The 56871-nt window shown below is 69.8% G+C and carries 55 protein-coding genes and 1 pseudogene (2 of these 56 running past the window's edge); 27 read left to right on the top strand and 29 right to left on the bottom strand.

Annotated elements, in window-relative coordinates; all coding sequences use genetic code 11:
• The 5 genes from AB0M36_RS18320 to AB0M36_RS18300 all read left to right on the top strand — a co-directional run.
• Window positions 1-1812, top strand: the 3' portion of a protein-coding gene (locus AB0M36_RS18320) for an EAL domain-containing protein (RefSeq protein WP_364158750.1). 852 nt of this gene lie to the left of the window's left edge; only the last 1812 of its 2664 coding nucleotides appear in the window; its start codon lies beyond the left edge, outside the window; the stop codon is at window positions 1810-1812.
• A gap of 161 nt (window positions 1813-1973) precedes the next feature.
• Window positions 1974-3386, top strand: a complete 1413-nt coding sequence (locus AB0M36_RS18315) for a DUF4331 domain-containing protein (protein WP_364158748.1) — start codon at window positions 1974-1976, stop codon at window positions 3384-3386.
• 49 nt (window positions 3387-3435) lie between these two features.
• Window positions 3436-3882: a hypothetical protein gene (locus tag AB0M36_RS18310; protein ID WP_364158746.1), complete on the top strand. Its 447-nt coding sequence runs from the start codon at window positions 3436-3438 to the stop codon at window positions 3880-3882.
• 47 nt (window positions 3883-3929) lie between these two features.
• Complete coding sequence (locus AB0M36_RS18305) at window positions 3930-4514, top strand: sigma-70 family RNA polymerase sigma factor (RefSeq protein ID WP_364158743.1); 585 nt, start codon at window positions 3930-3932, stop codon at window positions 4512-4514.
• Window positions 4511-5557: a maleylpyruvate isomerase family mycothiol-dependent enzyme gene (locus AB0M36_RS18300; protein ID WP_364158740.1), complete on the top strand. Its 1047-nt coding sequence runs from the start codon at window positions 4511-4513 to the stop codon at window positions 5555-5557. Before AB0M36_RS18305 ends, AB0M36_RS18300 begins: the two co-directional genes overlap by 4 nt.
• 17 nt (window positions 5558-5574) lie before the next feature.
• Here AB0M36_RS18300 and AB0M36_RS18295 read toward each other — a convergent pair whose 3' ends face one another.
• The 4 genes from AB0M36_RS18295 to AB0M36_RS18280 all read right to left on the bottom strand — a co-directional run bounded on the left by AB0M36_RS18295 (window position 5575) and on the right by AB0M36_RS18280 (window position 11001).
• Window positions 5575-6657: a HoxN/HupN/NixA family nickel/cobalt transporter gene (locus AB0M36_RS18295; protein ID WP_364158737.1), complete on the bottom strand. Its 1083-nt coding sequence runs from the start codon at window positions 6655-6657 to the stop codon at window positions 5575-5577.
• Window positions 6658-6679: 22 nt separating this feature from the next.
• Entirely contained in the window at window positions 6680-8101 is a 1422-nt protein-coding gene (locus tag AB0M36_RS18290) for a sulfite exporter TauE/SafE family protein (protein WP_364158735.1), read from the bottom strand.
• Window positions 8098-9381, bottom strand: coding sequence for a tetratricopeptide repeat protein (locus tag AB0M36_RS18285; RefSeq protein WP_364158732.1), 1284 nt, complete (start codon window positions 9379-9381; stop codon window positions 8098-8100). Before AB0M36_RS18285 ends, AB0M36_RS18290 begins: the two co-directional genes overlap by 4 nt.
• 117 nt (window positions 9382-9498) lie before the next feature.
• On the bottom strand, window positions 9499-11001 hold the full coding sequence (locus AB0M36_RS18280; RefSeq protein ID WP_364158730.1) for a GGDEF domain-containing protein: 1503 nt from the start codon (window positions 10999-11001) through the stop codon (window positions 9499-9501).
• Between the two features lie 145 nt (window positions 11002-11146).
• On the opposite strand from AB0M36_RS18280, the gene AB0M36_RS18275 reads away from it, so the two are divergent.
• Window positions 11147-12742 carry a methyl-accepting chemotaxis protein gene (locus AB0M36_RS18275; RefSeq protein WP_364158727.1) on the top strand — a complete coding sequence of 532 codons (1596 nt, stop codon included), beginning with the start codon at window positions 11147-11149 and terminating at the stop codon, window positions 12740-12742.
• 11 nt (window positions 12743-12753) lie between these two features.
• Window positions 12754-14097 (top strand): ABC transporter substrate-binding protein, encoded by a 1344-nt coding sequence (locus AB0M36_RS18270; RefSeq protein ID WP_364158791.1) that lies wholly within the window; start codon window positions 12754-12756, stop codon window positions 14095-14097.
• A gap of 4 nt (window positions 14098-14101) precedes the next feature.
• Here AB0M36_RS18270 and AB0M36_RS18265 read toward each other — a convergent pair whose 3' ends face one another.
• Genes AB0M36_RS18265 through AB0M36_RS18240 form a run of 6 tightly spaced genes read right to left on the bottom strand, consistent with a single transcriptional unit; the run spans window position 14102 to window position 21031 of the window.
• Entirely contained in the window at window positions 14102-15604 is a 1503-nt protein-coding gene (locus tag AB0M36_RS18265) for a glycosyltransferase family 2 protein (protein WP_364158724.1), read from the bottom strand.
• A 33-nt stretch (window positions 15605-15637) separates the two neighbouring features.
• Window positions 15638-16654, bottom strand: a complete 1017-nt coding sequence (locus tag AB0M36_RS18260) for a BadF/BadG/BcrA/BcrD ATPase family protein (protein ID WP_364158721.1) — start codon at window positions 16652-16654, stop codon at window positions 15638-15640.
• Complete coding sequence (locus tag AB0M36_RS18255; protein ID WP_364158719.1) at window positions 16651-17907, bottom strand: 6-phospho-beta-glucosidase; 1257 nt, start codon at window positions 17905-17907, stop codon at window positions 16651-16653. Before AB0M36_RS18255 ends, AB0M36_RS18260 begins: the two co-directional genes overlap by 4 nt.
• Entirely contained in the window at window positions 17904-18791 is an 888-nt protein-coding gene (locus AB0M36_RS18250) for a carbohydrate ABC transporter permease (protein WP_364158717.1), read from the bottom strand. Before AB0M36_RS18250 ends, AB0M36_RS18255 begins: the two co-directional genes overlap by 4 nt.
• Complete coding sequence (locus AB0M36_RS18245) at window positions 18788-19705, bottom strand: sugar ABC transporter permease (RefSeq protein ID WP_364158714.1); 918 nt, start codon at window positions 19703-19705, stop codon at window positions 18788-18790. The genes AB0M36_RS18250 and AB0M36_RS18245 overlap by 4 nt, the downstream gene beginning before the upstream one ends.
• Before the next feature lie 3 nt (window positions 19706-19708).
• A complete protein-coding gene (locus tag AB0M36_RS18240; protein WP_364158712.1) occupies window positions 19709-21031 on the bottom strand; it encodes an ABC transporter substrate-binding protein in 1323 nt (440 codons plus the stop codon).
• A 346-nt stretch (window positions 21032-21377) separates the two neighbouring features.
• Between AB0M36_RS18240 and AB0M36_RS18235 the strand changes: the two genes are divergently transcribed.
• Window positions 21378-22232: a chitosanase gene (locus tag AB0M36_RS18235; RefSeq protein WP_364158709.1), complete on the top strand. Its 855-nt coding sequence runs from the start codon at window positions 21378-21380 to the stop codon at window positions 22230-22232.
• Between the two features lie 61 nt (window positions 22233-22293).
• Here AB0M36_RS18235 and AB0M36_RS18230 read toward each other — a convergent pair whose 3' ends face one another.
• The gene (locus tag AB0M36_RS18230; RefSeq protein WP_364158706.1) at window positions 22294-22770 is read right to left on the bottom strand and encodes a hypothetical protein; all 477 of its coding nucleotides are present in this window, start codon (window positions 22768-22770) and stop codon (window positions 22294-22296) included.
• A gap of 215 nt (window positions 22771-22985) precedes the next feature.
• Here AB0M36_RS18230 and AB0M36_RS18225 point away from each other — a divergent pair, with 215 nt between their 5' ends.
• Window positions 22986-23603, top strand: a complete 618-nt coding sequence (locus AB0M36_RS18225; RefSeq protein ID WP_364158704.1) for a hypothetical protein — start codon at window positions 22986-22988, stop codon at window positions 23601-23603.
• Between the two features lie 21 nt (window positions 23604-23624).
• Here AB0M36_RS18225 and AB0M36_RS18220 read toward each other — a convergent pair whose 3' ends face one another.
• The 3 genes from AB0M36_RS18220 to AB0M36_RS18210 form a co-directional block, all read right to left on the bottom strand.
• A complete protein-coding gene (locus AB0M36_RS18220; RefSeq protein WP_364158701.1) occupies window positions 23625-23822 on the bottom strand; it encodes a hypothetical protein in 198 nt (65 codons plus the stop codon).
• A gap of 82 nt (window positions 23823-23904) precedes the next feature.
• Window positions 23905-24288 (bottom strand): nitroreductase/quinone reductase family protein, encoded by a 384-nt coding sequence (locus tag AB0M36_RS18215; RefSeq protein WP_364158698.1) that lies wholly within the window; start codon window positions 24286-24288, stop codon window positions 23905-23907.
• Window positions 24289-24343: 55 nt separating this feature from the next.
• Window positions 24344-25246 carry an aminoglycoside phosphotransferase family protein gene (locus AB0M36_RS18210; protein ID WP_364158696.1) on the bottom strand — a complete coding sequence of 301 codons (903 nt, stop codon included), beginning with the start codon at window positions 25244-25246 and terminating at the stop codon, window positions 24344-24346.
• Here AB0M36_RS18210 and AB0M36_RS18205 point away from each other — a divergent pair.
• On the top strand, window positions 25239-25658 hold the full coding sequence (locus AB0M36_RS18205) for a hypothetical protein (RefSeq protein ID WP_364158693.1): 420 nt from the start codon (window positions 25239-25241) through the stop codon (window positions 25656-25658). The genes AB0M36_RS18210 and AB0M36_RS18205 overlap by 8 nt on opposite strands.
• 153 nt (window positions 25659-25811) lie before the next feature.
• On the top strand, window positions 25812-26219 hold the full coding sequence (locus tag AB0M36_RS18200) for a PLD nuclease N-terminal domain-containing protein (protein ID WP_364158690.1): 408 nt from the start codon (window positions 25812-25814) through the stop codon (window positions 26217-26219).
• 67 nt (window positions 26220-26286) lie between these two features.
• Here the strand turns inward: AB0M36_RS18200 and tuf are convergent, their stop codons facing one another.
• A complete protein-coding gene (gene tuf, locus AB0M36_RS18195) occupies window positions 26287-27474 on the bottom strand; it encodes an elongation factor Tu (RefSeq protein ID WP_364158687.1) in 1188 nt (395 codons plus the stop codon).
• A gap of 316 nt (window positions 27475-27790) precedes the next feature.
• Between tuf and AB0M36_RS18190 the strand changes: the two genes are divergently transcribed.
• Window positions 27791-29668 carry an FHA domain-containing protein gene (locus AB0M36_RS18190; RefSeq protein WP_364158685.1) on the top strand — a complete coding sequence of 626 codons (1878 nt, stop codon included), beginning with the start codon at window positions 27791-27793 and terminating at the stop codon, window positions 29666-29668.
• 49 nt (window positions 29669-29717) lie between these two features.
• On the opposite strand, the gene AB0M36_RS18185 is transcribed toward AB0M36_RS18190, so the two are convergent.
• The 6 genes from AB0M36_RS18185 to AB0M36_RS18160 are packed head-to-tail and all read right to left on the bottom strand — an operon-like array spanning window position 29718 to window position 35933.
• A complete protein-coding gene (locus tag AB0M36_RS18185) occupies window positions 29718-30887 on the bottom strand; it encodes an acyl-CoA dehydrogenase family protein (protein ID WP_364158682.1) in 1170 nt (389 codons plus the stop codon).
• 10 nt (window positions 30888-30897) lie between these two features.
• Window positions 30898-32070, bottom strand: a complete 1173-nt coding sequence (locus AB0M36_RS18180) for an acyl-CoA dehydrogenase family protein (RefSeq protein ID WP_364158679.1) — start codon at window positions 32068-32070, stop codon at window positions 30898-30900.
• 8 nt (window positions 32071-32078) lie between these two features.
• Window positions 32079-34130: an acetate--CoA ligase family protein gene (locus AB0M36_RS18175; RefSeq protein ID WP_364158676.1), complete on the bottom strand. Its 2052-nt coding sequence runs from the start codon at window positions 34128-34130 to the stop codon at window positions 32079-32081.
• Entirely contained in the window at window positions 34127-34321 is a 195-nt protein-coding gene (locus tag AB0M36_RS18170) for a ferredoxin (protein ID WP_364158673.1), read from the bottom strand. Before AB0M36_RS18170 ends, AB0M36_RS18175 begins: the two co-directional genes overlap by 4 nt.
• The gene (locus AB0M36_RS18165) at window positions 34318-35568 is read right to left on the bottom strand and encodes an NADH-ubiquinone oxidoreductase-F iron-sulfur binding region domain-containing protein (RefSeq protein WP_364158670.1); all 1251 of its coding nucleotides are present in this window, start codon (window positions 35566-35568) and stop codon (window positions 34318-34320) included. The genes AB0M36_RS18170 and AB0M36_RS18165 overlap by 4 nt, the downstream gene beginning before the upstream one ends.
• Entirely contained in the window at window positions 35565-35933 is a 369-nt protein-coding gene (locus tag AB0M36_RS18160) for a hypothetical protein (RefSeq protein ID WP_364158668.1), read from the bottom strand. Before AB0M36_RS18160 ends, AB0M36_RS18165 begins: the two co-directional genes overlap by 4 nt.
• A gap of 113 nt (window positions 35934-36046) precedes the next feature.
• On the opposite strand from AB0M36_RS18160, the gene AB0M36_RS18155 reads away from it, so the two are divergent.
• The 8 genes from AB0M36_RS18155 to AB0M36_RS18120 all read left to right on the top strand — a co-directional run bounded on the left by AB0M36_RS18155 (window position 36047) and on the right by AB0M36_RS18120 (window position 44485).
• Window positions 36047-37225, top strand: a complete 1179-nt coding sequence (locus tag AB0M36_RS18155) for an aromatic ring-hydroxylating dioxygenase subunit alpha (RefSeq protein WP_364158665.1) — start codon at window positions 36047-36049, stop codon at window positions 37223-37225.
• On the top strand, window positions 37222-37854 hold the full coding sequence (locus AB0M36_RS18150; RefSeq protein WP_364158662.1) for a TetR/AcrR family transcriptional regulator: 633 nt from the start codon (window positions 37222-37224) through the stop codon (window positions 37852-37854). The genes AB0M36_RS18155 and AB0M36_RS18150 overlap by 4 nt, the downstream gene beginning before the upstream one ends.
• A gap of 81 nt (window positions 37855-37935) precedes the next feature.
• Entirely contained in the window at window positions 37936-39072 is a 1137-nt protein-coding gene (locus tag AB0M36_RS18145; RefSeq protein ID WP_364158659.1) for a spermidine/putrescine ABC transporter substrate-binding protein, read from the top strand.
• Between the two features lie 3 nt (window positions 39073-39075).
• Entirely contained in the window at window positions 39076-39948 is an 873-nt protein-coding gene (locus AB0M36_RS18140; RefSeq protein ID WP_364158657.1) for an ABC transporter permease, read from the top strand.
• Window positions 39945-40757: an ABC transporter permease gene (locus tag AB0M36_RS18135; RefSeq protein WP_364158654.1), complete on the top strand. Its 813-nt coding sequence runs from the start codon at window positions 39945-39947 to the stop codon at window positions 40755-40757. The genes AB0M36_RS18140 and AB0M36_RS18135 overlap by 4 nt, the downstream gene beginning before the upstream one ends.
• 2 nt (window positions 40758-40759) lie before the next feature.
• Window positions 40760-41827, top strand: a complete 1068-nt coding sequence (locus AB0M36_RS18130; RefSeq protein ID WP_364158651.1) for an ABC transporter ATP-binding protein — start codon at window positions 40760-40762, stop codon at window positions 41825-41827.
• Window positions 41824-43137, top strand: a complete 1314-nt coding sequence (locus AB0M36_RS18125; protein ID WP_364158648.1) for an NAD(P)/FAD-dependent oxidoreductase — start codon at window positions 41824-41826, stop codon at window positions 43135-43137. Before AB0M36_RS18130 ends, AB0M36_RS18125 begins: the two co-directional genes overlap by 4 nt.
• On the top strand, window positions 43130-44485 hold the full coding sequence (locus AB0M36_RS18120) for an aldehyde dehydrogenase family protein (RefSeq protein ID WP_364158645.1): 1356 nt from the start codon (window positions 43130-43132) through the stop codon (window positions 44483-44485). Before AB0M36_RS18125 ends, AB0M36_RS18120 begins: the two co-directional genes overlap by 8 nt.
• A 61-nt stretch (window positions 44486-44546) precedes the next feature.
• Here AB0M36_RS18120 and AB0M36_RS18115 read toward each other — a convergent pair whose 3' ends face one another.
• Together AB0M36_RS18115 and AB0M36_RS18110 are read right to left on the bottom strand one after the other, a co-directional pair.
• On the bottom strand, window positions 44547-44759 hold the full coding sequence (locus tag AB0M36_RS18115) for a hypothetical protein (RefSeq protein WP_364158642.1): 213 nt from the start codon (window positions 44757-44759) through the stop codon (window positions 44547-44549).
• A 122-nt stretch (window positions 44760-44881) separates the two neighbouring features.
• Window positions 44882-45241, bottom strand: a complete 360-nt coding sequence (locus tag AB0M36_RS18110) for a sigma-70 region 4 domain-containing protein (RefSeq protein WP_364158639.1) — start codon at window positions 45239-45241, stop codon at window positions 44882-44884.
• Between the two features lie 193 nt (window positions 45242-45434).
• On the opposite strand from AB0M36_RS18110, the gene AB0M36_RS18105 reads away from it, so the two are divergent.
• Window positions 45435-45626: a hypothetical protein gene (locus tag AB0M36_RS18105; RefSeq protein ID WP_364158637.1), complete on the top strand. Its 192-nt coding sequence runs from the start codon at window positions 45435-45437 to the stop codon at window positions 45624-45626.
• A gap of 221 nt (window positions 45627-45847) precedes the next feature.
• On the opposite strand, the gene AB0M36_RS18100 is transcribed toward AB0M36_RS18105, so the two are convergent.
• The 3 genes from AB0M36_RS18100 to AB0M36_RS18090 all read right to left on the bottom strand — a co-directional run bounded on the left by AB0M36_RS18100 (window position 45848) and on the right by AB0M36_RS18090 (window position 48864).
• Window positions 45848-46648, bottom strand: a complete 801-nt coding sequence (locus AB0M36_RS18100) for a tyrosine-type recombinase/integrase (RefSeq protein WP_364158634.1) — start codon at window positions 46646-46648, stop codon at window positions 45848-45850.
• Between the two features lie 420 nt (window positions 46649-47068).
• The gene (locus AB0M36_RS18095; RefSeq protein ID WP_364158631.1) at window positions 47069-47608 is read right to left on the bottom strand and encodes a GNAT family N-acetyltransferase; all 540 of its coding nucleotides are present in this window, start codon (window positions 47606-47608) and stop codon (window positions 47069-47071) included.
• A 2-nt stretch (window positions 47609-47610) separates the two neighbouring features.
• Entirely contained in the window at window positions 47611-48864 is a 1254-nt protein-coding gene (locus AB0M36_RS18090) for a helix-turn-helix transcriptional regulator (protein ID WP_364158629.1), read from the bottom strand.
• Between the two features lie 1026 nt (window positions 48865-49890).
• Here AB0M36_RS18090 and AB0M36_RS18085 point away from each other — a divergent pair.
• The 4 genes from AB0M36_RS18085 (at window position 49891) to AB0M36_RS18070 (ending at window position 53510) form a co-directional block, all read left to right on the top strand.
• Complete coding sequence (locus tag AB0M36_RS18085; RefSeq protein ID WP_364158626.1) at window positions 49891-50157, top strand: hypothetical protein; 267 nt, start codon at window positions 49891-49893, stop codon at window positions 50155-50157.
• Between the two features lie 27 nt (window positions 50158-50184).
• Window positions 50185-50682 (top strand): DddA-like double-stranded DNA deaminase toxin, encoded by a 498-nt coding sequence (locus AB0M36_RS18080; RefSeq protein ID WP_364158788.1) that lies wholly within the window; start codon window positions 50185-50187, stop codon window positions 50680-50682.
• On the top strand, window positions 50669-51085 hold the full coding sequence (locus AB0M36_RS18075; RefSeq protein ID WP_364158624.1) for an Imm1 family immunity protein: 417 nt from the start codon (window positions 50669-50671) through the stop codon (window positions 51083-51085). The genes AB0M36_RS18080 and AB0M36_RS18075 overlap by 14 nt, the downstream gene beginning before the upstream one ends.
• 2053 nt (window positions 51086-53138) lie before the next feature.
• Window positions 53139-53510, top strand: coding sequence for a hypothetical protein (locus AB0M36_RS18070; protein ID WP_364158622.1), 372 nt, complete (start codon window positions 53139-53141; stop codon window positions 53508-53510).
• 71 nt (window positions 53511-53581) lie between these two features.
• On the opposite strand, the pseudogene AB0M36_RS18065 reads toward AB0M36_RS18070, so the two are convergent.
• Window positions 53582-53821, bottom strand: a pseudogene (locus AB0M36_RS18065) (recombinase family protein); the annotation flags it as partial.
• Between the two features lie 28 nt (window positions 53822-53849).
• On the opposite strand from AB0M36_RS18065, the gene AB0M36_RS18060 reads away from it, so the two are divergent.
• Together AB0M36_RS18060 and AB0M36_RS18055 are read left to right on the top strand one after the other, a co-directional pair.
• The gene (locus tag AB0M36_RS18060; RefSeq protein WP_364158620.1) at window positions 53850-53981 is read left to right on the top strand and encodes a hypothetical protein; all 132 of its coding nucleotides are present in this window, start codon (window positions 53850-53852) and stop codon (window positions 53979-53981) included.
• Window positions 53982-54172: 191 nt separating this feature from the next.
• Complete coding sequence (locus tag AB0M36_RS18055; protein ID WP_364158617.1) at window positions 54173-55477, top strand: hypothetical protein; 1305 nt, start codon at window positions 54173-54175, stop codon at window positions 55475-55477.
• Between the two features lie 117 nt (window positions 55478-55594).
• Here the strand turns inward: AB0M36_RS18055 and AB0M36_RS18050 are convergent, their stop codons facing one another.
• Both AB0M36_RS18050 and AB0M36_RS18045 read right to left on the bottom strand, forming a co-directional pair.
• On the bottom strand, window positions 55595-56239 hold the full coding sequence (locus tag AB0M36_RS18050) for an NAD(P)H-dependent oxidoreductase (protein ID WP_364158614.1): 645 nt from the start codon (window positions 56237-56239) through the stop codon (window positions 55595-55597).
• A 114-nt stretch (window positions 56240-56353) separates the two neighbouring features.
• On the bottom strand, window positions 56354-56871 hold the 3' portion of the coding sequence (locus AB0M36_RS18045) for a methyl-accepting chemotaxis protein (RefSeq protein ID WP_364158612.1). Its footprint extends 1090 nt past the window's final position; 518 of the gene's 1608 nt are visible here — the last part of the coding sequence; the start codon falls outside the window, past its right edge; the stop codon is at window positions 56354-56356.

Here is a 56871-nt window from a genome sequence, read left to right as displayed (position 1 = left end):
GCCCTCGGCGCGGTCGGCCTGACGCTGCTCGTCGTGGTACGCCAGATGTTCGTGTTCCGCGACAACGGCCGGCTGCTCGACCGCCTCGACGCCGGCATGCTCGACCTCGGCCGCCAGGAGGCCCGCTTCCGCCACCTGGCCCAGGAGGCCAACGACATCATCACGATCATCGACGTGCGGGGCATCCTGCTCTACGCCAGCCCTGGCCTCGAACGCGCGCTGGGGTACACCCCGGAGCAGGTCGAGGGCACGTCCGTGATCGACTACATCCATCCCGACGACCGGCAGCCGGCCACCAGCGCCCTGACGGCGGCACTCAGCAGGTTCGGGTGCCGGTCGGTCTGGCAGGCGCGCTACCGGCACGCCGACGGCTCCTGGCGCTGGATGGAGGTCATCAACACCAATCTGCTGCACGAACCGAACGTGCGCGGGGTCGTCAGCACCGGGCGCGACATCACCGAGGCCCGGCAGCACTCGGACGAGCTGGCCTACCGGGCGAACCACGACCTGCTGACCGGGCTGCCGAACCGGGAGCTGTTCACCCGGAGCACCTCGCGGGTCCTCGACGAGGCCGGCTCCGGCGCGAGGGCCGCCATCGTCCTGGTCGACCTGGACGACTTCAAGGCGGTCAACGACCGGCTGGGACACACCGTGGGTGACGCGCTGATCGTGGCGATCGGTGAGCGGCTGAGCGACTGCCTGCGCACCGGCGATCTGCTCGCCCGGCTCGGCGGTGACGAGTTCGCGCTGCTGCTGCCGGGTGCCGGCGCCGACGAGGCGGCCGAGGCCGCCCAGCGGATCCTCACGGCCCTGGCACGGCCCATCGCGGCCGCCGACTACGAGCTGGTGGTGCACGGCAGCGTCGGCCTGACGACCGCCGGGAGCGGCACCGCCGAGCACGGCGAGTCCACGGCCATGGAGCTCCTGCGCCAGGCGGACGTCGCGATGTACACCGCCAAGGAGTCCGGCCGCAACCGCTGGGTGCGCTATGAGCCGGGCATGGACGCGGCCGCCCAGGAGCACGCCCAGCTCGCGGCCGAACTGCACCAGGCCCTCGAACGAGACGAGTTCCACCTGCTCTACCAGCCCATCGTGGCGCTGCCCGACGGTGACCTCATCGGCGTCGAGGCGCTGGTGCGCTGGCACCACCCGGTGCGGGGACTGGTCTCCCCCGCCGACTTCATCCCGGCCGCGGAACGCACCGGTCTCATCGTGCCGGTCGGCGAGTGGGTGCTCCGGGAGGCCTGCCGGCAGGGCGCCGAGTGGCAGCTCCGCCACGGCGACCGCGTTCCCAGCAAGATCAACGTGAACGTTTCGGCCCGGCAGCTCCAGGAACCGTCGTTCGTCGACACGGTGGCGGCGGTGCTGGCCGAGAGCGGACTGGCACCGTCCAGGCTGGTCATCGAGATCACCGAGACGGCGGTGTTCGGCGGCGGAAGCGCGACCCAGACGGTCGCCGGCCTGCGCGAGCTCGGTTGCCGCATCGCCCTCGACGACTTCGGCACCGGCCACTCCTCGCTGGGCCTGCTGCGCACCTGCCCGGTCGACGTCATCAAGGTGGACAAGTCCTTCGTGGACGGCGTCGGCGGCACCGTGGAGCAGGAGGCGATCGCCACGTCCATCGGCGAGATCGCCCGGGCCCTGCGGCTGGAAGCCGTCGCCGAGGGTGTGGAGACCGCCGCCCAGGCGGACCGCCTTCATCAGCTGGGATACCGGCAGGCGCAGGGCTTCCACTTCGCCCGGCCGCTGACCGCCGAGGCCCTCGAAGCCCAGCTGGACGCGCCGACGCTGCGTCCGGCCACGGCGGCGTGAGCACCCGCCAGTAGAGCGGTTCGCGGCCGGAGGGCCGGGCGGACGGCCCGCAGTCACCTAGCCGACACTCGTCATCCACGAGGCACCCGACCCCGAACGATGTCCGACAGCCCACCGCGACTCATAACGGGGGGCCGCGGCTGGCGGACAAGGGGGACCACGTGCTGATCCGAAAACCATCGAAGTCGAGGCTCGCCGCCGCGGCGGCCGTCGTCGCCGCCGGTGCCTGCGTCGCGGCCCTGGCGCCGACCGTCACGGTCGCCTCCAGCCACCGCGAGGCGCCACTGGTCTCGGGCGAACCCAAACTCGACAACACCGACGTGTACGCGTTCGTCAGCCCCGACGCGCCGGACACCGTCACGATGATCGCCAACTGGGTGCCGTTCGAGGAACCCAACGGCGGTCCGAACTTCTACGGCTTCGCCACCGACTCGGCGTACGACATCAACGTCGACAGCGACGGCGACGCCCTGCCCGACCTCATCTACCGGTGGACCTTCACCGACAACTACCGCGACAGGAACACCTTCCTCTACAACACCGGCGTCGTCAGCTCGCTGGACGACCCGGATCTCAACTACTTCCAGACCTACCGGCTGGAAGCCCTCACCGCCACGGGCAGCACCGTGCTGGTGAGCAACGGCCGGGTCGCCCCGTCGCGCGTCGGCGCGGCGTCGATGCCCAACTACGCCGCGCTCGCCGACGCCGCGGTCACGCACCTGCCGGCCGGCGGCCGCACCTTCGCGGGACAGGCCGACGACCCGTTCTTCCTCGACCTGCGCATCTTCGATCTGCTCTACGGCGCGAACTTCTCCGAGGTCGGCCAGGACACGGTCGGCGGCTACAACGTCAACACGCTGGCCATCCAGGTGCCCAGGAACGCCCTCGCGCTGCGGGGCGACGCCGTACGCAACCCGGTCGTCGGCATCTGGAGCACCACCTCCCGGCAGCGCGTCGAGGTGGTGGACACGCTGAACCAGCGGACCCGGTACGGCGGCTGGCAGCAGGTCTCCCGGCTGGGCATGCCCCTGGTCAACGAGGTCGTGATACCCGTCGGCCGCAAGGACGAGTTCAACGCGACCGCCCCCCGGGACGACTCGCGCTTCCTGCCCTTCGTGACCAGCCCCGAGGTGCCCCGGCTGATCCAGGCGATCTACCAGATCCCAGCCCCGGCGACGCCGCGCCAGGACCTGGTCGAGGTCTTCCTGACCGGCCTGTGCAAGGCGTGTGGCCCCGTCGCGGCCGACTTGAACTCGCAGCGACTCAACCGCGACATCGACCCCAGCAAGTTCCGCCCCAGCGAGCAGCTGCGGTTGAACATGGCGGTCCCGCCGGCCCGGACACCGCACCGGCTCGGCGTGCTCGGCGGCGACAACGCCGGCTTCCCCAACGGGCGCAGGCTCGCCGACGACACCCTGGACGTCACGCTGCGCGTCGCCGAGGGGGTGCTGCTCCCCGGTCACCCCCCGGCGGTCGACGGGCTCGGCGACGGTGTCAACGCCAACGCGCGGGCGTTCCGCACGACGTTCCCCTATGTCGCCCTGCCCAACGTGGCCGCGGTGAACCAGAGCTGACCGCACGGCCGGGGCGTTCCGGCGCCCCGGCCGGAAAGGAGGACTCCGCGTGAAGCGTCCCATTATCGTGGCGGCCACGCTGACGGCGGCGGCGCTGCTCGCCATCACCGTCGCCGCCGCCGTCGAACGACCGGCCGGGCCGCGCGAGCACTGGCCGGTCCTCCCGGCGCTCCACCAGTTCACGCCCGGCACCTGCCGCGACGCCGCCGACGCCGTGCTGGCCCTGGCCCGGCTGACCCGTCGCGACATCGGATCACTGTCGCCGGCAGACCGGGAGGAGCTGCGCCGGTTGCAGGAACGGTTCGTCGCACTACAGCCCGCCGCCACCGGCGAGGCGGCGGCGTCGATGCGGGAGCTGGTCCTCGCGCTCGGCTACCTCCGCCTTCGGCTCGACAGCCGCACCGGTGAGCCGCGCTACCTGCGCGAGGCGGAGGACGCCCGGTCCCATCTGGAGCAAGTCTGCGTCGGCGGCGGATCCGCGCCGGGAACCAGATGACGCGGCCGAGGGCGGACCCCTAGAGTGGGCCCAGGCGGGTGAGAGCGTTGTTGCAGCAGCGATCCATCGGTGCGGCCCACGAGGACGATGTGCGGCTGCGGGACCGGCTCGTCTTCGGCGACGAGGCCGCGTTCGTCGACCTCTACCACCGATACCGGGCCCTTGTGTACACAGTGGCCGCCCGCGTCACCCGTGACGGCAGGGCCGCCGAGGACATCACCCAGGAGGTGTTCCTCACGATCTGGCAGCAACCGTTCGCCTTCGACCCGGCCCGGGGCAGCCTCCGCGGCTGGTTGTCCATGATCGCCCACCGGCGCGCGGTCGACCTGGTCCGCCGGGAGGAGACCCAGCGCCGCCACGCGTCCCACCCCCGGCTGTGGGACGACGCGGTCAGCCGTGGCGACCCGGTCGGCGACCAGGTCTCGGACACGGACACGGCCCGCCGGCTGGAGCAGGCGGTGCGGGCGCTCCCCGAACCGTTGCGTCACGCGATCACCCTGGCCTACCTGCACGGCCGCACCTACCGCGAGGTCGCGGTGGAGCTCGGCGTCCCCGAGGGTACGGCGAAATCCCGGCTCCGCGAGGGCCTGCGCCGACTCACCGTGGCGCTGCACGGCTCGGGGCAGACATGACCGGCACGGACGCTCACCAGGCCGTGGCCCAACTCCTCGGAGCGTGGGCACTACAGGCCTGCTCTCCGCTGGAGGACTCCGTGGTCCGCGCCCACCTGCACGGCTGCGCCGCCTGCGCGGCGGAGGCGCGGGCACTGCGGGCGGCCGTCGAGGCACTCGACCGCGAGTGCCTGCCGCCGCCGGCCACGACGATCGCCCCGCTCGGCGTCGCCGCGAACGCGCTCCGGCGACCCGCCCCGCCCGCCCCGCCCTACGCCGCGCCGTACGCCGCCCAGGTCGCCGCGCTGGACCTCATGCTGTCCGGACTCGCCGCCGACGACTGGGACCGCGTCGCCGCGTACGGCGAGTGGAGCGTGCACGACCTGCTCATCCACCTGACCGCGACCGACGGCCTCATCGCGTCCGCACTCGGACTGACGGTCGAGCCCCCGGTCGAGCCCGGCGATGATCCCGTCTCGCGTACCCGTGCCATGCTCGACGTCCTCCGGAACCGATCTACCGAGGACACCCGGCGGTCCTGGCGCGCGCAGGCCGACGCGGTGTGCCGGACCCTGCTGCGGCATCCGTCGCTAGCCGCCGGGACGGTCGTCCTCGGCCTGCCGCTCACCGTGCGGGACGCGCTGGTGGCCCGGGCCTTCGAGACCTGGATCCACATCGAGGACATCGCCGCCGCGGCGGCTCGGCCGTCGGTCACTCCGCTGCCCGAGCACGTGCATCTCATGGCCGATCTGGCCGCCCGCATGCTGCCCCACGTCATAGCGCGGCGGGCCGTGACGCCCGCCGGCCGGCAGGTGCGGCTGCACCTCACCGGCCCGGGCGGCGGCACCTGGACGGTGCCGGCCGCCCCGCCCGCCACTGCCCTGCGGGCGTCCACCGGTCCGGTCGAGCTGGTGCCGTCCGCGGAGGTGATCGTCGAGATCGTGGAGTTCTGCCGGCTGGTCGGCGGCCGCCGGGAGCCCGAGCGGATCGGTGCTGAGTTGCGCGGCGACCCGGTGCTGGCGCGAGAGCTCCTCGCCGCCGCACCCGGCCTGTCCGGTCCGTGACGCACCCGCCGCGCGAGCTACCGCGTCGGCCAGCGTTGTTCGACCCGCCCGAAATGCCACACCGCCATAGCGACCAGCCAGGCGACGACGAAGAGCGCGACCATGCCGTAGCCCGCGTAGTCCAGGGGAATCCCGGCGACCGCCGCGACCGGTCCGGTGGTGATGTCCGCCTGCTCGGCCAGGACGCCGACGAGTTCGATCGTGCCGATGATCAGCGAGACGGCGACGGAGATCGCGGTGATGGTGATGTTGTAGAAGACCTTGCGGACCGGCCTGGCGAAGGCCCAGCCGTAGGCGGCGTTCATGAAGACGCCGTCGATCGTGTCCATCAGGCACATGCCGGCCGCGAACAGGATCGGGAGCACGAGGATCGAGGTGGCGGGGAGGCTGAACGCGGCGGCGCCGCCCGCGAGCACGAGCAGGCCGACCTCGGTGGCGGTGTCGAAGCCGAGGCCGAAGAGCGCCCCGATCGGATAGATGTGCCACGGCCGGCGCACGGACCTGGTCAGGCCGCCGAGGATCCTGTTCAGCAGGCCACGGCGGTCAAGCCGCGCTTCGAGGGCCTGCTCGTCGTAGCGGCCGCGGCGCATGTCGCGGAACATGCCGATCACCCCGACCAGCACGACCAGGTTGAGGATGCCGAGGATCCACAGGAACACCCCGGACACCGAGGCGCCGACCACCCCGGTGACCGAGTGCAGGGTGCTGCCCTGGTGTTGGACGGGCCCGGCGAGTGCCTTGACGCCCGCGGCCAGCAGGAAGGCGAGGGCGAACACGACGGTGGAGTGGCCCAGGGAGAACCAGAACCCCACGGAGAGCGGCTTGCGGTCCTCGCCGGTGGCGAGGGCGTCGTGCAGAAGCTTGCGGGTGGCGTTGTCGACCGCCGCGATGTGGTCGGCGTCGAAGGCGTGACGGAGCCCGAACGTGTAGGCCAGGACGCCGACTCCGGCGGTGAACACCGGGTGCTCACCGCCGAGCCGCAGGGCTCGCGGCTCCACCAGTCCGAACAGGACGCCGAAGCCGACCAGGTGGAGCAGCACGATGGTGCCGGCCATGCCCCACAGCGACCGTCGGTCCTTCTCGGTGAGGCTCTCGACCATGTCGATGTTCTCCTTGTCGGTGTCAGTGCTGTGCCAGCAGTGCCTGGGCGGCCAGCCCGAGTCCGATCAGCACGATGACGGTGGAGGTCAGCACGGGCACGGTGGACTGCCAGCGCCTCAGCCGGCGCGGAAGGATCCGCCGCGCGACCGCCGGGGCGAACCGGCTCAGGGCGAGGCCGACGCCGGTGAGGGTGGCCGCCATGCCCACTCCAAACGCGATCACCAGCAGCACGCCGAACCAGGCGCGGCCCAGCGCGACAGCGCCCAGCAGCACGACGACAGCCGAGGGACTGGGCAGCAGCCCGCCGGCGAAGCCGAGGGTCAGCAGGCTACGCACCCTCAACCGCACCGGCCCGTGGTCGTGGTCGTGCCCATGGGCGTGGTCGTGCGCTCGCCGGTGCCGCCGTGCGCGGAGCGCCTGGCGCAGCAGCGTCGCTCCCACGGCGGCGAGCAGCAGGCCACTGACGGCGGCGAGTACGCCGTAGAGGCGGTGCGGAGCGACGGTGAGCGACGTCGCCAGCGCCAGGCCGAGGATGAGGACCCCGGCCGTGTGGGTGACCGTCACGCTGCCCGCCACCACCGCGGCGTGCCGCCAGGTGCCCTCCTGGCCGATGAGCAGTGCCGCCATCACGGTCTTGCCGTGACCGGGCGCGAGCGCGTGGGCCGCGCCGAGGAGCAGGGCCAGCACGAGGCCGGCGACCGCCACACCGACGCTGAGGCGGTGCCGTCCGACCACCGCGGTGAACGCCGCGGTCAACCGGTCGACCCCCCGGTCCGACGTCGGCGGGGCCGCCTCGCCCGGTGCCACGCCGCTGGGAGACGGACGCACCGTGAACGCGGCGGTGCGGACATCTGACGGCGCGGCAAGCGGATCGTCCGGGTACGCGGTGAGCCGCCGGCTCGGACTGTCGACCGGCACGCGGGAACCGATCAGGGTCACCCCGTCGCCGACGGCGGTCACCTCCCGCCAGCCGATCCGGTCGGGGTGGGCGTCGTTGCGGAAGGTCACGGCTGTGGTGCCGGACAGGGCCACGGACGCGCGCAAGCCGCACTCCAACCGCAGGGTCGACAGGCCGCCCGCACCGGGCGGGAAGGAGACCGTCGCGGCGACGACCGTGACGGGCACCGGCCGCCGCGCCACCGTGAGCCGGAGCAGCCCTGCCCCCGCACGGCACGCCGCGCCGGCGTACCGCTCGCCTTCCGAGGCGGACACCTCGGCGTCGTGGTCGGCGTCCACCTCCCGCGTACGTTCCTGATAGGCCGGAAGCTCGGCCAGGTCGACGATGTAGTCGACGCGCACCGCGTCCGGCGTCACGCGCAGCCCGACGTACTGGTTGACGGTGAACGTGCCCAGTGGGTGGGCCGACGCCGGCGGCGCCGCGACGACCAGGGCGAATCCGAGCACGCCAGCGGCCGTCAGCAGCCGCACCACCCGGCCGGTCATCGGGCACCGATCAGCGACGCGAGCGCGGCGCGGGCCAGCGGGGCGTGCCGGATCGAGAAGTGCGGGTTCAGCCGCAGCGCTGTCGTCAGCTCGGCGCGGGCCGCGCCGATCCGCCCGAGGTCGACGAGGATCATGCCGCGGTGGTAGTGCAGCAACGCGGACGCGGTGTTCAGCCGCAGCGCCTCGTCGGCGCGGCGCAGGGCGTCCCCGGGACGGCCCGCGGTCCGCAACGCCCAGCCGAGCGCGTCGGCGGCGCCGATGCCGGGCTGCCGGGCGTACAGGCGCTGGGCAAGGCTCAGAGCCGCGGGATCCCTCTGGTCGACGGCGAACAGCACCCCGTCCGGCTCGGGTGGCCGACCGGACTCGGCCGAGGCGGCCCAGCCCGCCTTCGCGAGGGCGTACTGCTGGGCGGCGTCCGGCGTCCGACCGAGCGAGCGCAGCAGGTCGCCCAGCTCGGCGGCGTAGCCGGGGCTCGGTGCCGCCGCCACGACCGCGCGGAAGTCGGCGACGGCCGCGGCGGTCTCACCCCGGGCGGCGCGGGTTCGCGCCTGACCGATCAGCAGCGGCGGATATCCCGGCGCGAGCCGCAGCCCCCGCGCGAAATGCGTCCCCGCGGCGCCGAGATCGCCCATCCCGTACGCGAGCTCGCCGAGGTGATACTCCGCGAACGCCGCATCCTCGGCGGTGGTCGCGGCGTTCAGCGCGCGGCGCATGGCGTCGGTCGCGCGCCCGACGTCGCCACGCAACTCCCAGGTGTACGACGCCCGGGCGTACGAGGCGGCGTCCGGCCGCAGGTCCACCATCCACTGGACGGTGGCGAACGCCTCCTCGTAGCGGCCGAGCTCGGTGAGGGCGTCGGCGACGACGCCCAGGGCGGCCGCCCGGTAGGAATCCACGGCGAGTGCCGCCCTGCCGTGCCGCAGCGCCGCCGGGAAGTCGTGCCGCGCGGCGGCGAGGGCCCCGAGACCGGTCAGCGCCGCCGCGTTGCCGGGTCGGATCCCGAGCGACCGGTCGAGCGCGCGCCGCGCCCGCTCGTGATCCCCCGTGTCACCGGTGAACCGGGCCCGTTGGACGAAGGCCATGCCGAGTTCCGCCCAGGTGTTCCAGTCCTCCGGCAGACGCTGCAGCCGGCGCTGCGCGGCGGCGATGGGATCGGTCTCCCGCGCCTCCGGGCGGCTCGCCGGCGTCGGCTCGTCCCGCGGTGCGAGCAGCGCCCCGGCCGTGACGACCAGCGCCACGCCGAGCACGGCGAAGCCCACGAGCTTCAGGACCTGGCGCATCGGCGCCCCCTCTCATCCACCGACTCTTCGGTGAGGGGATTCGCGCCGTACCGCCCGGCGGATGACGGGCAGTCGTGAGGCCGACACAAGCCCCGGGAAGGGGCGGCCGGCTCCGGCTCAGTCGGGTGCCACGACGGCGGACCGCACCTGGTTGCGCCCGCCCCGCTTGGCGGCGTAGAGCTGCTCGTCGGCGGCGCCGATCGCGAAGTCCAGGGTGGTGACGTGGTCGAGCAGCACCGCACCGACCGACACGGTGACGTCGACCGTGCTGCCGTCCGGCAGCGGCACCGGGTCGCCGCACACGGCCGTGCGGACCTTCTCCGCGACCACCCGCAGCACCTCGGCGTCGGGTATGGCGTCCAACAGCACGCAGAACTCCTCGCCGCCCCAGCGGCCCACCACGTCGTCCCGGCGCACCGCCGCCCCCATGCGGCGGATCACCGTGACGATGACGGCGTCGCCGGCGTCGTGGCCGTAGCGGTCGTTGATCTGCTTGAAGTGATCGATGTCGACGAGCAGGATGCCCGCGCAGCTCTGGTCGCGGCGTACCCCGTCGAAGGCCTCACCGAACGCCCGGCGGTTGGCGGCGCCGGTCAGCGGGTCGGTCCTCGACAACTGGTCGGCGGCGGCGCGTGCCGCCTCCAGCCGCACCTGAGCGCGGCGTACGTCGGCGAAGAGCAGGCCCACCCGGGCCACCAACGCCAGATAACTCACCGTGACCAGCACGATGGCGACCGGGTTGGAGTCGCCGTAGACGGCGTGCAGCAGCACCGCCAGCACCACGAGCGCGCAGCAGGCGGGCGCGGCGAACATCCGCCAGCCGGTGACCCGCACCTGCTCCACCTGTCGCACCGACTGCCACGCCGAGCGGGCCAGCGCCAGCGACACGAGCGGCCAGACGCCGAACAGGACACGGTCGGAGGACTGCGCCGACAGGTAGGCCCCGTCGATGATCGCGCTGCCGGCCAGGCCCGCGACCAGCCAGCCCCATCCACCGTGCAGCCGCCACCCGTGCACGGCCAGGACGCTGGTGACCATCGCCAGCAGCACGATGTCCCCGGCGGGGTAGGAGAACGCCGCCACCAGGTCCAGGCCGCTCACGGACGCGACGCCGCCGGGTAGGTAGACGCCGATCACCACGGCGGCGTACACGGCTCCGGTGGCGCAGCCCACGACGACGCCGTCGAACCACAAGTTGCGCGGCACCGCCGAGATCCGGGACCGCAACAGCAGCACGAGCGCGGCGCCGACGAGTGGATACCACGCCAGCCACGCCGCGTCGGCCCAACTCAGCAGAGGGTACGAGTCGAGCTGCCGCAGCCACATCAGGCTGTACACATTGCCCAGCGCCCACAGCAGCAGCGCGGTGCCCAGCAGCGCCCACGCCGGGCGCTCCAGCGGAGTCGTCACGGCCCTGCACAGGCAGGCGGCGGAGGCGACCAGCACCGAAACGGTGTAGAGCACGTACTGCCCGGTGCCGTCCCCCGGCACCCGGGGGCCGAGCAGCGCCCCGAGCGCGGCGGCGAACGCCAGGGTCGCCGTGAGCACCACCAGCGAGGCTCCCACCCGGGCACCCCACCGCGGTACGTCGACGCCGACCAGGCGCCCTGCTCCCGTCACCTTCGTACTATCGACCGGATCCGCGCCGGGGCTGACCGATTCCGGCAGCATCCGACCGTTCTTTCTCGCGGAGCTGGCAATTCGCCGGATCCGGCCGCGAACTCATGAAATCGTTTCTCCAGACGGATGTCAGGGAGAAGATCGCGTGCGGATTGTGAGCGTGCTCGGCGCGCGGGCCCTCGGCGTACGGGCCAGGCTGCTCCTGGTGGCGGCGGTGGCCGGTCTGGCCACGGTCGGCGTCGGTGTGGGTGGCATGGTGCAACTGAGCTCCGTTGCCGACACCGCGACCCGAATCGCCGACCAGCGGGTCCAGCAGGCTCTGCGGCTCGAGGCGGCCCGGACGTCGTTGCTGGAGGCGGACACCACCCTGCTGGAGCACGTGGCGCTGACCGACGACGTCTCCCGGCGGCGCGCGGAGAACGACATCAAGACCGCCGACGCCGCGTACGATCAGGCGTGGGCCGCGTTCACGGGAGCCGGCGGCGACCGGTTCGGCACGATCCGGGCGACCGAGAGCGCCCTCGCCATCTACCGGCGCTTCCGCGACGACACGATGCTGCCGGCCAGCCAGAAAGGTGACCTGGGCGCCTTCCAGAACGCCCGGTTCACCCAGATCGCGGCGCTGCGCGTCGCCAAGGCTAACCTCAACGAGCTGGCGAAGTTCGAGACCGACGCGGTGACGGCCGGCGGCAAGAGCATCCGCGAGGCCCGCACGGACGCCATCCGGCTGGTGCTGGCGGCCACGGTGCTCGGTGTGGTGCTCGCCGCCGCGTGGGCGCTGTTCACCGCGTCGTCGATCCTGCGGCCCGTGCGCCGGGTGGAGACCGCCCTCGAGGCCATGGCCGGCGGCGACCTCACGGCGACCGTCGAGGTCGAGAGCCAGGACGAGATCGGTCGCATGGCCGGCTGGTACGAGCGCGCCCGACAGGGCATGCGCGACACCGTCACCGCCCTGACCACGGCGGCGAACGCCGTCGGCGAGGCCTCCGACCAGGTGTCCGCCTCCGGTGCCAGCATCGCGACCTCCACGGCCGGCGCGGCGGAGCAGGCGGTGAGCGCGACCTCCACCGCGAACCTCGTCTCCCAGAACGTGCTCACTCTCGCCTCGGCCGGCGAGGAGATGGAGGCGTCGATCGGCACCATTTCGCACAGCGCCAACGAGGCGGTACGCGTGGCGACGGACGCGGTCGCCGTCGTGGCGGACACCACGACGTCCGTCGCGAAGCTGGGCCGCTCCTCGGCCGAGATCGGCGACGTCGTCAAGGTGATCACCGCCATCGCCGAGCAGACCAACCTGCTGGCGCTGAACGCCACCATCGAGGCCGCGCGGGCCGGCGAGGCGGGCAAGGGCTTCTCCGTGGTGGCCGGCGAGGTGAAGGAGCTCGCTCAGGAGACAGCGCGGGCCACCGAGGACATCTCCCGGCGCGTCGACGCCATCCAGTCGGACAGCTCCGGCGCGGTGAGCGCGATCAACCGGATCAGCGGAATCATCGAACAGATGAACGACTTCCAGTTGGCCATCGCTTCCTCCGTCGAGGAGCAGACCGCGACGACCAACGAGATGAACCGCAACGTCGGTGAGGCGGCCACCGGCACGCGCGAGATCGCGGGCACGATCCAGCTTCTCGCCGACGCGGTCAGCAGCGCGGCGGACGACGGCGCGCGGGCCCGGGTCGCCGCCGAGAACCTCGCCGGCACGGCCGAGGAGCTGCGCCGGGCCGTACGCCGGTTCCGTGCGTGAGAAAGGACGTCATGGGCATGGGAAGCGGACGCCACCGGCGGGCACTGGCGGGCGTGCTGGCGACGGCTCTGCTGGCCGCCGGATGTGGCGGGGGCGCGTCCGAGGAGGCGAGTTTCACGGATTCGCCGCAGTGTGAGCCCTACCGCGCCTACCAGGGCCACAGCGGTACCACCGTCTCGGCCTTCGCGGGGATCCGCGATGTCGAGGGCGTCAACCTGGAGCAGGCCTGGCGCCTGTTCTCCGACTGCACCGGCATCAAGATCGACTACGAGGGAAGCGGTGAGTTCGAGAAGGAGGTACAGGCCCGCGCGGCCGGCGGCGACGCTCCGGACGTCGCGTTCTTCGCGCAGCCCGGCATGATTCCCAAGCTGGTGGCGGACGGCGCGGCCAAGCCGGCGTCGGCCGCCACCAAGCGGCTCGCCGAGCAGAACTGGCCCGCGGACTGGCTGACCTACGGCACCGTGAACAACACCTTCTACGCCGCGCCGCTCGGCGCGAACGTCAAATCCTTCGTCTGGTACTCCCCCGCCACCTTCAAGAAGAAGGGCTACGCGGTGCCGGAGACCTGGGACGAGCTGATCACACTCAGCAAGAAGATCGCGGCGGACGGCGTGAAACCGTGGTGCGCCGGCATCGAGTCCGGTGCCGCCACCGGTTGGCCCGCCACCGACTGGCTCGAGGACACGATGCTGCGTACCGCGGGCCCGGAGACCTACGACAAGTGGGTGGCTCACGACCTGCCGTTCAACGATCCCGCGGTGGTCGAGGCGACCGACAGGGTGGGCTCGATCCTGAAGAACCCGCGGTTCGTCAACGGCGGCTTCGGCGGCGTCACCAGCGTGGCCCGCACGCCGTTCCAGACGGCGGGTCTGCCGATCCTGCGGGGCCGCTGCGCCATGCACCGGCAGGCCTCGTTCTACGCCCTGCAGTTTCCGTCGGGTACGAAGGTGGCCGAGGACGGCGACGTCTACGCCTTCTACTTCCCGGCCGTCGACCCGGCGAAGGGCAAGCCGGTGCTCGGCGGCGGCGAGTTCGTCGTCGCCTTCGCGGACCGCCCCGAGGTGCAGGCGTTCCAGACCTTCCTGGCCAGCGCCGAGTTCGCCACCACCCGCGTCGAGCTCGGCTCCTGGGTCTCCGCCAACCGCAACGTGAAGATCGAGGCCTACACGGGCACGATCGACAAGCTGTCGGCCGAGATCCTGCGGGACCCGAAGGCGGTGTTCCGGTTCGACGGCTCCGACCTGATGCCCGGCTCCGTCGGCGCGGGTTCCTTCTGGACCGGCATGACCGACTGGATCAACGGCGAGGACACGCGCGACACCCTCGACGCCATCGAGGCGTCCTGGAAGGACTGAGGGCTCAGCTCTTCAGCGACGCGATGACCAGGGACGGGATCCACACGAGCGCGTACACCGCCGCCAGGGCCGCCCCGGTCGCGCCCACGTCGGCGCGGAAGGCGGCCAGATAGGTGCCGGCGAGTACCACCAGGGTGGCGGCGTTGAGCGCCCGGATCCGCCGCGCGCCCCGCACCACGACCGGGCCGCGCCGCCGGTTGGTCTTGGGCGTGACGAACCAGCTCTGTGCCAGGTTCCGGAAGCCTTTGACGTTCGCGATGGCATAGGTGTGCACCACGGACAGCGCGATCCAGCACGCCGCCGGGAGATACAGCAGACTCACCCAGTCGCGCTTCTTCACCACGCCCACCACCAGCGGCAGCACACAGCTCACCAGCGCCACCAACGCCGCCGGGACCAACGTGTAGGCCACCACGCGCAGGTGACCGTCGAAGGTCGGCGCCCAGCCGCTGTCGGCGCCCAGGACGGCGGCGACGGCCACCAGCAGGCTCCACAGCACCGACACCTCCACCCCCAACGCGGCGGTGAAGTAGGCGTTCTGTCGCAGCAGGCTGAGCTTGGTCCACAGGTCCAGCCCCGATCGCAGGACCGGGAAGAAATACTCCCTACAGGTACGGGCGGAGCCGATCGCCCACCGCTCCTGCTGTCGGCGGAACGCCTGATAGTTGGGCGGCACCTCGCCCACGTTGGCCACGTCCTCCAGGTAGACCCCGCGGTAGCCGGCCAGGTAGAACCGGTTGGACAGGTCGATGTCCTCGGTGAGATGCCCGGCCTTGAAGCCGCCGACGGCGTCGAGCGCGGCCAGGTCGAACATGGTGCAGCAGCCGGAGAAGAGGATCATCTGGCCGAGCTGCTGTCGGCCCGCCAGATCCACCAGGTAGCAGGCCTCCTCGTTGATGGCCAGGCAACGCTGGAAGTGGTCCGCCGGGCCGTAGTGGTACAGCCGCTTCGCCTGCACGTACGCGGTGGCGGGGTCGGCCTCGATGACCTCCAGGCAGCGTTGGAGGGCGTCGACCTGCGGGCGCCAGTCCGCGTCCAGCAGGTACATGTAGTCGAAGCCGCGCTCGCGCAGGTAGCCCTCGAGGGTCTTGAGGTTGCCGGCCTTGAAGCCGGCGTTGTGGAAGCGGTGGAACACCACGAACCCGTCCGACTCCCACAACTCGACGTCGGTGTCGTGATACCGGGCACCGGGGATCCGGACGCAGCCTCGCTCGGCGGCCAGCCGGCGCAGCAACGCGACGGTCTCGGGATCCTTCGAGTCGTCACCCACCACAATGGTCTTGTTCGCGAAGGACAACCGCTCGCACGCCGCCACGGTGTCGGCGATCACCGTACGTTCGTTGAAGGAGACGATGACGACCGCGACCCGGGCGTCGGTGCGCAGCGGCACCGTTCGCGGCCGGCGACGCAGCAACGCGGCGACGGCATAGGCGTAGTTGTATGCGGCGAAAAACGCGAAGTAGAACGACAACAGCACGGGCACCGTAAGCCACAACAGTCCGATCACGTGGCTCGACGCTAGTCGCGCAATGTTTCACGTTCAGGACGGCACGATGGCCGGCGCCCCCGCGAAGCCGCCCGGCACGGCGGTGCGCATCGCCGTCCGCAGCCTGGCCGCCGCGGCCGCCGTCGCGCCCAGCGCGTCCAACGCCAGCAGAGCCGCGCCCAGCGCCGGGGGCGACTCCGGCACGCTGATCTCCACCTGCGGGGCCTGTCGCCGCGCGCCCGCCACCACGAGCTGGTGCAGCACCGGATGCCGGGCCCGCAGGACGCCTCCGCCCAGGACCAGCGCGTGCGGCGCGTCCAGCAGCCCCAGCCGGGACGCGGCCACCCGGTGCTGCGCCACGACCTCGTGCGCCTGCCGGCGGACCAGCCCGGTCGCCACCGTGTCGCCGGCCGCCGCGACCTCGAACAGCAGCGGCGTCAGCTCGCGAATTCGGGCCAGCTCCAGCTCGCCCAGGTGCAGCGCGATGCTCACGTCCTCCACTGTGGTCCGCCCGAAGTGCCCGGCGACCGCCGCCGACAGGGCGGTCGGTGTGCCCCGGCCGTCCTCACCACGGGCGGCCAGGCGCAGCGTGTGGTCGGCCAGGTCGTGGCCGCCGCCCCAGTCCCCCGAGATCGCGCCCAGCGCCACGAGCCGGGCCGTGCGGCCGTCCGCCGCTCGGCCCACGCAGTTGCTCCCCGCGCCGCAGACCACGGCGACCGCGTCCGGCCGTGACGTGCCGGCGCGCAGTAGCGCGAAGCAGTCGTTGTCCACGATGGTCGCGCGGGTCCACCGCCGGGCCGAGATCGCCTGGTGCAGCCGGGTCACCTCGACGGGCAGGTCGGCGCCCGCCAGATAGACCGCGGACAGGTCGATCGGCGTGGCCGGAGCGACGCCCGCGTCGGCGCGTACCGCGCGGAAGAGCTCGGCGAGCAGGTCCACGGTGCCGTTCAGGCCGAGAGTGTGCGGCGAGGTGGTCGGGCCGCGGACGAAGCCCAGGACCTCACCGTCTCTCGAGCCGAGGACCACGTCGGTCTTGGAGTTGCCGCCGTCCACGGCCAGGTAGTACGTCATCGGGCCCAGGCCAGATGACGGGCGCCGGCCGCGAGCAGCCGGTCGGTGAGCGCCTCGGCCCGCTCGTGCTGCCCGACCAGGGGGTGTGCCAGCAGCGCCCGGTACACCCGGGACCGGCCGCCGCGCACGGCCGCGTCGAGGGCCAGTTCCTCGTATCCCGAGACGTGGCCGATCAGGCCGGCCAGGTCCGGCGCCAGCGGGGCGACCGGCAGCGGCGCCGGCCCGGCCACGCCGGCCCGGGCCGAGACCTCGATCACCGCGTGGTCCGGCAGGAACGGCAGGGTTCCCCCGTTGCGGACGTTGACCGAGTGGACACCGTGCGGGTCGAGGCCGTGCAGCGCGGCGATCAGGCCCACCGCCGCCTCCGAGTAGAACGCGCCGCCGCGCTCGCCCAGCAGCGCGGGCTTCTCGCGCAACGCCGGATCCCGGTACAGCTCCAGCAGGGTCGCCTCGATCTCGGCGACCCGTTCCCCGCGGGTCCGTGCACCGCGGGCCTGCCCGACGTGCCGGTCGTGGGCGTAGAAGTAGCTGAGGTAGTACGACGGGACGGTGCCCGACGCGGACAGCACCTCGGGCGCCAGATCGACCTCCGCGGCCAGGTCCTCGAGATGCGCCTCCAACAGCTCGGGCAGCCGGTCCACGCCGTCGACGTACGCGGCCCGTTCCCACGTCAGGTGGTTGAGTCCGACGTGGTCGAGGACCACCGCCGCCGGATCGACGCCGAGCATGCGGGCGAACCGGCGCTGAAAGCCGATCGCCACGTTGCACAGCCCGACCGCCCGATGCCCCTCGTCCAGCAGCGCCCGCGTCACGATGCCGACCGGATTGGTGAAGTCGACGATCCAGGCCCCGGGCCGGGCCCGGGCCCGGATGCGGGCGGCCACGTCGAGCACGACGGGCACCGTACGCAGGGCCTTGGCCAGCCCGCCCGCTCCGGTCGTCTCCTGTCCCACGCAGCCGCACTCCAGCGGAAAGGTCTCGTCGCTGATCCGCGCCGCCTGCCCACCCACCCGCAGTTGGACGACGGCGGCGTCGGCGTCGGTGGCGCCGGCCTCCAGGTCGGTGGTCCAGCTGACCTTTCCCGGATGGCCGTACTTGGAGAAGATCCGGGCGGAGAGGCCCCCGACGATCTCCAGCCGGTCGGCTACCGGGTCGATCAGCACCAGTTCGGACACCGTCGTGCCGAGCCGCGCGAACCCGTCCACCAGCTCCGGCGTGTACGTCGAGCCACCGCCGACGACAGCGATCTTCACCCCTTGACCCCCGTGAGTGTGACGCCCTGGACGAATGCCTTCTGGGCGAAGAAGAACACGACGACGATCGGGAGCATGGCCAGCACCGTGGCGGCCGTGACCAGATTCCAGTCGACGTGATGGACACCGTGGAACGAGGCGAGCCCCAGGGACAGCGTCCAGGAGTTCTCGTTCTCGCTCGTGTAGAGCAGCGGACCGTAATAGTCGTTCCAGGCGTAGAAGAACTGGAACAGGGCTGCCGCCGCGATGCCCGGCCGGGCCATGGGCAGCACGACCCGGAGCAGGGTGCGCCACTCGCCGCAGCCGTCCACCCGGGCCGCGTCGAGGTATTCGGACGGAATGGTGAGCAGGAACTGCCGCATGAGGAAGATGCAGAACGCGTCACCGAAGAGCATCGGGAGGATCAGCGGCGCTAGCGAGCCGGTGAGGCCGTACCGGGCCCACATCAGGTAGAGCGGGACCGTGACCACCTGCGGCGGCAGCATCATCACGCAAATGACGGCGAGGAACACCGCGTTGCGGCCGCGAAACCGGAGCTTGGCCAACGCGTACGCCGCCGGCACGCTGGACAGCAGCATGAGTACGGTCGCCGCCGCCGCGTAGATCACGGTGTTGAGCAGGTAGCGCGGCAGCGGAGTGACCTCGAAGACCCGTACGTAATTCTCGAAGTGCCAGGTGTTGGGCCAGTAGTCACTGGTCAGCGCCTGGTCGCTGGTCATGACGGAGAGCAGCACCAGGTAGCCCACCGGGGTCAGGAACATGACCGCGAGCGCGATCGCGATGCTGTGCCGGGCGATCCAGGCGAGCCGGCGCTGCCGCCTCTCCCGGCGGTCGGTCGTCGCCGGCGCCGCGGGTGCCACGGGCGGGGCCGCGAGGGCGGTCATTGTTCCTCCCCGGAGAAGGCCTTGGAGCGGCGCAGCAGAATCACCGTGACCGCGAACGCCACCACGAACAGGGCGATGGCCATCGCGTTGGCATAGCCGAGCGCGTGGTAACGGAATCCGACGGTGTAGAGCCAGAGCGGATAGGTGAAGGTCGAGCCCTCGGGGAAGCCGAAGGACGAGGAGATGCCGCCGCCCGTGACGGCCTGCCCGCTGGCGATCGACCCCGCGACCGCGGCCTGGTCGAAGTACTGCAACGTGTAGATCACGCCGGTCACCGCGGCGAAGAGGATCACCGGGCGGATGGTCGGCAGCGTGACGTACCGGAACCGGTGCCAGGCGTTCGCGCCGTCCAGCGCGGCCGCCTCGTAGAGGCTGGCCGGCACGCCGAGCACCGCCGCCAGGAAGATGATCATCAGGTCGCCGATGCCCCAGAGGCCGAGCAGCACCAGCGACGGCTTCGACCAGTCTGGCGAGTTGAACCAGAGCGGGCCCTCGATGCCCAGCCGGGCCAGGAACGCGTTGACCGGGCCCGTGCCCGGCTTCAGCAGGTAGACGAACGCGATGGTGGCCGCGACCGGCGGGGCCAGGGCCGGCAGGTAGAAGATGGTCCGGAAGAATCCCGCGCCCTGTTTGAGCCGACTGAGCAGCAGCGACAGTCCGATCGCGCTGACGATCCGGACCGGGACGAAGACGGCGACCATCCACAGCGTGTTCCGGATGGACTGCCACAGGTAGGGGTCCTCTGCCATCCGCCGGTAGTTCGCCAGCCCCACCCACCGCGGCACGGTGAGCAGGTCGAACTTGGTGAACGAGAACCAGACGGCGCTGAGCAGGGGGTACAGGAAGAACACCAGGATGCCGGCCAGCGCGGGCGCCAGGAAGGACAGGGCGGTCAGGTTCCGCCGGAGCCGCACGGGTCAGCCGCCCAGCGTCATCACGCTGTTGATCTGCTTGTCGGCGTCGGCGAGGCCGGCGTCGAGGTCGGCGACCTTGCCGGACTGCCAGCCGGTGGCGAAGGTCGCGAAGGTGTCCTGGTACGCCGGCCCGGACGCCGCCGGGGGCGAGGTGGACGAGTTCGGGTTGGCGAAGATGTCCATGAAGGTCTTGAACTCGGGCTCCACCTGCAGCCCCGGGTCGCGGATCGCCCCCACGGTGGTGGGCAGGTTCTTCAGCGAGTTGGCCAACTTCACGATGGTCGCGTCGTTGGTGGTCAGGAACTTGATGAGCTCCCATGCGGCCTCGGGGTTCTTGGCGTTCTTGGAGATCCCGACGATGTTGCCGGTGACGTAGCCGCCGCCGTACCGTGCCGGGTCGCTGGTGGGGATCGGCGCGACACCGTATTTGAGGCCGGGCGCCTGGTCCTTGACGAACGCGAGCCGGTATTCGGCGTCGATGTTGATCGCCACCTTGCCCTTCTGGAACGCGTTGTCCGCGCTGAACTCGTCGCCCAGGCCGGCCCGGAACTTGCGCAGGTTGTCGTAGCCGTACCAGTCGACCAGGTTCTTCTGCCAGGTGAGCAGCGTCTTCCAGGCCGGGTCGTCGCCGACCGCGGAGGTGCCGTCGGCGCTCAGCCACGTCGCACCGACGGCCGGAGCCAGGTGCGCGGCCGCGTTCTCGTAGAAGTCGAAGAGCGGGAGGAAGCCCACCGTCTTGAGCGAGCCGTCGGGGTTCTTCACGGTCAGCCTCTTGGCGGCGTCGGTGAGCTCGTCGAGGGACTTCGGCGGCCCGGCGATCCCGGCCTTGGCGAACAGGTCCTTGTTGTAGAACATCCCGTACGCGTCGGCCAGGAACGGCATCGCGCACCGCTTGCCGGCGAACTCGGTGTACTGGCGGGTGGTGGCGTTGAGCTGGTTCAGGTCGACGTTGTCCCGCTTGACGTACGGCGACAGGTCGACCCACGCCCCGGACGAGCAGAACTTGCCGACGATGTCGGTGGAGTAGGAGAGCCCGATGTCGGGGCCGTTGCCGGCGCCGATCGCCTGGGTCATCTTCGCGTCGTCCTGGCCGGCCTTGACGGTGACCTTGATGTTCGGGTGGGTGGCGGTGAAGTCCTTGATCACGGCGTCGATCGCGGCGGCCTCGCGCTCGGTGAAGAAGTGCCACAGCTCGACCGTCCCGGAGACCGCGGCGCCGGGATCGGCGATCTTCTGTTCCTTGGCGACCGGCGTGCAGGCGGCGGTGAGCAACAGGGCGGCCGCGGCGACAACCGATGGTCGCGCGGCGGAGATCCGTATGGGCATGGCCGGGGGTCCTCTCAGGGCGGTGCCGGTCGGATGATCCCGACGGCCCCCTCGGTTGATAGGAAAATCAACTAACAATTACGGGGACCGTAAGACGCCCGTCGATCGCTGTCAAGACCTTCGTCACCGCAGGTGAAGAGTTCTGCACCTGGCCGCCCGACCGGCGCCCGACAGGGCCGGCCAAAGATCCCGAAATGCCTGCACATCAGACATATCGAAGGCTATTGATAAATCACTTTAACTGACCTAGCGTGACCAGTCATCGCCACGACGACGGCCGGTTGACAGACCGTCGTCGATGGATATCCCTGTGCGCCGTTCCCTCCATCCCCCATCGAGGAGCGCCATGTCCGTCCCCCGCATCCCCCGACGCCGCCGTCGGCACACGCTCGCGTACGCCCTCGGCATCCTGCTGCTGCCCGCCGCGGGCCTCGCCTACGGCCTCCTGCCGGCCGGCGCCACCACCGAACCGAACACCCGCGGCGGCATCATCGCCGCCGCCGCGGTCAACCTCGACAACCCGGCGAAGAAGGAGATCGCCATGCAGATCGTGTCCGCCGCCGAGAACTCGTCTCTCGACTGGCGGGCCCAGTTCTCCTACATCGAGGACATCGACGACGGGCGCGGCTACACCGCCGGGATCATCGGCTTCTGCTCCGGCACCGGCGACATGCTCGACCTCGTCGAGGCGTACACCGACGTCAAGCCGAGCAACGTGCTGGCGAAATACCTGCCCGCATTGCGCCGCGTCAACGGCACCGACTCACACGCCGGCCTCGACCCGAACTACCCCCGGGACTGGCGCACCGCCGCCGGCGACTCGACGTTCCGGGCCGCGCAGGAGTCCGAGCGGGACCGGGTCTACTTCAACCCGTCCGTCCGCGACGGCAAGAACGACAAGATCCGGGCGCTGGGCCAGTTCGCGTACTACGACGCGGCCGTCATGCACGGCTACGAGGGCATGCGCGACATCCGCGGCCGGGCGCTGCGCAAGGCCAAACCCCCGGCCCAGGGCGGCAACGAGACCACCTGGCTGCACGCCTTCCTGGACGAGCGCGTCATCGAGATGAAGAAGGAGGAGGCCCACTCGGACACGTCCCGGGTCGACACCGCCCAGCGGGTGTTCCTGCGCGCCGGCAACCTCGACCTGAACACCCCACTGGAATTCGCCGTCTACGGCGACCACTACCGCATCGACTGACCTCGCGGGGGTCGCGTCCGTCTCGTCGCCGGACGCGATCCCACCCGAGCGTCGAGGCGGCTCATGACCCGGCGTGCCCGTTGACGTAAGCCGTTTCCCGCGCGAAGACGTGCGAGACGACGGTGACCACGCCGGCGGTCAGGATGATCGCGGCGACCGTGGCGACGGCCGCGAAGCGGAGTCGCCCGGTGGTGCCACACGCGGGAAAGACCGCCGGTCCGCAGGCCAGACCGGCAAGCGTCAGCAGCATGCTCGCCGCTGCGTAGGCGTCTTCCGCCGGTTGCAGCGTGGCCATGAGCACCGCGGTGACCCCGAGGACGATCACATGCGCGAGAAGCGTCAGCAGCACCGGCACCGCACGCCGGCCCGGAGGAAACAACCTCCACGCGACGACCGTCAGCGCGACGATGTACGCCACGACGGCGACCAGAAGCCCGATGAGGGTGCTGAAGAAGTAGATGCCGAGCCTGTCCCACTGGTTGGTGCTCCTCACCTCCGACCACACAACGGCGATCACGCTGCCGACGAGGGTGCCCACACCACCTCCCGCGACGAGGGCAAGCACCGGACCAACGGCCAACACCCACGGACGAGGTCGCCGCGGCGCCGCGGCATCGGCCGCCGGGAAAGGCCCGCGGGTGACCGGATCGTTCGACACTCGACCACCTCCGTCCTGAGATCCTGCCGGGGCCGCCGGTGAGATGTCGTCCACCTCGCCCGCTGCCACCCGGTCGGGGCGGAATGATGTCCGGTGTGACGACCACCGAGACCTTCGCACTGGCCGGCTTCGTGGCCGGACTCCGCTGGAAGCCGCCAGAGCAGGCCTGGACGAGGAACATGCCGCGCGTCGTGTCGACGGTCAGCGACTGCCTCGCCGAGCTTCTTCCCGCCGACCAGGATCGGCTCATCGAGTCCTGGCAACAGTCCCTGCACGCGCCCTGGCACCGATCCCTCGAACACGCGATCAGCGCCGTCCGGCATGCTCCACCGGGCTCCGACGCCGTCCACGTGTGGAGCATGAGCGTGCCGACGGCCGGCGTCGTCGAGCTTCGCACCCTGCTCGAGGAGTGGATCGGTGACCTTCCTCATCCGATCCGGGTGAATCTCTCACAGCCGACAGCCGCGCCACCCGGCACGGTCGAGGGATTCGAGGTTCTCGGTTTCGACCTGGGCCGCATCCACACCTGGCTCTGCTACGGGCTGCACGAGGAGGGGCGCGAGAGACTCGGGATCCGGCCGGGAGAAGGCGGGCTGCTCACCACGCTCCACGACGCGGAGCGGGTCGCCGACCTGGCCAACAGCAACGTCGGCACACCCGAGGACATCACCTGGTTTCCCGCGCTCATCACCGAGCACGACGCCAAGCCGTGATCCTTGGGACGGCCACCTCCGTCACGCGTAGACGTCGATCCCTCTGCCGTCGGTGACCCGTGCCGCGACGACGGTGCCGCTCTCGGCGACGCGAAGCGCCTGGAGCAGGTCGGCCTGGGCGTTGGCCTGAGCCTTCTGGGTCTGCGGGTCGAGCGGCTGCCCGACGGCGATGACGTGTCCCCAGAGTGCCGCACCCGAGCCGATCGAAGAGACTGACATGCGAGTACCGCCTTTGAGACCTGCCGCGCGGCCGACGCCGGGCGATGTGGCGACGACCCCTATCGTCCTGCTCAACGCCGGATCAAGGCTTTCTCAAGAATTCGTGTTGTCCGAGGTCGATCTCGACCAAGGGGCTTTCCGCGATCCACCTGTCCAGGCCGTGCGTCGCCCACTCCAGGCCCGGCACGATCTCGCCGAACACCCGCGTACGCTCGGCCGGATCGGTCACCACGCGGGCGCGTACCCGCAGGTCCAGATCCTGAAGGTGCAGCGTGAACCCGGGATGCGCGACGAGGTTCGCATACCAGTCGCGGGGCCCGGGGCTGCCGGTCAACCAGTAGCGGCCCGCCGCCCGATACCGCCAGGTCTCGATCCGGCGGGGCCGCCCGGTCCGGCGCCCGATCGTGGTGATCTCCACGGTCAGCTGCCGGTCCAGTGTCCGTCGTGCCTCGTCCGTCGCCGTCATGCGCTCATGCTGCAACCTCAAGCTGACTTCAGGTCAATACGCACCCGCGCGGCACTCACGCCAGCTCGGCGATGACCGCCCGGACCATGCGTCGACCGTGCTCGGCCATGCGGGGGAAGGTATGCCGGTAGTAGTCGATGCCGGTCAGCGAGGGCGCGAGGGCCCAGCCACACGCGCGGAGCCAGGTGGCGTCGTCATACCCGACTTCCTCCCGGTAGGCAGGTCGGGCCGCACCGGTGAAAGTCCAGAGCGCCGGAGCGACGTCCGGAGCCGGATCGCCGACACCGAGGGCGCCGAAGTCGATGACCGCGGCCAGCCCCCGTCCGTTAATGATCAAGTTGCCGGCCTGGAGGTCACCGTGGATCCACACGGGATCCCGATCCCAGTCGGGAGCGGCCAGGCAGGCCTCCCAGGCCGCCTCCGCGGCGGCCACCTCGAAGCCGTCGTCGTGATCGGCGAGGCGGGCGAGCGCCCGGCGCACACCCCCGTCGGCGTGGCGCAGGGCGGACCCGCGGGAGCCCGGTGGCTTGCGCGGGCCGCCGTCCGGGTCGACCCGGTGCAGGGCACGCACGAAGTCGGCGACCTGGCGGGCCAGCATGACGTCGTCGCAGCCAAGCCGAGGGGGTGTGATTCCGGCGATCCACGGCACCACGGTCCACCGCCACGGATAGTCGGCGCCAGGCTCGCCCACGTGGAGCGGAACAGGGATCCGCGCGGGGAGCCGGGACGCGAGCACGGGCAGCCACCGCGCGTCGGAATCGGCCTGCTCGACCGCCCAGGCGATCTTGGGCATGCGGGCGGCGAGTGTCTCACCGATCCGGAAAATCGCGTGGTCGGTGCCTTCCAGCTCCCCGGGCAGGGGTGTCACGGGCAGGTCGGCCCACTGCGGGCACTGGTCCGCCACGAGGCGGCGCACCTGCTCGACCGTGGCGCGGATCTCGTCATCGTGGATGGGCACGATCGGCACGGTAGGCGGTCCGACGCCGCGGGGCCAACGAATTGGCCGCCCGGGCAGCCGACCGACCTCGGCGGCCGTGTCGGTGCCGGTGTCGGTGCCGGTGTCGGTGCCGGTGTCGGTGCCGGTGTCGGTGTCGGTGCCGGTGTCGGTGCCGGTGTCGGTGCCGGTGCCGGTGCCGGTGTCGGCCAGTCGGCCCGTCGGTCAGTCGGCCAGTCGGTCAGTGGGTCAGGCCGGTTCCGCCGATGCCTCCGCCGTCGCCGCCGGCTCGGGCCGGCGCGCCGGTGCCGCCGATGCCTCCACCCCCGCCGCCGCCCGCCAGCGCCAGCGCGACCAGACCGACAGCCGCCACGACGAAACGTCGCACGCCGATTCCCGTGATCCGCATACCGGTTCCTCCTCGAGGAGCATCTGAACGGGCGCGCCACAACGCACCCGGTTCCATCTAAGGTCACCATCGACGGCGGCCACCACCGCGGAGGCGAATCCTTACACGACTCTGATGGAGAAACCGGACATCCCGAAGGGGGTACGGCGGGGCCGGGGGAAGTCTGAGACCATTCCCGCCATGGTTCGCCTCTACTCGCTGTTCTTCCTTCTCGACCTGGCGCTGCTCGTCGTCGCGCTGATCAGCTGCCTCTCCGCCGAGGAGTCCGAGATCCGGGCGCTGCCGCGCCTCGCCTGGGTCTTCATCATCCTGTTGTTCTCCCCGATCGGCGCGATCGCCTGGTTCGTCGCCGGCCGGCCGGCCCGGCCGATCCGGATGAGCAACGGCGAGATGTGGCGCCCGGGCGGCGGATTCCCCGAGGCCCAGCGGCCGAAGCGGCCGGGAGCCCTCGCCCCGGACGACGACCCCGAGTTCCTGCGCGACCTTTCCGCGTCGCTCAAGGACGACGAGGCGCTGATGAAGCGCTGGGAGGCCGATCTGCGCCGCCGCGAGGACGAACTGCGCAAACGCGACGAGCAGCAGGACTGACCGGCACCGCGAAGCGGGCAGGCTGGGCGGCCGGAGAAGAGGGACAGCCCTCTCCTCCGGCCGACTGCTAGTCGAGCAGTTCCGTCACAGTGCCGGCGGCGACCGTACGGCCGCCCTCGCGCACCGCGAAGCCGAGGCCGACGTCCATCGGCACCTCCTTGCCCAGGTGCACGGTCAGGTCCACGGTGTCGCCGGGCGGGACCATCGGCAGGTCACCGAGGTCGATCGCGCCGGACACGTCCGTGGTCCGGAAGAAGAACTGCGGGCGGTAGTTGGCCACGAACGGCGTGTGCCGGCCGCCCTCCTCCTTCGTCAGGGCGTACATCCGGGCCCGGAAGCTCCGGTGCGGGGTGACGCTGCCCGGCAACGCCACGACCTGGCCGCGCCGCACCTGGTCGCGCTTGACGCCGCGGAGCAGCACGGCCGCGTTGTCGCCCGCCTCCGCGGACGGCAGCGACTTGCCGAACGTCTCCAACCCGATCGCCACCGTGGCGATGGTCGGGCCGAGGCCGACGACCTCGACCGGCTCACCGGCGCGCAGCGTGCCGCGCTCCACCTTGCCGGTGACGACCGTGCCGCGGCCGCTGATGGAGAGCACGTTCTCGATCGGCATCAGGAACGGTTCGCCCAGCTCGCGCGGGGGCACCGGCACGTACGCGTCGACCGCGTCGAGCAGGTCGACGATCGCCCGCGTCCAGCGCACGTCGCCCTCGAGTGCCTTCAGCGCGCTGACGCGCACGACCGGCACCTCGTCGCCGGGGAAGCCGTAGCCACCGACGAGCTCACGCACCTCCAGCTCCACGAGGTCGAGCAGCTCCTCGTCCTCGACCGCGTCGCTCTTGTTGAGCGCCACCACCAGGTACGGCACGCCGACCCGCTGGGCGAGCAGCACGTGCTCGCGGGTCTGCGGCATGGCGCCGTCCTGGGCGGAGACCACGAGGATCGCGCCGTCCACCTGCGCCGCACCCGTGATCATGTTCTTCACGTAGTCGGCGTGCCCGGGCATGTCGACGTGGGCGTAGTGACGGGTGGCGGTCTCGTACTCGACGTGGGCGATGTTGATGGTGATCCCGCGGTCGTGCTCCTCCGGGGCCTTGTCGATCCCGTCGAACGCCACGTACCGGTTGGTTGCCGGGTCGCGGTCGGCGAGGACCTTGGTGATGGCGGCCGTCAGGGTGGTCTTGCCGTGGTCGACATGACCCATCGTGCCGATGTTCAGATGTGGCTTCGTACGGACGAACTGGCTCTTGGCCATGGAAATGTCCTCACTGGATGCGAGAAACGGAAAAGGAAGTCAGAACCCGCGCGGGCGGAGCCCACCCTCCCCCTGGGTTCTGTGGCTAACGGGGAAGGGTCAGATTCGGGTATCGGCGCCGAGAAGTTCGCGCGCGGGAGCCGCCGGCAGGGGGAACCCCGCGGGCAGCTGCAGACCGGGCGCGAACATGGCGATCACGGTAGGGCTCGACGGGAAGCGGCGCGAACGATTTTCACACCCGGCGGAAGAGGTGAACCACCCACGCGAAATAGCCGTGATGCGGGTGGACAGCGGCAGCCAGGAGAGGACGGACGCAGTGACACCGGAGATCGTAGGGCGTGAAGGTCCGCTCGCCGGGCGGCGGTTTCCGCTCGGCCGGACGCCACTCACATTCGGTCGCCGGGCGGGCAACAGCGTCGAACTGTCCGGATCGTTCGCTTCCCGCCAGCACGCGGAGATCCGTCAGGAGTCCGACGGCTTCGTGCTGCACGACAACAACAGCATCAACGGGACCCTCGTCAACGCCCAGCCGGTCACCGTGCGGCTGCTTCAGCCGGGCGACCTCATCACGATCGGGCAGGAGATCTTCTGCTTCGAGATGACCGACGCGATGGACACCGTCCTCGGTCTGCCCGCGGTGCTGCCCGTCAGCCGTACCCGGGAACCGGTTCTGAGGGTGACGGTCGCCGGCGGAGGTCCGGTGGGGCTGACGCTGGCGTTGCTGCTCACCCGGTTGATGGGCGAGCGGGTGTCCGTGACCGTGTACGACGGCCGCTGGACCCGGGACGGCTCGCGGGTGGTCTGGAAGGACGAGTCGCAGGGCAACAACCGGCGGCAGCAGGTCGTCACCCTGCAGAGCCGGCAGTACCTGAACCTTCCCGAGGAGGTGCAGGCGCACCTGTTCGACGCCGACTCGTACTCCGAGATGTGGCCTCCCGGCCCGGACTCCATCCGTGGCTACGGACCGCGGAACATCCGGATCGCCGACGTCGAGGACAAGCTGCTCGAGCTGGCGAACACCAAGCCGCACCGCATCACGCTCGTGCCGGAGCGCTTCGATCTCGACGAGCGGCGCGACGCGGTGCTCCAGGACCACGTGCTCGCCATCTGCGAGGGCAGCCGGTCACGCACCCGGGAGCGCCTGGTCGACAAGTTCGGCAGTCCCGACAAGTCCATCTATTCGCTCGACGGCGAACACCTGCGGGACGTCGTACTCGGGCTGCGGGTCAAGTCCCGGCTGCCCGATTCCATGAGCGTGCTGTTGACGGTCGCGCAGAACCGGTTCCTGTTGAACTCCCTGCGCGGCGAGGGCTTCCTGAACATGCGCCTCACCGACGCCGAGGCACAGGAGGTCGTCGGGATCGATCCGGTCCGCCGCGAGTTCGCCAACTGCATCGCGTCCCGGCCGTGCGTGATGGCCCGTGACACCGACGGCGACTTCGTCTGCCCGACCCACCAGACGCTGTTCCTGCCGTCGCTCATCAAGCGGTCGCCGCTCTGGCGGCAGGTGCTCGAGGGCCTGCGCTACTTCGGCGTCGCCGAGGAGGATCTGAGCGCCGTCACCGCGTTCCGGCTCGACATGGTGCAGCGACCGAAGTTCACGGCGCAGTTGTATTCCGCCACCGCCGAGACTCCCGGCACCTATGCGTTCCTGCTCGGTGACGCCGCCAACGCGATCCATTTCTGGCCCGGGCGGGGCCTCAACAGCGGGTTGGCGTCGGCCATCTCCCTGGCGCGCTCGCTCGGCAACTCCTGGACCGGCCGGCCGCTGCGCGACTCCGATTTCATCCGCCACGAAGCGGCGATGTCCATGCTGCAGTACCGCCACAAGAGCCGCGCGTGGAAGGCCATGGTCGTCACCGACGAGCAGGGCGTGACGCACTCGGTCAAGGACGCGCTCGCGAACAGCACCGCGACCACGGCGGAACCGGAGGCCGACATCGAGGAGCTCATGGCTCGGTTGCGCGCGATCCGGGGCCGGCTGGAGTCACGGATCCCGAACCTGCCCGACGACGCGACGCTTCGGGATCATTTGCGACAGCTGCAGGGCACCACGCTGCGGATGCTGCTGGCGGGCGGACAGTGGGACACGGCCAACGTCGGCGGCGAGGAAGTGGACATCGACATCTTCTACCGCCCCGATCCCAGCGGCGGCGTCGCGAAGGTGCTGACCGGCGCCGAGCGGCCGAGCTGACCGGGCCCCGTCACGGCGGCACTGCCGTGACGGGGCGTCCGGTCCCAGCTCAGGCCTGCGGCAACTGCAGGCAGCCGGTACCGCGCTTGATGAGCTCGTTGGCGATGATGAGCCGCTGGATCTCCGAGGTGCCCTCCCAGATCCGGTCCACGCGCAGCTCGCGGTAGAGCCGCTCGACCGCGTACGAGCGGTCGTATCCGCGGCCGCCGAAGATCTGCACGCACCGGTCGATGACCCGGCCGGAGGCCTCGCTGGCCGACAGCTTCGCCATCGCCGCCTTGGCGTGCAGGCTCTTGCGGTCGGTGCCGGGCTGGTCGGCCTCCCAGGCGACCTGGTGGGTGTACGCGCGGTTGACCGCGATGTCGACCGCGCTGTCCGCCAGCATCCCCTGCACGAGCTGGAAGCTGGCGATCGGCGCGCCGAACTGCTCGCGGCCGATCGCCCAGTCCCGGGCCAGATCGAGCCCGCGCTCGGCGGCGCCGATCGTGCGCGCGGCGATCATCAGCCGCTCCTCGGTGAACCAGGACCGGGTGATGTCGTACCCCTGCCCGATCTCGCCGAGCACGTTCTCGGCCGGCACGAACACGTCGGTGAAGGTGAACTCGGGGTGTTCGTAGACGAACGTGTGCATGAAGCGCGGCACCCGGGTCATCGTGATGCCGGGCTCGTCCTTGTCGACCAGGAACAGCGTCGGCGCGCCCTCCGGCCCGGCGGCGGCCAGCAGGATGATGAAGTCGGCGTGGTCGCCCACGGTGACGAACCACTTCTCGCCGTTGATCCGCCAGCCGCCGTCCACCGCGGTCGCCGTGGTGGACAGGTCCTGCGGGTCGGAGCCGGCGTCGCGCTCGGTCACCGCGTAGCAGTCGCGGCGCTCGCCCTTGATGACCGGGATGAGGTACCGCTCGCGCTGCTGCGGCGTGCAGAAGCGCAACGCGTTGGCCGGACGCCAGACCATGTCCCACAGCGCGCCGGTCAGCCGGCCCAGTTCCTCCTGCACGATGGCCTGTTCCAGGATGGACAGCCCGGCGCCGCCCCACTCGGCCGGCATGTTGACCGCCTGAAGGCCGCTGTCCAGCACCGCCCTGCCCACCGCGGCGTGCGCCTCGGGCGGCAGACCGTTGTTCTCCTCGCACTGCTCCTCATAGGCGGCGATCGTCTTGTAGAGCTGGTGCGCGGTGGCCTTGAGCCCGGCTTGGCGCTCGGTGTATCGCACGTGCATGGTGTTCCTCTCAGGCGGGGTTGGAAAGCTGAAGAGCGCGAGTGCCACGCTTGATGAGCTCGTTGGCGATGATGAGCCGCTGGATCTCCGAGGTGCCCTCCCAGATCCGGTCGACGCGCACCTCGCGGTAGAGCCGCTCGACCGGATACGAGCGGTCGTATCCGCGGCCGCCGAAGATCTGCAGGCACCGGTCGACGACCCGGCCGGCCGCCTCGCTGGCAGCCAGCTTCGCCATCGACGCCTTGGCGTGCAGCGTCTTGGCGTCGATGCCGTTGCCGGCCTCCCAGGCGACCTGGTGGGTGAAGGCCCGGTTGACGACGATCTCCGTGGCGCAGTCGGCCAGCATGCCCTGGATCAGCTGGAACTCGGCGATCGGGCGGCCGAACTGCCGACGGCCGATCGCCCAGTCGCGGGCCAGGCTCAGCGCGCGTTCGGCGACGCCGACGGTCCGCGCGGCGATCATCAGCCGCTCGTCGGTGAACCACTCCTTGGTCAGCTCGTACCCCTGGCCGACCTCGCCGAGCACGTCGGCGTCGGCGACGAACACGTCGGTGAACGTGAACTCGGGGTGGCCGTTGACCGCGTTGTGCATGAAGCGCGGCACCCGCGACATGACCAGGCCCGGTGCGTCCTTGGCGACGAAGAACAGCGTGGGGAGCCGGTCCGGGCCGGCGTCGGCCTGCACGACCAGGAAGTCGGCGATGTCGCCGCACGTGACGAACCACTTCTCGCCGGTGAGCCGCCAACCGCCGTCCACCCGCTCGGCGACCGTGGTGCCGGAGCTGGGATCCGAGCCGGCGCCCGGCTCGGTGACGGCGAACGCGTCGAACCGCTCGCCGCGGATGATCGGCATCAGGTACCGCTCGCGCTGCTCGTCGGTGGCGTACGCGAGCACGTTCGCCGGCCGCCACGGGATGTCCCACAGGCAGTTGGTGACCTTGCCGAACTCCTCCTCGACGATCACCTGGTCGAGCAGGCTCAGCCCCGGGCCACCCCACTTCGCGGGCATGTTGATGGCGTAGACGCCGGCGTCCATCGCCGCGCGGGTGAGGTCGCGGACGGTCTGCGCGGGCAGTGGGCCGCCGGCCTCCTCGGACTCGTTCTCATACTGCATGAGCAGCTCGGCATAGCCGGCCGCCCGCCGCTTCAGGTCCACCTGCGCGGGCGAATAGGCGAAATCCATCGGTCCTCCTAGACAACGGCCCGGGCGTCAAGAGCGAGCGCGCCGGTTGGCGTGACGAGCAGTGGGTTGACCTCGATCTCGGTCAGCTCCGGATGAGCCGCCGCGACCCTGGTGAGGTGTTCGATCGCCTGTGCGGCGGCGTCGAGATCGACCGGCGGCGCGCCGCGGTGGCCGAGCAGCAGCGGCGCCGAACGCAGGCTGAGCAGCAGGCGGCGGGCCTGCGTGGCGGACACCGGAGCGAGCGCGAACACGACGTCGCGCAGCACCTCGGCGCTGACGCCGCCGAGGCCGAGCAGCGCGACCGGGCCGAACCGGGGATCCCACCGCACCCCGACGATCAGTTCGATCCCGTTGGTCAGGTCGGCCATCGGTTCGACGGAGTAGGACGGCGCGCCGAGCGATCCGTGCATGCGCTCGTGGGCGGCGGTCAACTCGGCCCGGTCCGCCAGCCGCAGCGCCACGCCGCCGGCGTCGGACTTGTGCAACAGGTGCGGCGCCTTGAGCACGTACGGCCCGTCGAAGAGGTCGTCCAGCTCGTCGACCGTGGAGAACTCGCGGACCGGCAGGAACGGCACTCCCCCGTCGGCCAGCAGCCGGCGGACGGCGAAGTACGACACGTCGGTGACCGGCGGCGCCGGTGCCGGCAGCGCCGGGATGCCCCGGTGTGCCGCCTGCCCGGTCACCGCGGCCAGTGCCCGCGCGGCGTCCTCGATCGCGTCGAAGACCGGTATGCCACCGGCGCGCAGGACGGCGCAGGTGGGCGACTCGGAGTACATCGACTGGACCACGACCGGGGTGGTGCTGGCAGCAACGTGCTCCACCATCGCCCGGGCCGCCGCCAGCTCACCGGCGCCCAGTCCCCCACTGAATCCGGAGGTGTCCGCGGTCGGCTCGGCCTCCGCCGAGTACCCGCCGAAGAAGCCGGTGAGCAGCACCGCGTCGACCTCGGAGGTGTCCAGCAGGGTGGCGACGGTGCGCGCGTAGGACTGCGGGTCCTGCTCGCCCATGCCGGCGAGGTCGACCGGGTTGCCCACCGCGGACGGGCCCCAGAGCTGGTCGCGCAGCGCGCCGGCCAGCTCCGGGCCGGTCTCCGGCACGCTCAACCCGGCCCGTTCCGCGACGTCGGCGGCGACGGCGCCGTGTCCGCCGCCGTCGGTGACCACGACGGTACGGCGCCCGATCGAGCGCCGCGATCCGCTCAGCGCGACCAGCAGCGTGGCCAGCTCGCGCGGCGTCTCGGCCAGGTGGATGCCGGCGTCGCGCGCGGCCACCCGCACCACGTCGGACGAGCTGGTCAGCGCGCCGGTGTGCGAGCGGGCGCCGCGGGCCGACGCCTCGCCGCCGCCGGCGCTGAGCAGCACGATCGGCTTGCCGGCCCGGGCCGCCGCCGACGCGAAGGCCCGGCCGTCGCCGAAGTCCTCGGCGTACACGGCGATCGCGCTGGTGTCCGGGTGCGAGGCGCAGTCGGCGACCAGGTCGACGAGGGTGACGTCGGCCTGGTTGCCGAACGAGACGAACCGGGAGAAGCCCAGCCCGTGGTGGTCGAGCCGCAGCTGCAACTCCAGCGCGAGATTGCCGCTCTGCGACAGCAGCGCGACGCCGCCGGGGCTGAACCGGTCCGAGGACAGGTAGACCTCGGTGGTGTTGTCCACCAGGCCGAGGCAGTTGGGGCCGACGAGCAGCGCGCCCGCGGCGCGGCACCGCGCGACGACGGCCTCCTGCCGCTCCCGGCCGGCCGCGCCGGTCTCGGCGAATCCCGCCGTGATGCCGACGATCGCGCGGGCGCCGGCGGCGAGGGCGTCGTCCACGGCTGCCTCGAACGACGCGGCCGGCACCGAGACGACCACCAGCTCGACCGGCTCGCCCAGCTCGGCGACGCTGGTCGCCGCGGTCCGCCCGAGGATCGTGCCGCCCCGGCGGTTGACCAGGTGGACCGGGCGCCTCGCGCCGGCGCGCAGCGCCTGGCGGGCCACCGCGTTGCCCCACTTCGCCGGGTCGTCACTGGCCCCGACGATGGCGACCGAGGCGGGGTCGAAGAGCGCCCGCAGGTCCCGGCTCATCGCTGCGCCAGCCGCAACGCCGCGTTCGGGCAGATACGCACGGCCGCCTCGGCGGTGGCCTGCTCACCCGGCGGCACCTCGGTGGCGCGCGGCTGGGCGTAACCCCACTCGTCGAGGTCGACGAGATTCGGGGCCTCTTCGTGGCACAGGCCGTAGGCCTGGCAGGCGGTCGGATCCAACTGCAGTTTCACGGTGCTCCTTGGGGGAAGTAGGGCTCGGTGGGCGGCACGAGCAGGCGCGCACCGGCGGCGGGTGGGTGGGCGAGGCAGGCGGGGCAGGGCCGCTCGGTGTGCTGCTCGGCCAGAGCGCCGTGCAGGCGCAGCAGCGAGCCGGCGACGCGGGCGGCGGCGTCGAGCAGCCCGCAGGCGCCCCGGCCGGGCAGGCCCGCGCTCCACCGGGCCAGGTTGGCCAGCCGCTCGGCGCCGGCGCCGGGATCGGCTCCGGTAGCCAGGGCGGTCAGCGCGTCGGCCAGGCCGCGCGTGCCGGAGACGCAGATGCCGCACTGCCGGGCGCTCTCCGCGGCGAGGTAGCCCACCGCGTCGGCGGCCACGGTGACCGGGCAGTCCTCCGGGCCGAGCAGCCAGATCGCGCCGCAGCCGAGCGCGCCGCCGGCCGCCGCGTACGCCTGCGGGATGAGCGGCAGGTCCAGCACCTTTTCGTCGAGCAGGCCGCCGAACATGCCGCCGACCAGGGCGCCCGACACCGCCCTCGGCCGGGAGAACAGTTCGCGCAGCGGCGTACCCAACGGCACCTCGGCCAGCAGCGGCGGCTGCCCGGCGCCGGCGACGGTGACCAGCAGATCGCCGGCCGCCGACCGGCCGGCGGCCAGCAGGGCGAGGTGTGCGAGGGTCTCGACGTTGGCCACCAGCGTGGGCGCGCCACCGACGCCCCGCTCGAACACCCGTGGCGGCTTGGCGGTGGGCAGCGCGGGCCCGCCGTCGAGGAAGCGGACGGCGGCGCTCTCCTCGCCCGCCACATAGGTCGACACGGCCTCGACCACCACGATCGGCACCGGCGGCGGCGCCACGGCCAGCGCCGCCCGCAGCCGCTCGGCGGCGACCGGGTCGGCGACGTAGAGGTAGCCACGGTCGGCGCCGATGACCTCGCACGCGCGGCGCAGGCCGTCGAGCACCAGGTACGGGCGGGCCCGCATGAGGTGGCGGTCCTTGACCGAGCCGGGCTCACCCTCGGCGCCGTTGGCCACCACCACCCGGGGGCCGGGCCGCTCGCGTACCGAACGCAGCTTCAGCGCGAGCGGGAACGCCGCGCCGCCCCGGCCGAGCAGCTCCGCCTCCTCGACCAGGTCGAGCAGCTCGTCGGGGGTCGGTCCGGTGCGGTTACCACCCCGGGAGCGGTACGCGGCGAGGTGCTCCACGGTGTGCGGGGCGGGCCCGAGCAGGTGCCCGGTGCCGCCCACCAGAATCGAAGGCTCGGTCACGACGCACCCTCCAGGGCGCTCAGCGCCGACTCCAGCGCCTCGCGCTGGCCGGCGGTCCAGTCGTACGCGGGGCCGGGCAGCCCGATCAGCATCCGGTGGTGGTCCAGCACGACGGAGGCGACGTGCCGGGCACTGTCTCGCAGCCGCGGGTCGTTCGCTTCCGCGGCTTTTACGACCAACTGGGTGACCTCTTCGAGGTATCTCAGCCAGCCGCGCTGCGTGCCGCGAAGCAGCAGCATTTCGATCCTGGACCGTTCCGTGACCGGCGAGCCGGCGTGCAGCACCGCGACGGCGGCGGGCAGCTCGCGTTCCGGTTCCGGGGTGAGGCCCAACCAGGCGAGTCGGGTGGAAGGTGGCCCATGCATGGGCCGGACACTAACTAATTGATTAGTTAGCCGGCAAGACCTTGACATGCCTGCAAAGACGGGAGCACTCTCACTAACCAATTAGTCAGCCGGGCGTCGAAGGGAGTTAACTGGTGGGTAACAAGGCCTCGGAAAACAGCGCGGCATTGGCCGCCCGTTTCTATACCGATCCCCGCGTCGCCGAGTTGGAGACCACCCACGTTTTCGCCTCCAGCTGGCAGCTGGTCGGCCACGAATCCGACCTCCCCCGGCCGGGTGCGCGCATCATCGCGCCGATCGCCGGCCGCGAGGTGCTCGTGGTGCGCACCGAGGACGGCGGCCTGGCCGCCCACCTCAACGTGTGCCGTCACCGCGGCTCGCGGCTGGTCGCCGCCCCCGAGCCGGAGGGAAAGGCGATCCGCTGCCCCTACCACGGCTGGACCTACAAGCTGGACGGCTCGCTGGTCGGCGCGCCGGAGAGCCGGACGATCCCCTGCCTCGACAAGCCGAAGCTGGGCCTGTTCCCCGTACGCGTGGAGTCGTTCCTCGGCCTGCTGTTCGCCAACCTCGACCCGAACGCGGTGCCGCTGCACGAACAGGTGCCGGGGCTCGCCGATCTGATCGGCCGCTATCTCGGCAGCGACCTCGAACCGGTCGGCCGCTATCGCATTCAGGACACCGCCACCGAGGCCCAGGACGCCAACTGGAAGGTGGTCGTCGACAACTACCTCGAGGGCTACCACGTTCCGGTGGCCCATCCCGGGCTGATGCGCCTGCTCGACTACCAGCGCTACACGGCGACCATCGAGAAGTCCTATGTCTACTTCGAAGTGCCGATCCGCGACAAGCCGTCGTCGAACTGGCTGGAGCGGCTCTACCAGCGCTTCGCCAGCCCGATGCCGGGCCTGCGGCCCGACGACCACCGGATGTGGCGCTACGTCGTCATCTACCCCAACACCCTCATCGACCTGTATCCCGACCACATCATCGCCTGGTCGGTGACTCCGCTCGGAGTGGCGCGCTCCGGGCTGCCCGGCGCCTTCTACGCTAAGCCCGGCACGAGCTGGCGGACCCGGCTCGCGCAGCGGCTCAACATCAAGATCGGCTGGATCACCAACGACGAAGACGCCGAACTGGTCGCCCGGGTGCAGAAGGGCATCGCCACGCCCGGTTGGTCGCCCGGCCCGCTGTCCCAGCGGGAGGCCGCCGTCGGCTGGTTCGCCGACCGGATCCGGGCCGACCTGGCGGCGCCACCGGCGCCGATGGAAGCCGCTCCGACGCTGGAGAAGGCACCGCAGGGAGAAGCACGATGAGCGACGCACGCACCGAGCAGACCCGACGCCGCATCGTCCAGGCGGCCTGCGACGCGATCGCCGAGGTCGGCTTCGAGGGCGTGCGGATGCGACTCATCGCCGAGCGGGCCGGTGTCTCCACCGCGCTGCTGCACTACCACTTCGACAATCGCGAGAAACTCTTCCTGGCCGCGATGGCCTATTCCTTCGAACACGCCGGCGCGGAGGACTATCAGGCCGCGCCGCCGACCGAGCAGCCCAACACCTGGATGCTGGCCCGGATCATCGACGCCTGCCTGCCGCGTACCCCGGAGCTGCGCCGCGACTTCCTGCTGTGGCAGGAGCTGTGGTTGCGCGCCGCCCGCGACGTGGACTCGCGGCTGCTGGCGGTGGACCTCTACCGCCAGATGCGGGACTGGGCCGCCGGCGTCATCCAGGCCGGCATCGCCAACGGCGAGTTCACCGACTGCACCGTGAGCCGAGTGGCCGACCTGCTGCTCGTGCTCACCGACGGCTACGGCATCCGGCTGCTGCTGGACGACCCACAGCTCACCCTCGACGACGCGCGGGCCGCGGTATGGCTCGCGCTGAGTGCCGACCTGGGCCTCACCGGGGCTTTCCCCGCGTCCAAGGTCTCCCTCCGCCGATAACCCGTCCGCGTCCCACCATCCCCGGCTCCCCCGCCGGGGCGATCCACCCTGCCCCCCTCCCCGGAAAGGTGGTTCTCCTATATGTCCATACCGTTGTCCAGACGAACCCTGCTGGGCGCGTCGCTGGCCGGCCTGGCCGGCTTCGCCACCAGCGGCTGCGCGTTCACCCAGGACTCGCCGAGCAGCTCTTCCTCCGCCGTACCCGAGGACACCTCGCCTCCGGTCCAACCCAAGATCGACGGCGACCTGGTCTACTTCAACTGGGCCGACTACGTGGACCCCACGGTCTTCGCGGGCTTCAGCAAGGAGTACGGCGTCAAGGTCGTGCAGTCCAACTTCGACTCGATGGAGTCGATGGTCGCGAAGATCAACGCCGGCAACGCGTACGACCTGATCTTCCCGTCGGCGAAATGGACCCAGCGGCTGGCCCGAGGTGGCAAACTGCGCCGTATCGACCACACCACGCTGCGTAACGCCGAGTCCGTCTTCGGCACGTACTCGTACTTCGCCGACCCCTGGTACGACCCCAAGTCGGCGCACAGCATCCCGTTCTCGATGTACAAGACCGGCATCGCCTGGCGCAAGGACAAGCTCGGCGAGACCCTCACCGGCTCGTGGGCCGACCTGTGGAACCCGCGGGCGAAGGGCTACACCTACGTGCTCGACGACCGGGACGAGGCGTTGGGCATGGTCGCGCTCAAGCTCGGCCTCGACCTCAACACCTCGGCCGAGGAGGACCTCAAGCGCATCGTCACCGAGCTCAAGGGACTGCGCCCGAACCTGCGCGGGTTCTCCAGCGACGACTGGAACAACCTGCTCAGCGGCAACGCCCACCTCACCCAGGCGTGGAGCGGCGACATGGTCGCCGTGCTCAACCAGGCCAAGGACGCGGCCAAGTACGGCTTCGAGGTGGCCAAGGAGGGCGCGCCGGTGAACTCCGACTGCTACGCGATCCCGACCAACGCCGCCCACCCCGGCACCGCGCTGCTGTTCATCGACTACATGCTGCGCCCGGAGAACGTCGCGAAGAACATCGCCTACATCGGCTACCCCATGCCGGTGAAGGGCGCCGAGCAGGTCTACGCGCCGCTGATCGAGGCCCTGCCGCAGTGCGCGGTGACCGCGGCGGACCTGCGCCAGGACATGATGTTCCGCAACGGCACCCAGCAGCAGGAGCAGGCCCGTGACAAGGCCTGGACCGAGGCCAAGGCCGGCTGAGGCGTGAAACGTCAGCACACCGGCAACCGTGCACCGGGTAGCGGCCTGTGGTCCGCCCTGCTGCTACCCGGCACGGCCTGGATGTCGGTCTTCTTCGTGGCGGCGCTGCTGCTGGTGACCGCGCTCGCGTTCGGCAGCACCGACGAGCTGGGCAACCCGCGCTTCGGCACCTCGCTGGACAACCTCGCCGCCGTGGGCGACCCGGTGTACCGGGTGGTGATCCTGCGGTCGCTGCTCTACGCCGCGGCCACGTCCGTGATCTGCCTGCTGGTGGCCTATCCGGTCGCCTACGCCATCGCGCTGCACGGCGGGCGCTACAAGAACGCCCTCGTCGCCGCGATCGTCGTGCCGTTCTTCGCCAACTACCTGGTGCGCATGTACGGGTGGTCGGTGCTGCTCGCCGACGAGGGGCCGGTGCTGCGGTTCGCCCGCTGGCTCGGCGCGCCGGAGGACTGGCGCATCGTCAACACCGGCTTCGGCGTCGTGGCCGGGCTCTGCTACGGCTTCGTGGTCTTCATGATCCTGCCGCTGTACGCGGCGCTGGAGCGGATGGACACCTCCCTCATCGAGGCCGGCCGCGACCTCTACGGCGGTCCGCTGCGCACCTTCCTGTTCGTCACCGTCCCGGCCACCCGCCAGGGCGCGGCGGCCGGGCTGGTGCTGGTCTTCCTGCCGGCCATGGGCGACTTCGTCAGCGCGTCGTTCCTCGGCGGGCCGGACCAGGTGATGATCGGCAACCTGATCCAGAGCGCGTTCTTCGGCGGGCAGAACTGGCCGCTCGGCTCGGCGCTCACCATGCTGCTGATGGTGGTGCTGCTCGTGGTGATGGGCGGCTACCTGCGGCGGATCCGCCGCGACGAGAGCGAGGCCCGATGAGCAACGTCCGCCGACCCCGCTTCGCGATCGGCACCACCATGGCGTTCTTCGCCCTGCTGTACGCGCCGATCGTGGTCGTGGTGCTGTTCTCGTTCAACGGCCAGAAGTCGCTGAGCGTCTTCAAAGGGGTGAGCCTGCGCTGGTACGAGGCGTTCCTCAACGACCAGGAGCTGCTGCAGTCGCTGGGCATGAGCCTGCGCGTGTCGCTGGTGGCGATGGTCGGGTCCATCGTGCTCGGCGTGGCGCTCGCGCTCGGCCTGGTGCGGACCAAGGGCGCGCTCGGCACCTTCGCCGGCCTCGTCATGCTCGTGCCCCTGGTCACGCCGGAGATCGTCACCGGCGTCGCGTCGATGATGCTGTTCAAGGGCTTCGGCATCCCGCTGTCCACCGGCACCGTGATGATCGCCGAGGTGACGTTCTCTATCTCGTACGTCACCGTCATCCTCCGCTCCCGGGTCGCCGCGTTGAACCCGGAGCTGGAAGAGGCGGCGATGGACCTCGGCGCGACGCGCTGGCAGGCGCTGCGGCTGGTGACGCTGCCCGCGCTGCTGCCGGCCATCCTGGCCAGCGCGGTGCTGATCTTCGCGCTGGTCTTCGACGACTTCGTCCTGGCCTACTTCACCACCGGCGTCACGCCGCAGCCGCTGTCGGTGCGGATCTACTCGGCGATCCGGTTCGGCGTGCAGCCCACCATCAACGCCGTCGGCACCCTCATGCTGCTCGGCTCGATCGCGCTCATCGCGCTGGCATTGGCGATCCCCCGCTTCTTCGGCCGCCGTGGTGGCCTGTCGATCCTGTCAGGAGAGTAAGCATGGCGCACCCGGCCGTCCGCCTCACCGCCGTCACCAAGTCGTTCGGCACCGCACCGGCCGTGCGGAACCTCGACCTGGACATCGCCCAGGGCGAGTTCTTCGCACTGCTCGGGCCGTCCGGCTGCGGCAAGACCACGACACTGCGCATGCTCGGCGGATTCACCACGCCGACATCCGGCAGCATCCACCTCGACGGCGTCGACGTCACCAACCACCCGCCCAACCGTCGCGACGTCAACACCGTGTTCCAGAGCTACGCGCTGTTCGACCACCTCACCATCTGGGACAACATCGCGTTCGGGCTCAAACGCAGGGGCCGCCCCACCGCGGAGATCCGCGAACGCGTCGGCGAGATGCTGGACCTGGTCCAGCTCGGCGACATGGCGACGCGGCGGCCGCGCACGCTGTCCGGCGGGCAGCGCCAGCGCGTGGCGCTGGCCCGGGCACTGGTCAACCGGCCCAAGGTGCTGCTGCTGGACGAGCCGCTGGCCGCGCTCGACCTCAAGCTCCGCCGCCAGATGCAGGTGGAGCTCAAGCAGATCCAGCGCGAAGTCGGCATCACGTTCGTGTTCGTCACCCACGACCAGGACGAGGCGCTCACCATGGCCGACCGGGTCGCGGTGATGAACGGCGGCGTCGTCGAGCAGTGCGGCGCCCCCGAGGACGTGTACGAGCGGCCGGCCAGCCGGTTCGTCGCCTCGTTCATGGGCACCTCGAACCTCATGACCGGCGTCTATTCCGGCGGCACGGTCACCCTCGACGGCGATGTGCGACTGCCGGTGGCCCAGCGCACCGACTGCGCCGACGGCAGCACCGTGTCACTGTCGGTGCGGCCGGAGAAGATCTGGCTGTCCGACTTCGAGCCGGGAATGGTCCGGGTCACCGGGGTCATCCGGGAAACCGTCTACTCCGGGCCCACCACCACCTATCTCATCGACCTGGCGCCCGGCCTGCGCGTCGCGGCGCTGGAACAGAACACCGCGCGGGCCCGGCGGGAGGACCGCTGGGAAGGCGGCGAAGAGGTCGAGCTGGGCTGGCGGCCCCAGGACTGCCTGGTGCTCGCATGAGGCACAGCGTGATCGTTCTCGGCGCCGGCCTCGCCGGGCTGAGCGCGGCCCGCGACCTGGCCGCCGCCGGCGTGGACGTGCTGGTGCTGGAGGCCCGGGACCGGGTCGGCGGCCGGGTCGAGCAGGCCACACTGCCGGACGGACGGCTGGTCCAGCTCGGCGGCGAGGTGGTCGGCCACGCGCACACCGCCTACCTGGCGCTGGTCGCCGAGCTGGGACTCAGCCTGGTGCCGTCCTATGTGAACGAGCCCGGGGACATCGTGCGGGCCGTGCCGGAGGGCGTCTCCGCCGGCGACCCGCCGGGCTGGTTCGGCGCCGGCGACGCCGCCTGCGACGAGCGGGTGACCGCCGCGTACGTGCGGCTAGTCCGCGGTGTCGACCCGGACGACCCGTGGTCGCACCCGGACGCGGCCCGGCTCGACGCGCTCAGCGTCGGCGCCTGGCTGCGCGCCGAGGGCGCCACCCCGGCGGTGCTGCGGCTGTGGGAGATCGGGCAGCTGAGCCTCGCCAGCGGCGCCTGCGAACGCACCTCGATGCTGGCCGCGCTGCGCAAGTCGGCCGCCGTGCCGAGCACCGGACACTACGAGGTGGCCGACTGGGAGTGCCTGCGGGTCACCGAGGGCTCCGCCACCGTCGCGCTGCGTCTCGCCGAGGCGCTGCCCGGCCGGGTCCGCACCGGTGCGCCGGTCGCCGCCGTCGACATCGCGCCCACCGGGTGCACGGTGCGGCTGGCCGACGGCGAGACGTTCACCGCCGGCGCGGTGGTGAGCGCCCTGCCGGTCGGCCCGCTGCGCGACATCGAGATCCGTGGCGTCTCGGCCGAACGGCTCGCGTCGCTGCACCAGCAGCGCCACGCCCGCGCGGCCAAGGTGGCCATCGCCTACGACCGGCCGTTCTGGCGCGACCTCGGCCTGGGCGGCCTGTCGGAGTCCGAGGCCGTCCTCGGCAGCACCTGGGTGCAGCGCGAGGGCGTCCTGTCGGCGCTGGTCCCCCCGGAGCGCCTCGGCGTCCTCGACGGCATCCCCGCCCACCTGCGGCAACGGGAGCTGCTGGCCGAGGTGGCGCGCATGTACGGCGACGAGGCACTCACCCCGAGCGCGTTCTACCTGCGGAACTGGGGCCGGGACCGGTGGACCCGCGGCTACGTGACGCAGTGGGCACCGGGCGACGTGATGGCGGTCGGTCCGCTGCACGGCACCCACGAACCACCGTTCTACGTGTGCGGCTCCGACCAGTGGGTCGCCGGCTACCTGGAGGGCGCCGTCCGCACCGGGCGGGCGGCCGCGGCGGAGGTGCTCAAGCATGGGTGAACTGACGTTGGTCGACCCGGTGACCGGTGCCGCGCACGGCCGGGTGCCGATCGCCACGGCCTCCGACGTGGACGCCGCCTGCCAGGCCGCGTACACGGCGTTCGGGTCGTGGTCGCGGACCAGCCCGGCCACCCGGCAGCGGGCGCTGCTCGGCCTCGCCGACGCCATGGAACGCGACGCGGACCGGCTCACCGAGGCCGAGTGCCGCGACACCGGCAAGCCCCGGGAGCTGTTCGCCGCCGACGAACTGCCGGCGATCATCGACACGCTGCGCTTCTACGCCGGCGCCGCGCGGGCGCTGCCCGGCCAGACCACCGGCGAGTACGCCGACGGCTTCACCTCGATGCTGCGCCGTGAGCCGATCGGCGTCTGCGCCCAGATCACCCCGTGGAACTACCCGCTGATGATGGCGGTGTGGAAGATCGCGCCGGCCATCGCCGCGGGCAACACGGTGGTGCTCAAGCCGGCCGAGACCACGCCGTCGACCGCGCTGCGGCTGGCCGAGCTGGCCGCCGACCACCTGCCCGCCGGGGTGCTCACCGTCCTCTGCGGCGACCGCGACACCGGCCGGCTGCTGGTCCGCCACCCGGTGCCCCGACTCGTCGCGGTCACCGGTAGCGTCCGCGCCGGCCGGGAGATCGCCGCCGAGGCCGGCGCCGGGCTCAAGCGGGTCCACCTCGAGCTGGGCGGCAACGCCCCGGTCGTGGTGTGGGACGACGTCGACGTCGACGCGGTGGCCGCGACGCTGGCGCCGATCGCGTACTACAACGCGGGCCAGGACTGCACCGCGCCGACCCGGCTGCTGGTCCACGACCGGATCCACGACGCGTTCGTCGCGGCATTCGCCTCGGCGGCCGCGGCGCTGCGCCAGGACGTCCACTACGGGCCGCTCAACAGCGCCGCCCAACTCGCCGGGGTGCGGGCGGTGGTGGCCCGCCTGCCCGCACACGCCACGGTGGTGTGCGGTGGAGGAACGCCGGGCGGACCCGGGTTCCACCACGAGCCGACGGTCGTCACCGGGGTACGGCAAAAGGACGACGTCGTGCAACACGAGACGTTCGGGCCGGTCGTCACCGTGCAACCCTTCGGCACCGAGGAGGAGGCCCTGCGGCTGGCCAACGGCACGCCGTTCGGGCTCGCCGCCAGCGTATGGACCCGCGACCACGGTCGCGCCATGCGGGCCATGCGCGACATCGACGCCGGCATCGTGTGGGTCAACACGCATGGCACGACGGTCTCCGAGATGCCCCACGGCGGTATCGGCGACTCCGGGCACGGCAGCGACCTCGCGATGCAGGGCCTCCTGGAATACACCCGGGTCAAGCACGCGATGTCCGCGCTCGACTGACCTGGAGGCGCGGAGTCGCGGCCGCCGTCCTTCCCCCCATCACGGCGGCCGCGACTTCCGCTCACCCGCCGTCGTGGAGAAACTTGACGGCGGTCAGTACGGCTCCCGAGGCGATCGTCATCGTTCCGCCTCCAGCGCCGAGCGTGACCACCACGCCGCCGCCCGCGGCGGAGGTGAGCAGACCCGCCACCAGGCCGACGAGCCCTCCGATGTCACGTGTCACCCGATATCTCCCGCCCACCCGTACCCGGATGATCCGCTGGTGTCGGTCCATCGGAAACGGATCCATACAGTTCCCGCAGGCGCCCCTGGACGTCGATGTGATCATCCAGGCACTGAAGTGCGGCCCGGCGGCGCTCTCGAAAAGGCGGTTGAGCCGCGGTTGTTCATTGCCTGTCATCCTGCACCCCCTCCTGCCTCCCTGCCGTCTTCGACGCGGATTCGAGCGATCTCCTCCGCCAGCGTCTTTCGCGCGTGCCGCAGATGCGATCGGACGGTCGCGGCATTCGCGCCGGTGAACTCCGCCACCTCGGCGACGCTGTAGCCATCGATCGTCCATGCCAACACTTCGCGCTGCTTGTGCGGCAGGGGACCGAACCATGGCCAGGAGATGGCGCACCTGTTCGCACGGGCCCTGGTGCACCCGTTCCCGCGCGAACGACGCCACTGTGGACCCCTCCCGCCGCTTCTCCTCGACGCAGCGTCGGTAAAGATTTGGGCGGCTTGATCATCGCGGGTCGCATGATCCTGGCTCACCAGCCCGGTGACGACGCACAGATGGGCAAGCTCGGCATCTTCCTCGCCGCCTGCGTGCTGGCCGGCGTCATCCCGAACGTCATCGACGCGCTGGCCTGAGCCGCGCCCGGCCGACACCGATTCACCACGGGGAGGACCTGATGTCGACGAGACCGATTTCGCCGACCCGTCGCCGTGGACCCGGCCGCGGTTCGTGCTCGCGGCGGTCTTCCTGGCCCTGGTGGTGCTGCTCGGCATCGACGTCGCCGTGTGGTCCCTCCGGCGACGAGCCGGGCTCCGGACCGGCAGGCGCACCCGTGGCGCCGGGTCAGGCTCCCGCGCCGGCGCCGAGCGCGTCGTCGGTGCTGCCCACCGCGTCACCCGACCCGCGCGCCGGGTGACGTGACGTGGCAGCTGGCCGGGCGGCACTCCGTGCCGGTGAGCGCGTCGGCCGGCCCTCGCACGGTCGCCGGTGGGGTGGCCTCCGGCTACGCCCGGACCCCAGGATCCTTAGGTTCGGGGTTCGAGTCCCCGGCGGCCCACCTAAACCGGCTCTGACCTGGGGCGCCGCTACGGGCGGAAGGTCGCTCAACGGTTCGGATACCGCTTTTGTTTCCGGAAATGGCCTCAGAGGTGTTCGGCGACCGAGGACTTGTCGCCCCGGGGGTCGCGGCCAAGGTACACGCTTGCGGTCATCGCCGGATCCGAGTGCCCGAGCTGATCGGCGATGCGCGCGATGGGAACTCCCGCCTGGTCAAGCAGCGTGGCCACGGTCCGCCGCAGGGTGTGCGGTGTGGCCCATCCGAAGCCGCTGGCGCTGAAGGGACACACGCGCGCAACGGCCTTGGCGGAGTTGCTGGCATCCCAGCGTCGTTCGGGCTCCTTTAGGTGGTGGGGCGAGGAGAACACCAAGCCGTCCGTCCCGGTCGTGCCGGCGCGGATCTTGAAGCGGGCGATGAGCCAGTCCGGCATGGTGAGGCGTCGCTTGGCGGCCTTCGACTTAGTGCCGTTGATGTCCACGGCACCGCTGTCCAGATCCACCTCGTCCAAGCGCAGCGAGCGCGCTTCGTTGATGCGGACGCCGAATCCCGCCATGAAGGCAAGAAGGTCGGCAACGGCCTGGCGCTTGCGTCGGGTAGACGGCGAGATGGTCTCGCTGAGCGCCATCTTGTCCGCGTATCCATCAACGCGTTGAAGAGTCAGCAGAACGCAGAGAAAGACTTTGGGAGATTCCTTCGAGCAGAGATTGCACAGAAAGGACACAAGTACGACCGAGGCGTTCAGATTGGCAACGGGTTCAGTTCCACCCAGCTCTCCGACATCAGGGCCGAGGTCAACGCTGGCCCGGTGCAGCTCACCAACAACGGTGGACTGGTTAAGCGAACCGTGGAATTCGGCATCGTCGCCAGCGGGCCGTATCACTTGCATGCCCTCGCAGAAAGGTAGACAGAGTCATCGAGCATTCTAAGGGAACCTTCGCTTCGGGTCTTGGCCGCATCAGCGAGGGTAACTACTCTACCGAGGCAGCCGGCCATCGGGGAACACGGCCAGAAGTACTTCCAGCTAGGCGCTCAGTTCACCTTCATCAGTAAGGCACCTACCGAGTGACCCACAGGCGGGAGAGCGAGAAGCTGCGGCACTCGCTCCCCCGCCCAATGCAGACAGCTCCGGACCGGCACCTCGTACTTCAGCGACTGATCGACACGAACCAGCCACGACGGCTTGGAAACCGCGGCAAAGTGCGGGAAGCTAAGACGTGCCGGTCATGAAGGATCGGCTCAAGGGGTCATACCCCCACCCCTGCTGCCGGTGATAGGGGTTGCGCGGCTGTTCATGAAGTGACGCAGGCTATTCGGATCGGGAGGTAGCAATAGGGCGCACCAAAACGTCCATCTCGGGCATTGTCCTAGGCGTAATGGACCCCTTCTTCTGCCAGCCCCAGCGCTCGTAAACGCGACGCGCCAAGGCGGCCGGATTGCTGGCAAGAATCGCGATAGCTTCTGAGCGCCCGTCCAACAAGCTGTCGAGTAGGCGGCGTCCAATACCCGCGCCTCGATACCGGCTACGCACCATCCATTCAGCAACACTGAACTTCCGAAGCTCGTTCAGGTCGGCGGGCGGGGGGCTGGCCGCGGGCTCTATCCATTCTCCAGGGGGAATGGTGAACCCGTATGCGGCTCCGGCGATTTCTTCAGCGATCAGAGCTAGGACAAGCTTAAATCCATCTTTGCTTACTTCGGCGTTGATCCATCGCTTAAATTGGTCGACATGTTCAGGACCTTCACAGTAAGGAGGCTCGGCATATACCTCGGCGTAAAGCTCGATCAGTGCAGGGAGGTAACGGCGAGCATCTGCACCGCAGACGGTTTTGTACGTCACTTCGTCCATGCTCAGGCCGTCCGGGTAGTGGGACTGATGAACCGTTCTCGCAGATCCGTCGCTTCTTTGCGGCGTCGTTCCGCTGGCGGCAGTACGGCGAAAACGGTCTCGGTCATCTGTGAGAGCAGCGCATTATGATGGCTGACCGGCAGCTCATCGAGGGTTGCGGCCGCGTGACGAAGCCCATCCGGGATGTGGCCGGACTGAATTAAGCAGGATGCGCGGTGCATACCCATCTGCGCGCGCTCGCGCGCGAGTGTTGGATCCGCCCCGTAAAGCTCAAGCGCCCAGTCCTGTGCGGCGAAAGCGCGCTCTGTGTCACCGACTCGCGTGTAGACGTACGACTCTGTATAGCGAAGCCGAACCTCCGGCCACCCGAACATGGACTCACCGTCGGCAGCGACATCGGCCGGCATCCGTTCGGTGAGGTAGGCGGTGGCGTGTAGCGCCTCAACAGCCCCAGTGGTGTCGCCTGCGACCGCGAGGGCTTGCGCTTGGCCTGCCATAAGGCCCGCAGAGCCAGAACACACGCGTCCAGCAGCAAGGGCAACGCTTCCCTCTGCTAGCGCCAGGATATCTCGCAGAGGGCGGTTCTCGTAGGTCCCATTAACAACCTCCCAATCACGCACCCAGACACGAACGGCCAGGTCATTCGAGCTGTCTGCGTAGGTGCGTGCGGTTCTCCACCAACGGCGAGCCGCAGTCGATTGGCCGGTTGAGGCGAGAGTCATCGCCATCACCGCCGACAGTTGACCAGCCACTCTGGCCAGATCGGCATTCGCCTGTGCCGCAATCACGTGTTGCAACACTGTGAGATCAACTGCTAGTTGGGCCAGCAGCTCACCCGGCGGCCTGGTGTAAAAGTCGCGGGCGTAGTCGGCTGCGATGGCTTGCCAGTCGTCGGTGTCGCAATCGGATGCTTGACCGAGCCCGTGCCTCAACGCCTCCAAGGCGACGCCGGTAGAGGAAGCGCCGACAGCGAGTCCTGTCATTGCGCCAAGGAGAAGCGTGCGGCGTCTCATGGTTTCTTCCTCTCCCTCCTGCGCCTGTGTGTTCTTCGCCGTGGGCTGCCATCGGGTCACAAGACCACCGTCGGCTGCGAGGGCCTGGTCGCAGTAGTCGGCCCATTCGCGGGAGCACCGTGCCTCGCCACGTTCAATGCGGCCAAGGTAGCTCCAGTCGATGCCTGCCTTCGAGCCCAACTGCCGCAGCGACCAGCCGCGCTCTACGCGGAGACGTCTGAGCATGCCGCCGAAGTCTTCCACCGCAGCACTCCAGTCGTGTGGCTATGTGGCACCACAGGGCACCACGCGGCACCCCTGTTGGGCGCACACCGCAGCTGTGACGCTACCGAAGCGAGCACGACAAGACAGTGGCAAAGGTTGATCAACATTCCGAAGAGCCCGAGCAAGATCCCCCAGACTCCGAGGTGGCACAACGCGTGCTGGACGGACCCGCTTGAGCTGGGCTGAAGGATTGGAAGCCAACGCCAGCCCTCACAACTGCCGCTCGTCGTCGCTGCGACCCGACGCGTGGCGGCGGGCGGGCCTCACGACCAGCAGGAGTGCCGCGATAAACCGACGCTGTCGGACCGACGCGAACCGAGTAACTGAACTACATGTCCCAGCAGGCGCCGCATGCCGGCTAACGCTGTTCAAACGCGTGTGACAACGGCAACACCCGACATGCGCTGTGACATTGACGTAACCGATCTAGCACCAAGGCAACCATGTCAGGACGGAGGACAATCGTGCGAACACCTCCGGCTACGTTGCCGCAGCGGACACCAGGTGCCCAACTGCCGATCGACGCTCCACCGCGCTATGTGGGCCGCGCCAAGATCCCACTACCTGAGGGCGTAAGGATTGACGACGCTGCCCACCTCACCATTCACGACCTAGAGCGCTTGCGTGACGCGATACGCGATTGGGACCAGATGGCCGGCTCTCACGTACCCCCTCTGCCCGGCGAGTTCTACGCACTGTCCGAAGAAAGCTATCGGTACGGCGTCGGGCCGGTCCTCGTTCGCATCGTCACAGTGAACGCCCTTCTGCCGTACCACGGAGAACCATGGTGGCAGGTAACCGCCGACTACACACTCGGAACGCCCGAGCGACATGCTCCAGGCTGGCGACCCGTCGAATTCTATCTTCGCGCTGAAGGTTTGGCGTCGGCGCTCATCCAGCACCAGGCGCAGCCATAAGAGGGCGACGCCTGATGCTGCTCTGAAACCTTGCAAGGTAGTCGAACTGCCGAAGTAGCTATTTGTCTAATGCGGAGGTGAGTACATCATGTCCGTTGCCGATGACGCGGCAGCCATTCTATCGCTTGCGGAGAACGGGCTACCGGCGCAATCGCTGGCAGCGATGCGCGACGAATTGGACCAAGTGGAGAACCAAATTCAGGGTATTGTCGGTGAAACTCAGAATGATTACATCATGGGCGCCTACGTTCAGTTGAACTCGGCGAAGGAAGACATCGACCGAGCGCGCGCAGCGATCGAAGGTGTTCGGGAATCGCTCAACTCGTATGCGAGGTGGCTGTTCGGTGGCGGTTGAGGAGGTGGTGCCTCAGGCGGCCAACCGCTGGCGTCTAGCGGTAGCGACGCATCGCAGAAGCCATCCGAGACTCCGCCCTCACCAGACATCCCGAAAGCTATTCGTGATGTTGCCGGGAAGCTGCGGCTACCTCCAAACGCGAAGGTTGCGGGAATCGCAATCAATGAAAAAGGGATGCCGCTGCACCTGAGCGTGATTGTCAACGGGGAGGCGGGGCAACTCGTCAACAATGCTGCAACCTTGCGAACCGAGGATCGTCCATGGGACACGAAAGGCAATGTGGCCCTGACCCACGTTGAGGGTCACGTTGCTGCTCTCATGCGAAAGCTTGGCGGCCCAAGAAAGGTTAGCTTAGTCGTCACCCGTGATCCTTGCGAAGGGCCGTATGGCTGCGACGAGCGACTACCCGATATACTCCCGATCGGATCAATGCTCGCTGTATACGTTCGCGAAGGTGGCAGTTTGCGGTACTTCAAGACGTATGAGGGCAACGGAGAGGCGGTCAAGGCCAGTGACGACGTTTAGCGTTCAATGGGACAACGGAAAGAAGATCGTTTCGGTCGACAACGCCACGGATCTTGAATCGGTCCTCGATAGGATCGAGAAAGAGCGCGGACCAGACGGTCTCCACTTTGTTGTGGACATTACAAATGGCGAGTTGATGCGCCGCCTGCCAGTCGGCCTACACATGACAGTCGGGCATCCGAAGCGCAACAAGGTCATCTGGATGGGGCCAGGCGACGGCATCGGCTATGAACCGGAGCTTGAGCCGTGGCATGGCGAGACGATCGAGTTCGACTATGGGCACCTCCCTACTGAGGAACCGCCCGAGTACCTGCGCGTTGGCCGCGAGAAGGCACGTGAAGCGGCTCGGGAGTTTGTTCGCACCAACAAGCGTCCAACCTGCCTGTTATGGGACAAGCCGTGAAGAGACGCACTTTGGGAATGGCCGGAAATTGGCTGCCTCGGGGGGTTCACCCTCAGGCGCTCCGCATAACGCGAAGGGAATCTGGGGCGCAGTCGTCCACCTCGCTGGCGGGACTCTACGGGATTGGGTTGAAGGTGCCATCCAGAGTTACGGTACAGCTAACACCTCGGCCCCCGAGGAATCCTCCCTCGAATGTTCCACCACCCACTAGTACTGCGTGCCCGGACTGATCTATCGCGGACCCTCCTGCCGCAAGCGTGCTAAGGATGATATTTAGGTCGGAGTCCTCCTCATAAAACGGCAAGTCTAGGGAGTGATCGAACCGCAGTAGGGTTCGAATCGTTAGGTTGCAGCCGGGAAGCACGTTGCCGGTCGCTGATCGCTGAAGACTTACGGTTGTAACATTCGCACCAAAGACGCCAGCATCAAACGGCATAGAGACGATATTGTCCATCCGGAGCAAAATCACAGCATCTCTCTGCGCATTGAAGAACGCAACTGCGCCGACGGGCGATGACTGATCCGGAAAGGCCGGGTCGCTGAAGGTAATTGTAGCCGCACCCCCGAACACCGACTCAATGGGTGTCGGATTGCTTGCACAGGTGGCGTAGGCCGCCTCGCGCTCAGTCTAACTCAACAGTTTTAGAGTGGCCCGTCTGGAGGGATCCGGCTTCCGTGCTGGGGCTGTCTAGCAGAGGGTGGCGGATAGACGCCTGCCGCTCCTGAGCCTGGCTGATGGAAACGAGGGGCGGCGGGGTATAGACCTGGGACGGCAGGGCCAGCCGGATATGAGCCGGGGGCTGTTTGGGTTGGGTGCGAGAGTGCACCAGCGGGAGGCATGGGGGGCAGGTTCTGTTCGTGAAGCACGGGCTTGAGGCGTGCTTTTCCCTTCTTGTCTAGAGCGGTGGCCAAGGCGTGCAATGCCACGGTCGGACCGATGGCAAGCACGAATAGGAAGATCGCTCCAACCCAGATGCCGGCAAAGCTAAGGTCCTTTACGATCCATGTCGCGATTACAATCGCCCAGGAAATGAGCCAAGGGAGGCTCAAGTAGTAGAGTATCCGTATAGTCCTAGCTCCGGGAGAATCGAGCGAAGTCAAGAACAAGACCCGCAAGTTGAGATGCGGCCCCTTTCTGGGCGGCCTCGCCTCGAATACCTTCATTGCTCGCCTGTATGCCTGGTCGAGCGCTTCCACTGCTCGTTTGCGCTCTTGTTCATTTAGGCTGGGTAACTCACTAGTTTGAGAAAGGGCTCTTGCCCACGTCTCAACTGCATTCATTTGGCTGATTGCCTCGTTCAGCTCGCTCCGACGGACAGCGTCTTCGTTACGGCGTTCGCGCCAGTCGCGTCCCCAGACGCCGGCTGCCGCGACTAGTCCTGTCGCGATCGGGGCCAGCACTGCTACGGCCAACGGGACCATATGCACGAGCTCCATGCCAATCACCCCAAAGGATTCGGATGTGTCACGCTATTCCTGCGTCCAGTGCAACGGCACCGGTCTGACCTAGATCGGTCACAGGGAGGATCCCTGGACCGGCATCTTGTCCAGTCCATGCCTTACTGAGGGGTTCGTCAGCGTTCGACGCCGGCAGTCACCTCTCCCTCTCGTTGCATCACTCAGTGATGCCCATGAGGGCGAGGCGCCACATAGGCGCTAGTCCATGGTGGGATCGTTGACCACCGCCGGCCGATGTGACCGACGGCCCTCATCGGCCACTTGACGTTCGATGGCGCGCACGGCAGGACTGCGTTGCGGGGCATCGACAATGTGTGTTCCGCAGGGGATATGGCTGAGCCTGGCTCACGGCTCATCACGGGCGGCGGCTCTGCAATGCGGCGGGAGGCTGGCGGGAGCAGGACCTCGCGCGAACGACGGATGCCCCAGGTCCGGTGTGAGCCGAGCCCAGGGGCGTCGCCGCGTTACCGATTTATTTACCGACAATGGGCATGATCCGGAGTTCTCGCGGGTGACCGCCGATGAGACTGCCACCCCCTGCGAAGCCAAGTAAGTCCAGGTCAAGACAACGATTGATGATCTGCCGTGCACCTTCATGATCACCCGCCCCTTTACTCGAAAGGTTCAGGGCAGCGCGACGCCGTACGACATACCTGTCGTCCTCGCCACCCTAAAGATTCCTACCGGAGCGTTGACCGCCGTCGTCGGATTGGTCGCCATCCGAGGTGACTTCGTGCCCGGGCTGTCCGGCTTGGACTCGCAGGAACAGATTCTTGCCTACGCGCTCGTCCTCGGCTATGCCCAGCAGCTGGCGACCGGATTTCTCGACCGCAGGGCTGAGGGACTGGCGAAGGGACTCCCGGCCAAACCGGTGCCACCAACCGAGGAAGATGCCGTCCGTACCGAACCACCGCGAGGATCGGCCGAGCGCCTGAGGAAGGGGTTGGCCGCGCTGCGTCAGCGGTAGAGCACATCGAAACGGTTGACGCTGGCGCTGCTCCACGGGCGTCGGTTGGGTACGTCCGACGGGACAGCCGGTCAGCCGGTGACGGTTGCGGGGCGCAGGTAGCTGTACACCGTCTCGCGACTGATGCCGAACTCCTGGGCCAGCGCGGACTTCTGCTCGCCAGCGGCGGCGCGCTCGCGCAGTTGCTGCGCCTGCGCGGCGGTGAGGGCGGGCTTGCGGCCGGTGTACACGCCGCGTTGCTTGGCCGCGGCGATGCCCTCGCGCTGGCGTTCGAGGATCAGGGCCCGCTCAGCTTCGGCATGGGCACCTAATTACTGCCTGGGTGCGGCGCTGGCCCGGATGGAGACCGACGAGTGCATGCGGATCCTGCTGCGACGGTGCCCGGAGCTGAAGCCCGCCTATGAGACGCCGGGCTGGCAGCCGACCATGCCGATCGGCCATCGGCTGGGCTCGCTGCCGGTGACGTTCTGACGCGGCCGCGCCCCACCCTGGGGGCCACGGTCGGTGGAGAAGGTGAAGATCTGCTAGGTTCCGCGCGCGGCAGTGTCAACAAAAGGAACGGGGTCATAGGCATGCGCCGAATAGCGGCGGTCATTTTGGCGGCTCTGGCGGGCTCCGCATGGTGGACGGCGCCGGCCACGGCCGCGCCGAAGCGTGTGCCGGTGGAGGTGCGAATTCCGATCGAGCTCGACTCGGACACCGAGCAGACCCGTCTCCAGGTGACCGTGGGACGGACCCCCTACCGCCCGGTCTTCGAAGTGTCGGCGGGTACGGAAACTACCGATGTGGTCATGACCTTCGACCTGACACCTCTGGCGGACACCGTCGTGGTCACCGCGGCGCAACCGGGTTGCAGTCGCGCCGGTGCCGTGATCACCTGCGACCTTGGAGATCCTCAAGCCGGCGAACGGCCCGGCATGCGGCGCCAGCCGCTGGCTCTCACCGCGGCGCCCGGCGCCGCTCCCGGGCCGGCCGGTTCGTTCACGTTCGCCGCCAGTGGCGTGAGCGAAACCGGCGGGTACAACGGAGGGCCGGCGTCCAGCGGACCAGTGCGTGTGCTTCCTCGCGGAACCGATCTGAAGGTCATCGGTGATCGTCAGGGCCACCTCGTGCTTCCCGTGCCGTCCAAGAAGGATGACGGTTTCTTCAAGCTGCGTGTCGAGAACGCGGCCGACGAGTTGGGCCACGGAGCCAAGCTGGCCTTCAAGGTGCCGCGCGGTCTCGAGTTGAAGATCCAACGAGACATCCTGCCCTGCGTGGACGAGGCCGACGAGATCATCTGCACGCTGCCCGACATTCAGCCGGGCAGCATGTGGACGACCGCGGACAAGAACTCGAGCGGACAAATCGTGGAGGTGTTCGCCAAGGCCGGTACGCCGGGACCGGCGACCTACGCGATCGGTGTCCGGGTGATCACCTCGAAGCCGGACCTCAACGAGAAGGACAACACCTACTCGCAGAAGGTCGAGACCAAGGGCAACACCATCGACGTCGCGATGACCGCCAAGGTGGTTCGGGACGGCGACTCCGCGACCCTGACCTGGATGGTCGCCAACCGCGGCCCGTCCGACGCCACCGGTCGAACCGTCGTGATCAACGCGCCGGTCGGGACCGAGCTGGAGCCGGCCGCCGGCTGCACCGCCACCGGCACCACGAAGCTGACCTGTGTCTCCGCCGAGTGGCTGCCGGCCGGCAAGTCGGTCTCCGGAGACGTGCGGTTGCGGATCACCGGCTCGGCCGGCGCCGACGGCACGGTGACCGTCTCCGGCACCGGCCCGTCGACCGAGACGAAGCCGGCCGACAACACCGCGGCGATCGACCTGACCGGTGAGGGGGCCGGCAGCGGTGCCGACGACGACGGGCCCGAACTGCCGATCACCGGTTCGAGCACCGTTCTCGTCGGTGCGGGCGTGCTGCTGGTCGGCGCGGTCCTGGTCCTCATCGGTGGCCGCCGGCGCCGGTCCTGATCCTGTCGTGGCTGCTCGACAAGAGCAGCCACGCCAGCACGCTCTCGGCGGGCGGCGCGGAGTGGGGTTGCGCCGCCCCGTTCGGTGCTGTCCTTCAACGAGGCAATGGCGTCGAGGTCAGCCCTGCAGCGCCGGAGCGAGGCGGTCCGCCAGCCGCCGGGCCGCGCTCACGCCGTCGAGAATGGCGGCCTCGCGGCGCGCGGGGCCCATGTCCATCGGCTGCACGTTGACGAACTCGATGTCAGTGATTCCCACGAATCCGAAGATCGTCCGCAGATAGGGCTCCTGCATGTCGTACGCGTTCATCGGGCCGCCGAGCGAGTAGTCGCCTCCACGCGACGTGACACACACGAGCTTCTTACCCCCACACAGGCCGGAGGGGACACCGCTGTCGTCGTACGCGAACAGGTATCCGGGCTGCACGATGGCGTCGATGTAGTACTTGAGCGCGTAAGGAATGCTGAAGTTCCACATCGGCGCGGAGATCAGGCAGACGTCGGCCCGCAGGAACTGGCTGATCAGCTTCTCGATGCTCCGCCACGGTGCGATACGGGACGCGTCGATCGGCTGGCCGCGCATCAGATCGTATTTCGAGTCGATGTTCTGGCCGGTCACCGACGGCATGTCGTCGGTGAAAAGGTCCAGCGTCTCGACCTGGACGTCGGCGGAGGCAAGGTTCAGCTGCTCCAGCAGCGCATGGGAGACGCGAAGCGTCGCCGAAACCGCGGAACGAGGCGTGGCAATGACGTGAAGCAGCAACATCCGATTACCCCTTGACTCCCGCGGGCACTGAAGTCCGATTATTCCGCTTCGGGGCATCCATAGCCGACACCCGATCAGGCGTCACCCGCTGGATGCCCCGAGCGGCGGGTTGGTTCAGACGGTGAATGTCTCGGTCAGGCCCCGGATGGAGGTGGCCAGCTCGCCCAGGTTGGTCGCGGAGGCGTTGACCTGCTGAGCGTTGTTGGCCGCTCCGGTGGCGCCCGAGGAGACGGTCTTGATGGCCTCGTTCATGGTGCTGACCTGGTTGGTGGCGGTCATCGCGCTGTCGGAGAGCAGGGTGGTCGTGGCGGCTTGCTGCTCGACCGCGGCCGCGATGGTGGTCTGGTAGTCGTTGATCTTCTCGATGACGCCGGTGATGCGCTCGATGGCGTGGACGGCCGCACCGGTGTCGTCCTGGATCGCGGTGATCCGGTCGACCACCTGCGCGGTGGCCTTCGCGGTCTCGTTGGCCAGGTCCTTGACCTCGGTGGCGACGACGGCGAATCCCTTGCCCTGCTCGCCGGCGCGGGCCGCCTCGATGGTGGCGTTGAGCGCGAGGAGGTTGGTCTGCTTGGCGATCGAGTCGATGAGGGCGATGACGTTGCCGATCTCGGTGCTGGAGGTGCCGAGCC

Source organism: Actinoplanes sp. NPDC051346, assembly GCF_040682215.1.
Classification (GTDB): domain Bacteria; phylum Actinomycetota; class Actinomycetes; order Mycobacteriales; family Micromonosporaceae; genus Actinoplanes.
This window is presented reverse-complemented; position numbering and strand designations above follow the sequence as displayed.

Coding starts and splice junctions, on each gene's coding strand:
- AB0M36_RS18295 (WP_364158737.1), bottom strand. CDS start 6,657: ATGGTCGAGAGCCTCACCGAGAAGGACCGACGGTCGCTGTGGGGCATG.
- AB0M36_RS18220 (WP_364158701.1), bottom strand. CDS start 23,822: ATGTCAGTCTCTTCGATCGGCTCGGGTGCGGCACTCTGGGGACACGTC.
- AB0M36_RS18100 (WP_364158634.1), bottom strand. CDS start 46,648: ATGCAAGTGATACGGCCCGCTGGCGACGATGCCGAATTCCACGGTTCG.
- AB0M36_RS18240 (WP_364158712.1), bottom strand. CDS start 21,031: ATGCCCATACGGATCTCCGCCGCGCGACCATCGGTTGTCGCCGCGGCC.
- AB0M36_RS18085 (WP_364158626.1), top strand. CDS start 49,891: ATGTCCGTTGCCGATGACGCGGCAGCCATTCTATCGCTTGCGGAGAAC.
- AB0M36_RS18250 (WP_364158717.1), bottom strand. CDS start 18,791: ATGACCGCCCTCGCGGCCCCGCCCGTGGCACCCGCGGCGCCGGCGACG.
- AB0M36_RS18260 (WP_364158721.1), bottom strand. CDS start 16,654: ATGACGTACTACCTGGCCGTGGACGGCGGCAACTCCAAGACCGACGTG.
- AB0M36_RS18235 (WP_364158709.1), top strand. CDS start 21,378: ATGTCCGTCCCCCGCATCCCCCGACGCCGCCGTCGGCACACGCTCGCG.
- AB0M36_RS18150 (WP_364158662.1), top strand. CDS start 37,222: ATGAGCGACGCACGCACCGAGCAGACCCGACGCCGCATCGTCCAGGCG.
- AB0M36_RS18180 (WP_364158679.1), bottom strand. CDS start 32,070: ATGGATTTCGCCTATTCGCCCGCGCAGGTGGACCTGAAGCGGCGGGCG.
- AB0M36_RS18095 (WP_364158631.1), bottom strand. CDS start 47,608: ATGGACGAAGTGACGTACAAAACCGTCTGCGGTGCAGATGCTCGCCGT.
- AB0M36_RS18205 (WP_364158693.1), top strand. CDS start 25,239: ATGGGCACGATCGGCACGGTAGGCGGTCCGACGCCGCGGGGCCAACGA.
- AB0M36_RS18060 (WP_364158620.1), top strand. CDS start 53,850: ATGGAGACCGACGAGTGCATGCGGATCCTGCTGCGACGGTGCCCGGAG.
- AB0M36_RS18120 (WP_364158645.1), top strand. CDS start 43,130: ATGGGTGAACTGACGTTGGTCGACCCGGTGACCGGTGCCGCGCACGGC.
- AB0M36_RS18130 (WP_364158651.1), top strand. CDS start 40,760: ATGGCGCACCCGGCCGTCCGCCTCACCGCCGTCACCAAGTCGTTCGGC.
- tuf (WP_364158687.1), bottom strand. CDS start 27,474: ATGGCCAAGAGCCAGTTCGTCCGTACGAAGCCACATCTGAACATCGGC.
- AB0M36_RS18070 (WP_364158622.1), top strand. CDS start 53,139: ATGATCACCCGCCCCTTTACTCGAAAGGTTCAGGGCAGCGCGACGCCG.
- AB0M36_RS18125 (WP_364158648.1), top strand. CDS start 41,824: ATGAGGCACAGCGTGATCGTTCTCGGCGCCGGCCTCGCCGGGCTGAGC.
- AB0M36_RS18270 (WP_364158791.1), top strand. CDS start 12,754: ATGGGCATGGGAAGCGGACGCCACCGGCGGGCACTGGCGGGCGTGCTG.
- AB0M36_RS18285 (WP_364158732.1), bottom strand. CDS start 9,381: ATGCGCCAGGTCCTGAAGCTCGTGGGCTTCGCCGTGCTCGGCGTGGCG.
- AB0M36_RS18300 (WP_364158740.1), top strand. CDS start 4,511: ATGACCGGCACGGACGCTCACCAGGCCGTGGCCCAACTCCTCGGAGCG.
- AB0M36_RS18290 (WP_364158735.1), bottom strand. CDS start 8,101: ATGACCGGCCGGGTGGTGCGGCTGCTGACGGCCGCTGGCGTGCTCGGA.
- AB0M36_RS18135 (WP_364158654.1), top strand. CDS start 39,945: ATGAGCAACGTCCGCCGACCCCGCTTCGCGATCGGCACCACCATGGCG.
- AB0M36_RS18160 (WP_364158668.1), bottom strand. CDS start 35,933: ATGCATGGGCCACCTTCCACCCGACTCGCCTGGTTGGGCCTCACCCCG.
- AB0M36_RS18185 (WP_364158682.1), bottom strand. CDS start 30,887: ATGCACGTGCGATACACCGAGCGCCAAGCCGGGCTCAAGGCCACCGCG.
- AB0M36_RS18215 (WP_364158698.1), bottom strand. CDS start 24,288: ATGACGGCGACGGACGAGGCACGACGGACACTGGACCGGCAGCTGACC.
- AB0M36_RS18200 (WP_364158690.1), top strand. CDS start 25,812: ATGGTTCGCCTCTACTCGCTGTTCTTCCTTCTCGACCTGGCGCTGCTC.
- AB0M36_RS18050 (WP_364158614.1), bottom strand. CDS start 56,239: ATGTTGCTGCTTCACGTCATTGCCACGCCTCGTTCCGCGGTTTCGGCG.
- AB0M36_RS18175 (WP_364158676.1), bottom strand. CDS start 34,130: ATGAGCCGGGACCTGCGGGCGCTCTTCGACCCCGCCTCGGTCGCCATC.
- AB0M36_RS18145 (WP_364158659.1), top strand. CDS start 37,936: ATGTCCATACCGTTGTCCAGACGAACCCTGCTGGGCGCGTCGCTGGCC.
- AB0M36_RS18115 (WP_364158642.1), bottom strand. CDS start 44,759: ATGGACCGACACCAGCGGATCATCCGGGTACGGGTGGGCGGGAGATAT.